The 56,645-nt window shown below is 74.6% G+C and carries 48 protein-coding genes (1 of these 48 running past the window's edge); 24 read left to right on the forward strand and 24 right to left on the reverse strand.

What is annotated here, in order from left to right:
- The coding region (locus ABT023_RS14960) for a hypothetical protein (protein ID WP_350885596.1) at positions 1 to 1,350 on the reverse strand (1,350 nt) is incomplete at its 3' end.
- A 93-nt stretch (positions 1,351 to 1,443) separates the two neighbouring features.
- Between ABT023_RS14960 and ABT023_RS14965 the strand changes: the two genes are divergently transcribed.
- Positions 1,444 to 2,754, forward strand: coding sequence for an outer membrane protein assembly factor BamB family protein (locus ABT023_RS14965; RefSeq protein WP_350885598.1), 1,311 nt, complete (start codon positions 1,444 to 1,446; stop codon positions 2,752 to 2,754).
- Between the two features lie 9 nt (positions 2,755 to 2,763).
- On the opposite strand, the gene ABT023_RS14970 is transcribed toward ABT023_RS14965, so the two are convergent.
- Positions 2,764 to 3,960 carry a C39 family peptidase gene (locus ABT023_RS14970; RefSeq protein ID WP_350885600.1) on the reverse strand — a complete coding sequence of 399 codons (1,197 nt, stop codon included), beginning with the start codon at positions 3,958 to 3,960 and terminating at the stop codon, positions 2,764 to 2,766.
- 148 nt (positions 3,961 to 4,108) lie between these two features.
- Between ABT023_RS14970 and ABT023_RS14975 the strand changes: the two genes are divergently transcribed.
- The 4 genes from ABT023_RS14975 (at position 4,109) to ABT023_RS14990 (ending at position 9,568) form a co-directional block, all read left to right on the forward strand.
- On the forward strand, positions 4,109 to 4,777 hold the full coding sequence (locus ABT023_RS14975; RefSeq protein ID WP_350885602.1) for a response regulator transcription factor: 669 nt from the start codon (positions 4,109 to 4,111) through the stop codon (positions 4,775 to 4,777).
- 56 nt (positions 4,778 to 4,833) lie between these two features.
- Positions 4,834 to 6,018 carry a sensor histidine kinase gene (locus ABT023_RS14980; protein WP_350885791.1) on the forward strand — a complete coding sequence of 395 codons (1,185 nt, stop codon included), beginning with the start codon at positions 4,834 to 4,836 and terminating at the stop codon, positions 6,016 to 6,018.
- Positions 6,019 to 6,404: 386 nt separating this feature from the next.
- Positions 6,405 to 8,939 carry a malectin domain-containing carbohydrate-binding protein gene (locus ABT023_RS14985; RefSeq protein WP_350885604.1) on the forward strand — a complete coding sequence of 845 codons (2,535 nt, stop codon included), beginning with the start codon at positions 6,405 to 6,407 and terminating at the stop codon, positions 8,937 to 8,939.
- Between the two features lie 245 nt (positions 8,940 to 9,184).
- Positions 9,185 to 9,568 carry a VOC family protein gene (locus ABT023_RS14990; RefSeq protein ID WP_350885606.1) on the forward strand — a complete coding sequence of 128 codons (384 nt, stop codon included), beginning with the start codon at positions 9,185 to 9,187 and terminating at the stop codon, positions 9,566 to 9,568.
- 116 nt (positions 9,569 to 9,684) lie between these two features.
- Here the strand turns inward: ABT023_RS14990 and ABT023_RS14995 are convergent, their stop codons facing one another.
- The 4 genes from ABT023_RS14995 to ABT023_RS15010 form a co-directional block, all read right to left on the reverse strand.
- Positions 9,685 to 10,401 carry a hypothetical protein gene (locus tag ABT023_RS14995; protein WP_350885608.1) on the reverse strand — a complete coding sequence of 239 codons (717 nt, stop codon included), beginning with the start codon at positions 10,399 to 10,401 and terminating at the stop codon, positions 9,685 to 9,687.
- A 156-nt stretch (positions 10,402 to 10,557) separates the two neighbouring features.
- Entirely contained in the window at positions 10,558 to 12,627 is a 2,070-nt protein-coding gene (locus ABT023_RS15000) for a 3-hydroxyacyl-CoA dehydrogenase NAD-binding domain-containing protein (protein WP_350885610.1), read from the reverse strand.
- On the reverse strand, positions 12,624 to 13,844 hold the full coding sequence (locus ABT023_RS15005) for a thiolase family protein (RefSeq protein ID WP_350885611.1): 1,221 nt from the start codon (positions 13,842 to 13,844) through the stop codon (positions 12,624 to 12,626). The genes ABT023_RS15000 and ABT023_RS15005 overlap by 4 nt, the downstream gene beginning before the upstream one ends.
- A 238-nt stretch (positions 13,845 to 14,082) precedes the next feature.
- A complete protein-coding gene (locus tag ABT023_RS15010) occupies positions 14,083 to 15,405 on the reverse strand; it encodes a ribonuclease D (RefSeq protein WP_350885613.1) in 1,323 nt (440 codons plus the stop codon).
- Between the two features lie 202 nt (positions 15,406 to 15,607).
- On the opposite strand from ABT023_RS15010, the gene ABT023_RS15015 reads away from it, so the two are divergent.
- Together ABT023_RS15015 and ABT023_RS15020 are read left to right on the forward strand one after the other, a co-directional pair.
- Positions 15,608 to 16,822 (forward strand): S1C family serine protease, encoded by a 1,215-nt coding sequence (locus ABT023_RS15015; RefSeq protein WP_350885615.1) that lies wholly within the window; start codon positions 15,608 to 15,610, stop codon positions 16,820 to 16,822.
- A 77-nt stretch (positions 16,823 to 16,899) separates the two neighbouring features.
- Positions 16,900 to 17,853 (forward strand): hypothetical protein, encoded by a 954-nt coding sequence (locus ABT023_RS15020; protein ID WP_350885617.1) that lies wholly within the window; start codon positions 16,900 to 16,902, stop codon positions 17,851 to 17,853.
- 114 nt (positions 17,854 to 17,967) lie between these two features.
- On the opposite strand, the gene ABT023_RS15025 is transcribed toward ABT023_RS15020, so the two are convergent.
- Positions 17,968 to 18,540, reverse strand: a complete 573-nt coding sequence (locus tag ABT023_RS15025; protein WP_350885619.1) for a DUF3000 domain-containing protein — start codon at positions 18,538 to 18,540, stop codon at positions 17,968 to 17,970.
- A 134-nt stretch (positions 18,541 to 18,674) separates the two neighbouring features.
- Between ABT023_RS15025 and hemE the strand changes: the two genes are divergently transcribed.
- Genes hemE through hemQ form a run of 3 tightly spaced genes read left to right on the forward strand, consistent with a single transcriptional unit; the run spans position 18,675 to position 21,884 of the window.
- On the forward strand, positions 18,675 to 19,766 hold the full coding sequence (hemE, locus tag ABT023_RS15030; RefSeq protein WP_350885621.1) for a uroporphyrinogen decarboxylase: 1,092 nt from the start codon (positions 18,675 to 18,677) through the stop codon (positions 19,764 to 19,766).
- Between the two features lie 10 nt (positions 19,767 to 19,776).
- On the forward strand, positions 19,777 to 21,186 hold the full coding sequence (hemG, locus tag ABT023_RS15035; protein ID WP_350885623.1) for a protoporphyrinogen oxidase: 1,410 nt from the start codon (positions 19,777 to 19,779) through the stop codon (positions 21,184 to 21,186).
- On the forward strand, positions 21,183 to 21,884 hold the full coding sequence (gene hemQ / locus ABT023_RS15040) for a hydrogen peroxide-dependent heme synthase (protein ID WP_350885625.1): 702 nt from the start codon (positions 21,183 to 21,185) through the stop codon (positions 21,882 to 21,884). The genes hemG and hemQ overlap by 4 nt, the downstream gene beginning before the upstream one ends.
- 219 nt (positions 21,885 to 22,103) lie before the next feature.
- On the opposite strand, the gene ABT023_RS15045 is transcribed toward hemQ, so the two are convergent.
- The 4 genes from ABT023_RS15045 to msrB form a co-directional block, all read right to left on the reverse strand.
- Positions 22,104 to 23,219 (reverse strand): lytic polysaccharide monooxygenase auxiliary activity family 9 protein, encoded by a 1,116-nt coding sequence (locus ABT023_RS15045; RefSeq protein ID WP_350885627.1) that lies wholly within the window; start codon positions 23,217 to 23,219, stop codon positions 22,104 to 22,106.
- 128 nt (positions 23,220 to 23,347) lie between these two features.
- The gene (locus ABT023_RS15050) at positions 23,348 to 23,803 is read right to left on the reverse strand and encodes a GNAT family N-acetyltransferase (RefSeq protein WP_350885629.1); all 456 of its coding nucleotides are present in this window, start codon (positions 23,801 to 23,803) and stop codon (positions 23,348 to 23,350) included.
- 159 nt (positions 23,804 to 23,962) lie between these two features.
- A complete protein-coding gene (locus ABT023_RS15055; RefSeq protein WP_350885631.1) occupies positions 23,963 to 24,223 on the reverse strand; it encodes a metallothionein in 261 nt (86 codons plus the stop codon).
- A 213-nt stretch (positions 24,224 to 24,436) separates the two neighbouring features.
- Complete coding sequence (gene msrB / locus ABT023_RS15060; RefSeq protein WP_350885633.1) at positions 24,437 to 24,844, reverse strand: peptide-methionine (R)-S-oxide reductase MsrB; 408 nt, start codon at positions 24,842 to 24,844, stop codon at positions 24,437 to 24,439.
- A 47-nt stretch (positions 24,845 to 24,891) separates the two neighbouring features.
- Here msrB and ligD point away from each other — a divergent pair, with 47 nt between their 5' ends.
- The gene (ligD, locus tag ABT023_RS15065; protein ID WP_350885635.1) at positions 24,892 to 25,920 is read left to right on the forward strand and encodes a non-homologous end-joining DNA ligase; all 1,029 of its coding nucleotides are present in this window, start codon (positions 24,892 to 24,894) and stop codon (positions 25,918 to 25,920) included.
- 71 nt (positions 25,921 to 25,991) lie between these two features.
- On the opposite strand, the gene ABT023_RS15070 is transcribed toward ligD, so the two are convergent.
- Positions 25,992 to 26,297: a hypothetical protein gene (locus ABT023_RS15070; protein WP_350885637.1), complete on the reverse strand. Its 306-nt coding sequence runs from the start codon at positions 26,295 to 26,297 to the stop codon at positions 25,992 to 25,994.
- Positions 26,298 to 26,456: 159 nt separating this feature from the next.
- On the opposite strand from ABT023_RS15070, the gene ABT023_RS15075 reads away from it, so the two are divergent.
- From ABT023_RS15075 to ABT023_RS15090, 4 genes are all read left to right on the forward strand, one after another.
- Positions 26,457 to 29,645 carry an FtsX-like permease family protein gene (locus ABT023_RS15075; RefSeq protein ID WP_350885639.1) on the forward strand — a complete coding sequence of 1,063 codons (3,189 nt, stop codon included), beginning with the start codon at positions 26,457 to 26,459 and terminating at the stop codon, positions 29,643 to 29,645.
- Between the two features lie 178 nt (positions 29,646 to 29,823).
- A complete protein-coding gene (locus tag ABT023_RS15080) occupies positions 29,824 to 32,514 on the forward strand; it encodes an FtsX-like permease family protein (RefSeq protein WP_350885641.1) in 2,691 nt (896 codons plus the stop codon).
- A gap of 1 nt (position 32,515) precedes the next feature.
- Positions 32,516 to 33,508, forward strand: coding sequence for an ABC transporter ATP-binding protein (locus tag ABT023_RS15085; protein ID WP_350885643.1), 993 nt, complete (start codon positions 32,516 to 32,518; stop codon positions 33,506 to 33,508).
- Positions 33,505 to 34,224: an ABC transporter ATP-binding protein gene (locus tag ABT023_RS15090; protein ID WP_350885645.1), complete on the forward strand. Its 720-nt coding sequence runs from the start codon at positions 33,505 to 33,507 to the stop codon at positions 34,222 to 34,224. The genes ABT023_RS15085 and ABT023_RS15090 overlap by 4 nt, the downstream gene beginning before the upstream one ends.
- Before the next feature lie 114 nt (positions 34,225 to 34,338).
- Here the strand turns inward: ABT023_RS15090 and ABT023_RS15095 are convergent, their stop codons facing one another.
- A complete protein-coding gene (locus ABT023_RS15095) occupies positions 34,339 to 34,791 on the reverse strand; it encodes a GNAT family N-acetyltransferase (protein WP_350885646.1) in 453 nt (150 codons plus the stop codon).
- Between the two features lie 75 nt (positions 34,792 to 34,866).
- Here ABT023_RS15095 and ABT023_RS15100 point away from each other — a divergent pair, with 75 nt between their 5' ends.
- Entirely contained in the window at positions 34,867 to 35,346 is a 480-nt protein-coding gene (locus tag ABT023_RS15100) for a potassium channel family protein (RefSeq protein ID WP_350885648.1), read from the forward strand.
- Positions 35,347 to 35,387: 41 nt separating this feature from the next.
- Here the strand turns inward: ABT023_RS15100 and ABT023_RS15105 are convergent, their stop codons facing one another.
- Together ABT023_RS15105 and ABT023_RS15110 are read right to left on the reverse strand one after the other, a co-directional pair.
- The gene (locus ABT023_RS15105; RefSeq protein ID WP_502890683.1) at positions 35,388 to 36,950 is read right to left on the reverse strand and encodes an alpha/beta hydrolase; all 1,563 of its coding nucleotides are present in this window, start codon (positions 36,948 to 36,950) and stop codon (positions 35,388 to 35,390) included.
- Between the two features lie 56 nt (positions 36,951 to 37,006).
- The gene (locus tag ABT023_RS15110; protein ID WP_350885792.1) at positions 37,007 to 38,119 is read right to left on the reverse strand and encodes an ATP-dependent DNA ligase; all 1,113 of its coding nucleotides are present in this window, start codon (positions 38,117 to 38,119) and stop codon (positions 37,007 to 37,009) included.
- A 135-nt stretch (positions 38,120 to 38,254) separates the two neighbouring features.
- On the opposite strand from ABT023_RS15110, the gene ABT023_RS15115 reads away from it, so the two are divergent.
- The gene (locus ABT023_RS15115) at positions 38,255 to 38,473 is read left to right on the forward strand and encodes a hypothetical protein (protein ID WP_350885652.1); all 219 of its coding nucleotides are present in this window, start codon (positions 38,255 to 38,257) and stop codon (positions 38,471 to 38,473) included.
- Between the two features lie 421 nt (positions 38,474 to 38,894).
- Positions 38,895 to 39,317 carry an SRPBCC family protein gene (locus ABT023_RS15120; protein WP_350885653.1) on the forward strand — a complete coding sequence of 141 codons (423 nt, stop codon included), beginning with the start codon at positions 38,895 to 38,897 and terminating at the stop codon, positions 39,315 to 39,317.
- Here ABT023_RS15120 and ABT023_RS15125 read toward each other — a convergent pair.
- Positions 39,292 to 39,786: a GNAT family N-acetyltransferase gene (locus ABT023_RS15125; RefSeq protein WP_350885655.1), complete on the reverse strand. Its 495-nt coding sequence runs from the start codon at positions 39,784 to 39,786 to the stop codon at positions 39,292 to 39,294. The two genes, ABT023_RS15120 and ABT023_RS15125, sit on opposite strands and share 26 nt — an antisense overlap.
- On the opposite strand from ABT023_RS15125, the gene ABT023_RS15130 reads away from it, so the two are divergent.
- Entirely contained in the window at positions 39,774 to 40,373 is a 600-nt protein-coding gene (locus tag ABT023_RS15130) for a DUF1990 domain-containing protein (protein WP_350885657.1), read from the forward strand. The genes ABT023_RS15125 and ABT023_RS15130 overlap by 13 nt on opposite strands.
- A 54-nt stretch (positions 40,374 to 40,427) precedes the next feature.
- Here ABT023_RS15130 and ABT023_RS15135 read toward each other — a convergent pair whose 3' ends face one another.
- The 7 genes from ABT023_RS15135 to ABT023_RS15165 all read right to left on the reverse strand — a co-directional run bounded on the left by ABT023_RS15135 (position 40,428) and on the right by ABT023_RS15165 (position 50,232).
- On the reverse strand, positions 40,428 to 41,393 hold the full coding sequence (locus ABT023_RS15135; RefSeq protein WP_502890679.1) for a DNA-3-methyladenine glycosylase family protein: 966 nt from the start codon (positions 41,391 to 41,393) through the stop codon (positions 40,428 to 40,430).
- An 86-nt stretch (positions 41,394 to 41,479) separates the two neighbouring features.
- Complete coding sequence (locus tag ABT023_RS15140; protein ID WP_350885661.1) at positions 41,480 to 42,337, reverse strand: spermidine synthase; 858 nt, start codon at positions 42,335 to 42,337, stop codon at positions 41,480 to 41,482.
- Complete coding sequence (locus ABT023_RS15145) at positions 42,337 to 43,290, reverse strand: hypothetical protein (RefSeq protein WP_350885794.1); 954 nt, start codon at positions 43,288 to 43,290, stop codon at positions 42,337 to 42,339. The genes ABT023_RS15140 and ABT023_RS15145 overlap by 1 nt, the downstream gene beginning before the upstream one ends.
- 65 nt (positions 43,291 to 43,355) lie before the next feature.
- Entirely contained in the window at positions 43,356 to 45,830 is a 2,475-nt protein-coding gene (locus tag ABT023_RS15150; RefSeq protein ID WP_350885663.1) for an AAA family ATPase, read from the reverse strand.
- Positions 45,830 to 46,978 carry an exonuclease SbcCD subunit D gene (locus ABT023_RS15155; protein ID WP_350885665.1) on the reverse strand — a complete coding sequence of 383 codons (1,149 nt, stop codon included), beginning with the start codon at positions 46,976 to 46,978 and terminating at the stop codon, positions 45,830 to 45,832. The genes ABT023_RS15150 and ABT023_RS15155 overlap by 1 nt, the downstream gene beginning before the upstream one ends.
- 76 nt (positions 46,979 to 47,054) lie before the next feature.
- On the reverse strand, positions 47,055 to 48,809 hold the full coding sequence (locus ABT023_RS15160) for an ATP-binding protein (RefSeq protein WP_350885667.1): 1,755 nt from the start codon (positions 48,807 to 48,809) through the stop codon (positions 47,055 to 47,057).
- 655 nt (positions 48,810 to 49,464) lie between these two features.
- Complete coding sequence (locus ABT023_RS15165) at positions 49,465 to 50,232, reverse strand: pyrimidine reductase family protein (protein ID WP_350885669.1); 768 nt, start codon at positions 50,230 to 50,232, stop codon at positions 49,465 to 49,467.
- Between the two features lie 412 nt (positions 50,233 to 50,644).
- On the opposite strand from ABT023_RS15165, the gene ABT023_RS15170 reads away from it, so the two are divergent.
- The 5 genes from ABT023_RS15170 to ABT023_RS15190 all read left to right on the forward strand — a co-directional run bounded on the left by ABT023_RS15170 (position 50,645) and on the right by ABT023_RS15190 (position 56,559).
- Positions 50,645 to 51,958 (forward strand): ABC transporter substrate-binding protein, encoded by a 1,314-nt coding sequence (locus ABT023_RS15170; RefSeq protein ID WP_350885671.1) that lies wholly within the window; start codon positions 50,645 to 50,647, stop codon positions 51,956 to 51,958.
- 152 nt (positions 51,959 to 52,110) lie between these two features.
- Entirely contained in the window at positions 52,111 to 53,097 is a 987-nt protein-coding gene (locus tag ABT023_RS15175) for a carbohydrate ABC transporter permease (protein ID WP_350885673.1), read from the forward strand.
- A 12-nt stretch (positions 53,098 to 53,109) separates the two neighbouring features.
- Complete coding sequence (locus tag ABT023_RS15180) at positions 53,110 to 54,009, forward strand: carbohydrate ABC transporter permease (protein ID WP_350885675.1); 900 nt, start codon at positions 53,110 to 53,112, stop codon at positions 54,007 to 54,009.
- Positions 54,006 to 55,430, forward strand: a complete 1,425-nt coding sequence (locus tag ABT023_RS15185) for a GH1 family beta-glucosidase (protein ID WP_350885677.1) — start codon at positions 54,006 to 54,008, stop codon at positions 55,428 to 55,430. The genes ABT023_RS15180 and ABT023_RS15185 overlap by 4 nt, the downstream gene beginning before the upstream one ends.
- 82 nt (positions 55,431 to 55,512) lie before the next feature.
- Complete coding sequence (locus tag ABT023_RS15190; RefSeq protein WP_350885679.1) at positions 55,513 to 56,559, forward strand: LacI family DNA-binding transcriptional regulator; 1,047 nt, start codon at positions 55,513 to 55,515, stop codon at positions 56,557 to 56,559.
- A gap of 38 nt (positions 56,560 to 56,597) precedes the next feature.
- On the opposite strand, the gene ABT023_RS15195 is transcribed toward ABT023_RS15190, so the two are convergent.
- On the reverse strand, positions 56,598 to 56,645 hold the end of the coding sequence (locus ABT023_RS15195) for an acyl-CoA dehydrogenase family protein (RefSeq protein WP_350885681.1). The gene runs 1,164 nt beyond the window's last position; 48 of the gene's 1,212 nt are visible here — the last part of the coding sequence; its start codon lies off the right edge, out of view — the gene reads right to left on this strand; its stop codon occupies positions 56,598 to 56,600.

Consider the following 56,645-nt stretch of genomic DNA (forward strand, 5'->3'; position numbering starts at 1 on the left):
GGCGGCCGTGTTTCGGGGGGCCGGCACCACCGGCTCGGCGGCCTTCGCGGTGCGGGCCAGGGCGTCCCAGGCCAGGGCGAGCAGCACGCCGAGGGCGGCGGCCACCACCAGGGCCAGCCGGGTGGGCATCATCATCTCCACCAGCGGCAGGTCGTCCGAGATGTACGACCAGGGGCCGTCGATCGTGGTCTCCGCGCCGTCGAAGCGCACCACCGGGCCGATCGAGGCGACGGTGAAGACCACCACCAGCACGGCGACGATCCGGGCCGCCAGCGACCGGCGGACCAGCAGCACCAGGGCGACCAGCGCCACCAGCACCAGCGGCCAGCCGAACCAGGTGTTCTGTTCGGTCAGGCCGATGGTCTTCTCCACCGCCTCGTCCCCGGCGGCGGTGTCCCGGGCGAACGTCACGAAGGCCACCAGGTCCTCGCCCCAGTTGTGGAACACCCCGCCCTGCAAACCCCGGTAGGACTGCGGGCCGTTGAACTGGAACCAGATCGGGTACGCCGTGAGCAGCAGCGTCAGCCCGCCGCCGAGGCCGAGCGCGGCGAGGAAGCCACCGACCCGCTGCCGCGCCGCCCGGGGACGCTGCACCGCGTACGCGGCCACCACCACCAGGCAGCCCAGCGCGGTCAGCAGCAGCATCTCCTCGTTGATGAAGATCTGGTACGCCACCAGCAGGCCGAGCACCACCCCGTCGCGTCGCCAACTCCGCCCGGGCTCGCCGAGCCGCAGCACCCGGGCCACGATCACCGGCAGCAGGTAGTTCGAGACGAAGTTCGGCTGCCCGTTGGCGTGGTGCACGATGCCGGGCGCGAAGCCGAGGAACGCGCCGCCGACGAACGCCGCCGCGCGCGAGCGCACCAGGTGCCGCGACAGCATCCAGTACGACGTGCCGGCCGTCGCCGCGAGCGCCCCGCCGAGGTAGAGGGCGTACGTCACCTGCGGCCCGAACAGCCACGTCACCGGGGCCAGCGGCAGGGTGGCCCCGAGCAGTGACGTGTTCGCCATCATGTTCACCCCGTCCGGGGCGTTCTGCCGCATCGAGAACAGCGGGTTCTCCAGGTGGCGCAGCGAGTACGCGCCGTGCGAGAAGAGCCACTCGAACCAGCTGTGGTCGGTCGGCAGGTGCGACGACACCCGGTGCTGGACGTCCCCCCAGTAGTTCAGGCACACGAGGACGCCGAGGAGCACATACGCTCCGATGGCCAGCAGATCGGCGCGACTCGGCCGCCGCCGGGGCCGGCGCGGTGTGCCTGTGCCCGCCCCGTCGGGTCCGGCCGGGGCGGCCTGCGCCGCGACGGGTGCGGAGTCGGAGTTCAGCGAGGGGTCTACCACCGGCACAGCCACGACGGGCCATCGTACAGACATCGCCGCGTGACGCCGGCCCGACCGGTGCGGCCGGGCGGGGCGGGGCGTCACCCAGCTCGGGGAGGAACACCAGTGAGCGTCATCGACCTCGGCGAGCTGCGCGGCGACGTCGAGCCGGACCCGCCGCCCCGCCCGCCAAGGGCGGTGGGCCGGCCGCTGCGGGTGGCCCTGGCCGGGGCCGTCGCCCTGCTCGCCCTGGCCTCGTCCGCGCCGCTCGTGCGGCCCGCCTCGGCGGTCGTGGACGGCGGGCTCGGCCGCGAGGTCCGCGTCGCCGGCGGCCGGCTGTACGTGGCGGACCAGGAGATGCCGGGCGCGGGCGGGACGCGGGGGGTGACCGCCTACGCGACCCCGGCCGGCGCGGGGGGCGCGCTGCGACCGCTGTGGCGCACCTCGGTGCCCGGCGGGGAGGGCCTGTTCCAGGTGCTGGAGCACGGCGGGTTCGTGCTGATCACCGGGGGCGGGGGCCGGGACGGCGGGATGGTCGAGACGGTCGCCCTGGACGCGGCGACCGGGAGGCATCGGTGGCGGCAGCCCGGCTTCCCGGTTCCCACCATTGGCGGCGGGCTGCTCCTCTTCGGGGGCGGCGACGACGAGACGGTGGACCCCCTGCGCGTGGTGGACCTGCCGTCGGGGCGGCCCCGGTGGTCGGCGCCGATGCACCGGGGCCGGACGGTCTACGACCACCGGAGCGCGGAGGTCGACCGGGTCGTGCTGATCCCCGAGTCCGGGCGGATCGAGGTGCGGGACGCCGGGTCCGGGGCGGTCGTTCTCACCAGCGATCCAGGTCGGGGCGGGTCACCGGGGTACCAGGGCGTCGGCCTCGCCGGGGAACTGCTGCTGGTGACGGCGAACAACGGGGTCGACGGCAGTCGCCGCGTCACCGCGTACGGGCTGGCCGCGCTGGACCGGCGCTGGGAACTCGACCTGTCCCCGGACGAGTACCTGGAGGAGTGCGGCGACCTGCTCTGCGTCGGAAGCCGGGAAGCCGGGCTGTCGGCGCTCGACCCGGCGACGCGCCGGCCCAGGTGGGTCAACCCGCGCTGGCAGCGGTTCGTCGCGGCCCGGGGCGGCCGACTCCTCGTGGCCGCCGACGACCGCGTGGCGGCAGTGGAACTCGCCGTGCTGGACGCCGCCACCGGGCGGACGATCGCCGAGCTGGGGCGCTGGGAGCTGATGCCCAACCAGGGCCAGGACGAGCCGCTGTTCGGCGGCCGGCGCACCCGGGAGGGCGGGCTGCTCGTCGCCGAGCTGGACCCGGCGGGGGCCGTGGCCCGGTGGTTCGACGTGCTGCCCGACGTGGTGGAGGACTGCTACTCCAGCGGCCGGGACCTGCTCTGCCGCCGAGCTAACGGGACGTACGGCTGGAGGCGGCTGCCCCGGTGACGCCCCGGGTCACCAGTTGGGCTGGGCGGGCGGCGGGGGCAGTGGCACGTCGGGCGGCCGGATGACGTAGACGATCCCGCCGCTGCCGCCCAGCCAGGCGGCCTCGAACCGGTCCCGGCCCACCGTCCGGCGCACGCCCGCGTCGTCCGGGGCGTACGGGTCGTTGAGCACCGGGTCGCCGTCGGCGGTGAATCCGACCAGCACCACCAGGTGGCCCCTGGTGTCGTAGTCCAGCCCCGGCACCTCGCCCCGGCGGAACGCGGCGGAGAGCACCAGCGGCACCCCGGCGGCCACGAACGCGCCGGCCTCGGCCAGCGACCGCAGCCGGGTGACGAACGCCTCCACCCCGTGCCCGCCGGCGTACGCAATGTTGAACGACCAGTTGCCCGCCCCGTCGAAGGCCGGGTCGTAGCAGTGCCGGGCGGCGTGCACCACCACCGGACGTGGGCCGGGCGGCGCGACCCAGGCGTACCGGTCGGGGGCCGGGCCGGCGCCCCAGTGGTCCAGCACCATCGAGACGCTGGTCGGGCTGCACCAGGAGTCCCCGCCGCCGCCCCAGCGCCCCTCCTGCCCGCCGTGCAGCCGCTGCGAGTACGGCGGCACGTCCAGCGTCCGGCCCCAGCCGGCCCGGTCGCCCTCGGTGGCCCGGTGCGTGTCGATCGGGGTGGCCGGCCGGGGGCCGGAGGCGACCGCGCCGAGCGCGCGCAGCACCGGGGTGGCGGTGCCGCCGGCCGGCCGCAGCAGCGTCACCCGGGCCTGCCAGCCGGTGACCGTCGCACCGGTGACGACCAGGGTGTCCGTGTCCACCCGGGCGTCGGCGTCCTGCTGGCCGGGCACGGAGGTGCGGCCGAAGGGCTCCTCGTCGGCCGCCCAGCGGGCCAACTGGTACCAGCCGGTGGCCGGGGCGTCGGCGTGCCAGCCGCGCAGCTCGACGAGGACGCCGCAGCCGTCGGGGGTGTCGGCGGCCCAGGAGGGGACCACCTCGGCGACGGCGAACCCGGTGGACACCGGCGGCGAGGTCCAGCTCGCCGCGTCGTACCGGCGGGTGGGGTCGTCGGGGTGGGCGAGCCGGCCGGTCGGGGCGGCGAGGACCGCGCCCGCGGCGTCCGCGCGGACCCCGTCGCCGGCCCCGGCGGCCAGGTCGGCCGGGAGCCGGAAGCGCCGGTGGACGACGTCCCACCGGATGGTCGGGGCCGGTCCGGTCATCGCCGCTCCCTCCGCCGCAGATCAGCGCCGGGAAGCATCCCGTACCGGAAGGTTTTTTGCAACGCCGCCGCGGTCGGCGGCCGGTGCGACGCCGGTTTGGTGGCCGGCACTAGGTTTGTCGGCAGGTCAGCCGGCGAGGAGGTCGGGCATGCGGGTACTGGTGGTCGAGGACGAGCGCAACCTCGCCGACGCGATCGCGCGTGGGCTGCGCAAGCGCGGCATGGCGGTCGACGTCGCCTACGACGGGAACTCGGGCCACGAGATGGCCTTCGTCACCCGGTACGACGTGGTGGTGCTGGACCGGGACCTGCCCGGCATGCACGGCGACCAGATCTGTGCCGAGCTGGCCGCCTCCGGCACCCTGACCCGGGTGCTCATGCTCACCGCCAGCGGCACGGTCGCCGACCGGGTCGAGGGGTTGCAGCTCGGCGCGGACGACTACCTGCCCAAGCCGTTCGCCTTCGACGAGCTGGTGGCCCGGGTGCAGGCGCTCGGCCGGCGGGCGACCCCGGCGGCCCCGCCGGTGCTCGCCGTGGCCGACCTGGTGCTCGACCCGGCCCGCCGGCTGGTGACCCGGGGCGGCGTGCTGCTCGACCTGACGAACAAGGAGTTCGGGGTGTTGGCCGAGCTGATCAAGGCGCGCGGGGCGGTGGTTTCCAGCGAGGAGCTGCTGGAACGGGTCTGGGACGCCAACACCGACCCGTTCACCACCATCGTCCGGGTCACCGTGATGACCCTGCGCAAGAAGCTGGGCGACCCGCCGCTGATCGAGACGGTCGTCGGGGCCGGCTACCGCACCGCCGAGGGGTCGGCGTGAGCGCCCCGACCCGTCCCGCCGCCCCCCGCCGAGCCCTGCCCTGGCCGGCCCTGCGGCTGCGGCCCACCCTGCGGCTGCGGCTCACCCTGCTCAACGGGGTGCTGCTGGTGGGCGCCGGGGCGATCCTGGTGCTGCTGGCCTGGCTGCTGGTCCGCGACGCGCTGCGCCCCACCGACGAACTGGTCCCCGGCACCACCGTGCTGCTGGCCGACGGCCGGCTGCTCGACGCCGGGCAGTGGCAGCAGCAGCTCGTCGACGCGGCGTCGAACGAGCTGCTGGCCAAGGGCCTGGTGGCGCTCCTGGCGATCAGCGTGGTCGGGGTGGCCGGCGCGTACGCGGTGGCCGGGCGGGCGCTGCGCCCGCTGCACCAGGTCACCGCGACCGCCCAGCGGCTCGGCGAGGCCACCCTCGACCAGCGGATCGGCTGGTCCGGGGCGGACGACGAGGTGGCCGAGCTGGCCAAGACGTTCGACGCCATGCTGGACCGGATCGCCGCCGCGTTCGAGGCGCAGCGGCGCTTCGTGGCCAACGCCTCGCACGAGCTGCGCACCCCGCTGGCGGTGATGCGGACCGAGATCGACGTTACGCTCAGCGACGACGAGGCGGACGCCGCCGAGTACCGCCGGATGGCCACCGTGGTCCGGGACGCCTCCGAGCGGGCCAACGGGCTGGTCGACGCGCTGCTGGTGCTCGCCCGCAGCGAGGCCCAGACCGGCCGGCGGCTGGGCCGGCGCACCGAGTGCGACCTGGCCACCGGCACCGTCAACGCGCTCTCGGCCATGCGCCGGGAGGTGGAGCGGATCGGGCTGCGGGTGCAGACGTCCCTGGAGCCGGCCCCGGTCGTCGGCGACCCAGGGCTGCTGGACCGGCTGGCCGGCAACCTGATCGAGAACGCGGTCCGCTACAACCACCTGCACGGCCTGATCCGGGTGCGCACCGGCACGGACGGCTGCTCGTCCTGGCTGGTCGTCGCCAACACCGGGTTCGAGGTCAGCCAGGCCGACGTGCCGGGGCTGTTCGAGCCGTTCCGCCGGGGCGGGCAGGAACGCACCGGGGCCCGGGGGTCCGGGCTGGGCCTGTCCATCGTCCGGGCGGTCTGCGACGCGCACGGCGGGACCGTGCGGGTCGTCGCCCAGCCCGGCGGCGGCCTTGAGGTCACGGTGACCCTGCCCGCCGCCGACGCGACGCCGGTGCTGACCGGCCCGGCCCACGGGGGCGGGCGGCTCACGACCGACCGGTGACGTCCCGCCGGCACGTCGGCGGGCGTGCCACGCGCGCCGGCCCGCACCGCGTGCCGCCCGGACGTCGGCGCGTCGCCGGGGCCCGCCCGGCTTCAGCTTTTCGTGTGCCCGGCCCGACCGACCCGGCGTGCCGGGTGCCGGGTGGGCGGGGCCGGGCAGGTCAGGTGGCCGGGCCGCGCCGGGCGCTCGGCCGGCGGGGCCACGCGGTCGGGCAGAGCCGTCGAGCGGTCGGGCACAAATGCGCCGCCTGTGCTGGACGGCCGCCGGACGATAGGCCAAGGTGTGGTGGCGCCACGTCCCACGCGGTGCGCCCAGGACCGGCCGCGCCTCAGGCCGTCCGGCGCCCGCGGCCACCCCCCCCGTCCGACGTGCTCCGGGAGTTGCCCGTGACCCACCCCTCGGCCCTGGCCCGCCGAACCCTGGCGGCGCTCGCCGCCGCCGCGCTGACCGTCGCCGGCCTCGCCGGCCCGGTGAGCGCCGCGCCCGGCCACCCCACCGTGGTCTCCACCGTCCCGTCGGCCGCGTCGCCGAACATCCAGGACGGCACGGTGTTCGCCATCCACGACGCCGGTACGAAGATCATCGCGGCGGGATCGTTCAGCAAGGTGCGCAACCGCAACTCCGACGTGGACATCACCCGTAACTACGTGCTCGCCTTCGACAAGGCCACCGGAGCGGTCGACACCGCGTTCGCGCCGACCGTCGACAACGAGGTGAACGCGGTGGCGGCCGGCCCGACCGCCGGCACCGTCTACCTGGCCGGCAAGTTCAACACGGTCAACGGCGTCACCCGGCGCAAGGTGGCCCTGGTCGACGTCGCCACCGGGGCCACGGTCACCAGCTTCGCCGGGCCGGCGTTCAACGGACTGATCGACGACGTCGCCCTGGCCGGCAACCGGCTGCTCGTCGGCGGCATCTTCACCACCGCCGGGAACGCCAACCCGCGCGGCGGGCTCGCCTCGCTCAACGCCACCACCGGCGCGCTGGACGGCTACCTCACCACCACCCTCACCGAGAACCACAACTACGACGGGGTGAGCGGGGCCAAGGCCGGCGTCGGCGCGGAGAAGCTCGCGCTCTCCCCGGACGGCACCCAGCTCGTGGTGATCGGCAACTTCAAGAAGGCCGACGGGGTGCTGCACGACCAGATCGTGAAGCTGGACCTCGGTGCCACCGCCGCCACCGTCGCCGACTGGAACACCAGCCGGTACACCCCGCGCTGCTCGTACGGGGCGTTCGACTCGTACATGCGGGACGTGGCCTTCGCCCCGGACGGCAGCTACTTCGTGGTGGTCACCACCGGCGGGACGTACGGCGGATCGCTGTGCGACACCGCCGCCCGCTGGGAGGCCGCCGCGACCGGCGACGCCCAGCAGCCCACCTGGACCAACTACTCCGGCGGCGACACCTTTCTCTCCGTCGGGATCAGCGAGCAGGCCGTCTACGTCGGCGGGCACCTGCGCTGGCTGAACAACAGCTTCGGCGGCGACTCCGCGCAGGCCGGGGCCATCGGTCGGGCCAGCATCGCCGCCCTCGACCCGGGCAACGGCCTGCCACTGTCCTGGAACCCCGGCCGGCACCCGCGCGGCTACGGCGTGGCCGAGCTGCTGGTCACCCCGCAGGGCATCTGGCTCGGCTCCGACCAGTCCTGGATCGGCAACTTCCAGTACCGCCGGGAGCGGATCGCGTTCTTCCCGCTGACCGGCGGCAACGCTCCGCACCCGACCACCACCGCCGGCCTGCCCGGCACCGTGTACCAGGCCGGGGTTCCGGTGCCCACCAACGTGTTGCACCGGGTGAACGCCGGCGGCCCCGCCGTCGCGTCCACCACCGGCGGGCCGGACTGGAGCGCCGACGACTCCGGCAACCCCAGCCCGTACCACAACGCCGGCAGCAGCAGCTCGGGCTTCGCCGCCGTGGGCAGCCTGGACGCCACCGTCCCGGCCGGCACCCCGGCCGGGCTGTTCAACACCGAGCGGTACGACTCCGGGTCCGCCCCCGAGATGCAGTGGGACCTTCCGGTGCCGGCCGGCACCGAGGTGGAGGTCCGCCTCTACCTCGCCAACCGGTACGCCGGCACCTCGGCCCCCGGCCAGCGGGTCTTCGACGTGACCCTCGACGGCACCCTCGTCCTGGACAACCTCGACCTGTCGGCCACGCCCGGGCACGACGTCGGCACCATGCGGTCGTTCACGATCGTCAGCGACGGCAGCGTCGACATCGACTTCGGGCACGTGGTGGAGAATCCGCTCGTCAACGCGATCGAGATCGTCAAGACCGGCCCGCCGCCCACCGGGACGGGCGACGAGGTGCAGGCCCGCTCGTACGACGGGGCGGCCACGGTCGGCGCGGCGACCCCGGTGGCCAACCCCGACAGCACCGCGTGGTCCACGGCCAGGGGCGCGTTCTGGGTGGGCGGCACCCTGTTCTACGCGATGAACGGCGCACTCCAGCGGCGCACCTTCGACGGGACCACCTTCGGCACGCCCGGCCTCGTCGACCCGTACCACGACGCGTACTGGGACACGGTGGAGACCGACTCCGGGCCGGCCGGCCAGACCTACGTCGGGGTGAACAGCAACTTCTACCCCGAGATCGCGAACGTCACCGGCATGTTCTACACCGCCGGTCGGCTCTACTACACCCTGGCCGGCCAGGGTGGACTGTACTGGCGCTGGTTCACCCCGGACAGCGGCGCGGTCGGCGCAGACAAGTTCACCGTCGCGGGGGTGACCGGATTCGCCGACACCGGCTCGGTCCTGCTGGCCGGCGGCACCCTGTACCGGGTCAGCCGCTCGACCGGCGCGCTCGCCTCGACCGCGTGGGCCGGCGGCGTGCCCACCGGCGCGTTCACCACCGTCAGCGGCCCCGCCGTGGACGGCGTCGACTGGCGCGCCAAGGCCGTCTTCGTCGGCCCGTAGACCCCGTCGCACCACGGGGGTGTCCCGGCCCGGTCCCGCGTCCGCGCGGGGCCGGGCCGGTCCCGTTCCCAGTACGTCGAAAAGGCGTTGCCCGGACCGGCGGAGACTGGCAAGATCGGCCGCGTCAGCCCGACGGCCGGAGGGAGGTGCGGTTGATGTCCACGACCAGTCCCGCGCCCCGCCTCACCCGCCGCTGACCCTCTGACGATCACGCGGGGCGCTTCACTCCTTCATGGAGGAACACCGTGAGCGCACGGATCAGGAACATCAGTTTCGACTGCCACGACACCTACGCGCTGGCCGGCTTCTGGGCGGAGGTGTTCGGCTCCGAGCGGCAGCCCGACGACTTCCCCGGTGACCCGGAGGCGATGGTGCTCACCCCGGACGGATCGACCGTGCTGTTCCTCCAGGTGCCGGAGGACAAGACGGTGAAGAACCGGGTCCACCTGTGCCTGGAGCCCGCCGACCGGCCCCGGGACGCCGAGGTCGAGCGGCTGGTCGACCTCGGCGCCACCCAGGTGGACGACCGGCGGCGGCCGGACGGGACCGGCTGGGTGGTGCTCGCCGACCCGGAGGGCAACGAGTTCTGCGTGCTGCGCAGCGCCGCCGAGCGGGCCGCCACGGCCTGACGCCCGGAGCGGGCGGGCCGCGACGGCGTGACCGGGCGGGTTACGAAGGTGTGACCCGCCCGACGGCACGGGCCCCCTCCGCCGCGACGGCGGAGGGGGCCCGTGTCACGCGTGGCTCAGGAGCGCTGCTCGATCTGGCCGCGCATGGTGACGAACTCGGCCTTCGCCTGGGCGCCGGTCTTGAAGTACATCACGATCATGCCGAGGCTGCCCTTGTCGGCCCAGGCGCAGATGCCCAGCTTGGTGCCCTCGCTCTCGCTGTCGCCGCAGCGCGCCTCGCCGCCCAGCGGCCCCGGGTCCACCGCAGCGACGTTGCTCATGGTCAGGTCGGTGCTGGTGAACGCGGCGTCCAACTCCTTCTTCGGGTCGGCCAGCAGGCCGGACGCCGCGGCGATCATCACCAGGTTCTTCTTGGCCATGTCGCCGTAGAACGCCCCGGCGGTGCTGGTCTCGTTCTGCACCGTGGACTTCATCTGGGCGATCATCGTGTCCACCGCCGCCTGGAGCTCGGGCTGGGTGGCCTTCGGTCGGCCGGCGAGGGTGGCCGGTGCGGTCACCCGGGTGTTGGTGGCCTCGACCGCGTCGCTCACGTCGTCCTTGACGGCGAACCAGGTGATCGCCCCGCCGCCGCAGCAGAGCACCAGCACCACGGCCAGGACGATCAGCACGATCTTGCCGGTCTTGGACTTCTTCGGTGCCGGCGGCAGCGGCGCGGCCCCCGGTGCGCCGTACGGCTGGCCGGCCGGCGGGTGGCCGCCGCCCTGCTGCGGGGCGGGCTGCTCGCCGTACGGCTGCTGCGGCTGGTTCGGGTAGGGGTCGCCCGGTTGGGACATGTTCAGTCAGCTCCAAACAGTGGATCAGGAGCGGTGATCGTAGCCAGCCGGTCCGACAGTCGCTGCCCCGTCCGCGGGCCGAAACGACGACCGCGGTGGTCGGAGCGTCCAGATGGGACGGCCCGACCACCGCGAGTCGCGGGGGAGCGGTGTGGATCAGGCGGGCAGGCTGGCCGCCCCGAGCGGCAGGAACCGCCGGCCGGTGACCCGCTCGCTGGTGCCGGTCCGGTCCAGGTACGGCGTGACGCCGCCCAGGTGGAACGGCCAGCCGGCGCCGAGGATCATGCACAGGTCGATGTCCTGCGCCTCCGCGACGACGCCCTCGTCGAGCATCAGCCGGATCTCCTGCGCCAGCGCGTCCAGCGCGTTCTGCCGCACCTGCTCGGCGGTCAGCGGCGCGTCGCCGACCACCAGCAGCTTGGCCACCTCGTCGTTGATCTGGTCGTCGACCACGATCGGCTGGCCCGCCTCGGCGATCCGCTTCAGGTTCTCGCTGACCGCGAACCGGTCCGGGAACGCCGTGTGCAGCGTGCCGCCCACGTGGTACGCCACGGCCGGGCCGACGAGCTGGAGCAGGGCGAGCGGGCGCATCGGCAGGCCCAGCGGGTCCAGCGCGGCGTTCGCCACGTCCAGCGGGGTACCCGCGTCCACGGCGGCGAAGACGGTGCCGAGGAAGCGGGTGAGCAGCCGGTTCACCACGAACGCCGGGGCGTCGGAGACCAGCACCGACGACTTCTTCAGCTGCTTGCCGACCGCGAACGCGGTGGCCAGGGTGGCGTCGTCGGTGCGCTCGCCCCGGACGATCTCCAGCAGCGGCAGCACGGCGACCGGGTTGAAGAAGTGGAATCCGACCACCCGTTCCGGGTGCTCCAGTTCCTCGGCCATCGCGGTGATCGACAGCGACGAGGTGTTGGTGGCGAGCACCGCCTCCGGGGAGACGATCTTCTCCAGCTCGGCCCAGACCTGCTTCTTGACGCCCAGGTCCTCGAACACCGCCTCGATGACGAAGTCGGCGTCGGCGAACGTGGCCTTGTCGACCGAGCCGCTCACCAGGCCGTACAGCTTGGCGGCCGTGCCCTTGTCCATCCGGCCCTTGCTGACGGCCTTCTCGATCTGGGTGTGCACGTAGCCCACGCCCTTGTCGACCCGGCCCTGGTCCAGGTCGGTCATGACGACCGGCACTTGGAGGCGGCGGGCGAACAACAACGCGAGCTGGCTGGCCATCAGGCCGGCGCCGACGATGCCGACCTTGGTGACCGGCCGGGCCAGGCCCTTGTCCGGCGCGCCGGCCGGCCGCTTGGCCCGCCGCTGTACCAGGTCGAACGCGTACAGCCCGCTGCGCAGCTCCTCGGAGAAGACCAGGTCCGCCAGCGCCTCGTCCTCGGCGGCGGTGCCGGCCGCGAAGTCCGCGTCCTTCGCCGTCTCCAGCAGGTCCAGCGCCCGGTACGCGGCCGGGACCGCGCCGTGCAGCCGCTGGTCCAGCGTCTGCCGGGCGAAGTACAGCACGCCGGCCCACATGTCCTTGTCGACCTCGGGCCGGGTCACGGTGACCTCGCCGCGCACCACGTCGGCGGCCCACTCCAGGGACCGCTCCAGGAAGTCCGCCGGCTCCAGCAGCACGTCGGCGATGCCCAGCTCGGCGGCCTGCTTCGGCCTGAGCATCTTGTTCTGCATCAGCGGGTTCTGCAGGATCACCTGGGTCGCGGCCGGGATGCCGATCAGGTTCGGCAGGAGCTGGGTGCCGCCCCAGCCGGGGACCAGCCCGAGGGAGACCTCGGGCAGCGCGAGCGCGGAGGCCCCGCCGGACAGGGTCCGGTAGTGGCAGTGCAGGGCCAGCTCCAAGCCGCCACCCATCGCCGCGCCGTTGACGAAGGCGAACGTCGGGACCTGGCTGTCCCTGAGCCGGGCGAAGACCCGGTGACCGAGCCGGCCGATCTGGCGGGCCTGCTCGCGGTCGGCGAGCTGCGGCAGGCTGGTGAGGTCCGCCCCGACGCAGAAGATGTACGGCTTCCCGGTGACCGCGACGAACGCCGGGTCGGCGGCGAGGGCGGCGGTGATCGCCTCGTCCAGGCTGGTCAGCCCGCCCGGGCCGAAGCTGTTCGGCTTGGTGTGGTCGAAGCCGTTGTCCAGGGTGATCAGGGCGGCCGGCCGGTCCAGCCCCGGCACGTTCACCTGGCGCAGCAGCGCCCTGGTGACCACCTCGTTCGGTGCGGCGAGCGCGCTCACTTGTTGCCCTCCTGTCCAGCCTCGGCGGCGGAACCGGTCCAGTTCGGGTTCTCCCAGATGACCGTGCCACCCATGCCGATGCCGATGCACATGGCGGTGAGGCCGTAGCGGACCTCGGGATGCTCGGCGAACTGCCGGGCGAGCTGGGTCATCAGCCGCACGCCCGAGGAGGCGAGCGGGTGGCCGACGGCGATCGCGCCACCCCACGGGTTGACCCGGGAGTCGTCGTCGGCGATGCCGAAGTGGTCGAGGAAGGCGAGCACCTGCACGGCGAACGCCTCGTTCAGCTCGAACAGGCCGATGTCGTCGATGCTCAGGCCGGCGATGCGCAGCGCCTTCTCGGTCGACGGGATCGGGCCGACGCCCATCACCTCGGGCTCGACGCCGACGAAGCCGTACGACACCAGCCGCATGGCGATCGGCAGGCCCAGCTCGCGGGCGGTGTCCTCGGCGGCGATGAGGCTTGCGGTGGCGCCGTCGTTCAGGCCGGCGGCGTTGCCCGCGGTGACCTTGCCGTGCGGGCGGAACGGGGTCTTGAGGGTGGCGAGCTTCTCCAGCGAGGTGTCCCGGGGCGCCTCGTCGGCGGTAGCCAGCCCCCAGCCGCCGTCGGCGTCGCGGATCGCCATCGGCACCAGGTCGCCCTGGAGCTTGTCGTTGGCGTACGCCTTCGCCGTCTTCTGCTGCGAGGCGAGCGCGAACGCGTCGGCGCGGTCCTTGGTGACCTGCGGGACCCGGTCGTGCAGGTTCTCCGCGGTGGCGCCCATGACCAGCGCGGACGGGTCGACCAACTTCTCCGCGACGATCCGCGGGTTGGGGTCGACGCCCTCGCCCATCGGGTGCCGGCCCATGTGCTCGACGCCGCCGGCGATCGCGATGTCGTACGCGCCCATGGCGATGCCGCCGGCCACGGTGGTGACGGCGGTCATCGCCCCGGCGCACATCCGGTCGATGGCGAAGCCGGGGACGGTCTTGGGCAGGCCGGCGAGCAGGGCCGCGGTGCGGCCGATGGTCAGGCCCTGGTCGCCGATCTGGGTGGTGGCGGCGATGGCGACCTCCTCGACCCGCTCCGGCGGAAGCTGCGGGTTGCGGCGCAGCAGCTCGCGGATGCAGCGGATCACCAGGTCGTCGGCGCGGGTGTTGGCGTACATGCCACCCGCCTTGCCGAACGGGGTGCGGACGCCGTCGACGAAGACGACATCCCGGACTTCACGGGGCACTTGAGCCTCCTTATCGACCAAAATCCGGCCTCCGCACCGACAGGCGGCACTGCGGACCGGATGAAGGTCGCCGGCACGGGCGTGGTCCCTCGGATGCTACTCGCCAGTAACCACCCCCGGCACCCACCCCGCTGTGTCCCACCCCACACCGACCCCCGCCGCGTTGATCAAGAGGTTTGCGTCAGCGGAGTGGCCGCCCCTGACACAAGCCTCTTGATCAACGGGGGGGGAAGGGGTGTCAGCTGGATGGGGGGATCAGGGCTGGGGTCAGGTCGTCGGTCAGGAGGGCGATCTGCCATTCGCGGGCGCCGAAGCCGCGCAGTGTCTCGGCCACCGTGTCCTCGGTGACCTCGTCCGGCGGGGTCCAGGCGAGGCGGCGGACGGAGTCCGGGGTGATCAGGTTCTCCGGCGGCAGGGTGTGCGCGGCGGCGATCCGGACCACCACCTCCCGGCACCGGGCCAGCCGGCCGGCGGCCACGGGGTCCCGCTCAGCCCACCGGTGCGGCGGGGGCGGCCCCTCCACCGCCGGGGTGACCGGCAGCGCGTCCTCCGGCAACTGCCGGGCGTCCTCAAGGGCGGCCAGCCAGGTGCGGGCCAGCCGGCGCACCGACCGGCCGCCGAACCCGGGCAGGGTGAGCAGGGTCTTCTCGTCCCCAGGGTCCAGCTCTGCGGCGGCCACGATCGCCGAGTCCGGCAGCACCCGGCCGGGCGCGGCGTCCCGGCGGGCAGCGATCTGGTCCCGGGCGTACCAGAGGGAACGGACCCGGGCCTGGGCGCGGGCGCCGCGCACCCGGTGGATGCCCGAGGTGCGCCGCCACGGCTCCGCGCGGACCCGGGGCGGGCGGGCGCCGTTGCGCACCAGGGCGGCGAACTCCTCCGCCGCCCAGGCCGACTTCCCCTGCCGGGTCAGCTCCGCGTCGAGGGCGTCGCGCAGGTCGGTGAGCATCTCCACGTCCAGGGCGGCGTAGGTGAGCCACGACTCCGGCAGCGGCCGGCTCGACCAGTCTGCTGCCGAGTGGTGCTTCTCCAGGGTGAAGCCGAGTAGCTGCTCGGTCAGCGCGGCCAGGCCGACCCGCTCGAATCCGGCCAGCCGCGCGGCCAGTTCCGTGTCGAACAGCCGCCGTGGGCGCAGCCCCAACTCGGCCAGGCAGGGCAGGTCCTGGCTGGCGGCGTGCAGCACCCACTCGACGTCGGCGATGGCCGCGTCCAGGGCGCTCAGGTCGGGCAGCGGCAGTGGGTCGATCAGCGTCGTGCCCGCACCGGCCCGCCGTAGCTGGACGAGATAGGCGCGCTGGCTGTAGCGGTACCCCGAGGCGCGCTCGGCGTCCAGGGCCACCGGGCCGGTGCCGGCCGCGAACCGGGCCACCACCTCGGCGAGCTCGTCCTCGGTGGCCACCGGCAGGGGGGTGCCGTCGCGGGGGGCGGTCAGCGGCACGGGCTCGCTGCCGGTCGGTTCGGGCCCCGCGTCCACCGGTTCCGGCGCGGCCGACGGCGGGTGGCGCGGCGCGTCTCCGGTACGGCTTTCGGCGGCCCGACGGCGCAGGGGTGGTTCGTCGGTCACCTGACAACCCTAGTGCGCCGAAGGATCCGGCGCGCGCAGCCGGGTAGGGCGTGTGTCGGTGCCGGCGACTTGACCCGACATGGCAGGGTCGGACACCGGGGGAGACAAAGCGCGACAGCGCAGGTACGGTCTTCGGGCCGCCGACCGGTGACGAACCCGCGTCGGCGGGGGCATCGGGGGCGTCTACGGGGAGGTCGTGGCGATGACGACGGCTGGGTACGGTCCGACAGGCGCGGGGCAGGGACCCGACGACGGTTCCGGAGGCGGTTGGTCGGACCCGGCCCGTACCGCCGAGGCATGGGACGGCCCGGCCCGGCCCGGCCCGCTGCCGCCACGGATCGTTCCGCCCCGGGGCACCGCCGCCCCCTACCCGCCCCCCGCAATCCCCGGTCAGGCCCCGGTCCCCGGTCAGGCCCCTGTCGTTCCCGGGCAGGCCGCTTGGGCTCCGCCGCCGAACGCCGGCCAGTGGGGTGGGCCGGCGCCGACGCCGGCTCCCGGGCAGTACCCACCGGGGCACGGGCAGCAGCCGGCCCCGCCCGCCGGACCGGTCGCGCCGCCCCCGGCCCCCGGCCCGGCGTACCCGCCGCAGGGCGCGTCGACCCCCGGCTGGCCCGCCCCGGCCCCGCCCGCCCGGCCCGCCCGGGGCCGCGCGCTCACCCTGGTCGCGCTGGGGTTGGCCGTGGTGCTGGCCCTGGTGTCGGGCGTGCAGGCGTACCAGCTCTCTCGGCTCTCCGACCGGCTCTCCGGGACCGACCAGCGGCAGGCCGCCGCGCAGCAGGGCGACGGCACCCGGCTCGACGACCTCGACCAGCGGATCCAGACCCTGGAGAGGCAGGCCGGGGCCCAGTTCAACCCCGAGGCGGTGGCCAGCGCCGTGCTGCCCAGCGTGTTCCGGGTCCGGGCCGGGCAGTTCACCGGCACCGCGTTCGCGGTCGGCAAGCCGGTCGCCGGCGGCGGGACGAACCTGTTCACCAACTTCCACGTGGTGGAGTCGGTCTGGGAGAGCGGCGGCCGGGAGGTCTTCCTGGAACGCACCGACCAGCGCTACCCGGCCACGATCGTCAAGGTCGACGAGGCCAACGACGTCGCCCAACTACGCACCACCAGCAAGTTCACCGGTCTGGTCACGGCGTCCGCGGCGGTCAAGTCCGGCCAGCAGATCGTCGTGGTCGGCGCCCCGCTCGGTCTCCAGGACAGCGTCACCACCGGCGTGGTCAGCGCCTTCCGCGAGGCCCAGCAGGGCTCGGGTCCGGTCATCCAGTTCGATGCCCCGATCAACCCCGGCAACTCGGGTGGTCCCGTGATCAACGGCCAGAAGCAGGTCGTCGGGATCGCCACCGCCAAGGCCCGCGACGCCGAGGGCATCGGCCTCGCCGTACCCATCAAGGTCGCCTGCGACGGCTTCCGGATCTGCTGAACCGGCCGTCGTTGCCTCGTACCAGCCCGGTCCGTCGCCGTCGTCCGGCCGCGGGCCAGTCACCTGGAGGATGAGATATGTCCCAGCCACCGAGCGGGCCCGGGGGCCAGCCGCCCTACCCGCCGCCGGCCGGCCCCGGCCAGCCCGTGCCCCAGCAGTACGGCCCGACCGGCCAGCCGGCCGAGTCGACCCGGCAGTTCGCCCCCGGCCAGTACGGCAGCCCGCAGCCGCCGACCGAGCCGACGCAGCAGTTCGGCCAGTACGGCGCCCCGCAGCCCTCGGCGGAGCCGCCGCAGCAGCCGGGCCAGTACGGGGCCCCGCAGCCGGGCCAGTACGGCGCCGCCCAGCCGGGCCAGTACGGCGCCCCGCAGTCCGCCCCGCCCGCGCCGGCGTACGGTCAGCAGCCGCCGCAGTCCGCCCCGCCCGCGCCGGCCTACGGTCAGCAGCCGCCGCAGTCGGCCCCGCCGTTCGGGCAGCAGGTCTCCACCCCGCCGGTCTCCGCCCCGGGGTACGCCCAGCCGATGTCGGTGCCGCCGGCCTCCGGTCCGGGCTTCGGCCACCCGATGTCCGGCCCGCCCGGTGCGCCGCCGTACGGCCCGGCGGCGCCCGCCGCGGGCAAGGGCCGGCGCAGCGTGCTGGTGCTGGCCCTGGTGGCCGGGCTGCTCTTCGTCCTCGGCGGCGTGATGACCGGCCTCTACGTGACCAAAGGCAACGAGCTGGACCGCACGGAGCAGCGGCTGACCGCCCAGGTCAGCGAGCGGGACGGGACGATCACGGCGAACAAGACCGAGATCGAGAAGCTCAAGAAGGACCTGCAGGGCGTGCGGGACAAGCTCTCGAACACCGAGCAGGACCTCACCGGCACCCGTAACGACCGCGACGAGCAGGCCCGGCAGAAGAAGGTCATCGCCACCTGCCTGGACAAGCTCACCAGCGCGCTGACCGCGGCGGCTGCGAACAACAAGGCCGCGTACGACAAGGCCACCCAGGGGATGAACAAGGTCTGCGACGAGGCCGAGGACTACCTCTGACGGGTACGCCCGCCCGGGCCGCGCCCGCCGGACCCCGGTCCGGTGGGCGCGGCCCGCGTCGTCTCCGTTCCCGTCCCCGCCGCCCGGCGGGCCCGCCGGGCCGGGACCGGTGGGTCAGGCGGCGCCGGCCGGGCGGCGCTCCGGGAGGGCGGTCACCCCGGGCGGCGGCAGGCCCGCCGTCGAGGCGAGCAGCGCGCACCAGGCCAGCAGGTGCGGGGTCAGGTCCTCGCCGAGCGGCGTCCACGAGGCCCGGATCTCGATGTCGGCGACGGTCGGCGGCCCGGCCAGGTCACCGAACCGGGTCGACATCGTCTGGGTGATCGTGCCCCCGATCGCCCGGTGCGGGGCGTCCTGGACGTCCAGCGCGTCGGTCAGCCAGGTCCAGCCCACCCCGGGCAGCAACGGGTCGCTGGCCAGGTCGGCCTCCAGCTCCGCCGTGACGTAGGTGACCAGCCGCAGGGTGCCCTGCCAGGCCTCGTGCCCGGCCGGGTCGTGCAGCAGGATCAACCGCCCGGTGGCGACCTCGTCGTCGTCGCGCAGCACCGCCGCGGAGAGCGCGAACGCGTACGGCGCGAGCCGCTGCGGTGCGCCGACCTCCTCCAGGACGATCTCCGACCGGGGCGCGGCCGACCGCAGCCCGGCGACCGCGCGGGCGAAGGTCTCCGGAAGCGCGATCGGGGGGGCCATGCGGGCAGCCTATGCCGCCTGCCGCCCGGCTGCCGGAAACGGCACGCCGACAGCCCGCCCCGCCGAACGGGGGTGGGTCACAAAAGATGGCGGGGGTGGGGGACGGGCATCGGGGGCGTGGCACGATTGCCGCGATGACCACCGACACCACGGGCACTGCCGCCCGAGACGGAGAACCCCGCCGCGGCGGACCGGCCGACTCCCCGTTCGTCCGGGCCTGCCGGCGCGAGGACGGCCCGCGCACCCCGGTCTGGTTCATGCGCCAGGCCGGCCGGTCGCTGCCGGAGTACCGCGAGATCCGCAAGAACGTGGGGATGCTGGAGTCCTGCCGCCGCCCCGACCTGGTCGCCGAGATCACCCTCCAGCCGGTGCGCCGACACCGGGTCGACGCGGCGATCCTGTTCAGCGACATCGTGGTCCCGGTCGCCGCCGCCGGGGTGGACCTGGACATCGTCCCGGGCACCGGGCCGGTGGTGGCCGAGCCGGTGCGCACCGCCGCCGACGTCGAGCGGATCCGGCCGATCACCCGCGACGACGTCTCCTACGTGGACTCCGCGGTCCGGCTGCTCGTCGCCGAGCTGGGCGACACCCCGCTGATCGGCTTCGCCGGCGCCCCGTTCACCCTGGCCAGCTACCTGGTCGAGGGCGGCCCGTCGCGCAACCACGCGAAGACCAAGGCCCTCATGTACGGCGAGCCGGAGCTGTGGCACGCGCTCTGCGCCCGGCTGGCCGACGTGACATGCGCGTTCCTGCGGGTGCAGGTCGACGCCGGGGTGTCCGCGGTGCAGCTGTTCGACTCGTGGGCCGGCGCGCTGTCCGAGGCCGACTACCGGCGGTACGTGCTGCCGCACTCGACGAAGGTGCTGTCCGGGCTGGCCGACGCCGGGGTGCCCCGGATCCACTTCGGGGTGGGCACCGCCGAGCTGCTCGGCGCGATGGGCGAGGCCGGGGCCGACGTGGTCGGGGTGGACTGGCGTACCCCGCTGGACGTGGCGACCCGCCGGATCGGGGCCGACCGGGCCGTGCAGGGCAACCTGGACCCGGCGGTGCTGCTCGCCCCGTGGCCGGTGGTGGAGGCCGAGGTGCGGCGGATCCTCGCCGAGGGCCGGGCCACCCCCGGCCACGTGTTCAACCTCGGTCACGGCGTGCTTCCGGAGACCGATCCGGACGTGTTGACCAGGGTGGTCGCGCTGGTGCACGAGGTGTCCGCGCGCCCGGCGGAGTGAGGGAGTGACCGTGCGGCAGCCGTGGCGGGTGGCGATCGTCGGGGGCGGGATCACCGGGCTGGCCGCCGCCGTCCGGCTGCGGGACCGCGCGCCCGCCGGCACCGAGATCACCGTGTACGAACAGTCCGGCGCGCTCGGTGGCAAGCTGCGCACCGGCGAGCTTGCCGGGCAGCCGGTCGAGTTCGGCGCCGAGTCGTTCCTGATGCGCGACCCGGCCGGCGGGGAGTCCGCCGCCGTCGCCCTGGCCCGCCGTCTCGGGCTGGCCGACGAGATCGTGCACCCCACCGTCGGGCAGGCGGCCCTCGCGGTCGACAACGGGCTGCGCCCGATCCCGGGCGGGACGCTGGTGGGCGTACCCGGGGATCTGGCGCAGGTGACGACGGTCGCGCAGCCGGTCGCGGACGCCGACCGCGACACCGGCCGCCCGCTGCTGGCCCCCGGCGCGGACGTCTCCGTCGGGGCGCTGGTCCGCTCCCGGCTCGGCGACCAGGTGGTGGACCGGCTGGTGGACCCGATGCTCGGTGGCGTCTACGCCGGCCGGGCCGACGACCTGTCCCTGGTCACCACTATGCCGGCGCTGGCCCACGCGGCCCGCACGGAGCACACCCTGGTCGGCGCGGTCCGGGCCGCGCAGGCCGCCGCGCCGCGCGCCCCCGGCACCCCCGTCTTCGGCACCCTGGCCGGCGGGCTGAGCCGGCTGGTCGAGGCCGCCGCCACGGCCGGCGGGGCGACGATCCGCCGGGACGCGGCGGTACGCGAGCTGATTCCGACGGCGACCGGCTGGCGGCTGACCGTCGGTCCGACCCGCGACCCGGAGTCGGTGGAGGTGGACGCCGTGGTGCTGGCCGTGCCGGCCCGCCCCGCCGCCCGGCTGCTGGCCGGGATCGCGCCGGAGGCCGCCGCGACCGTCGGCGCGCTGGACTACGCCAGCGTCGCGCTGATCACCTTGGCCCTGCCCGAGCCGGCGCTGCCGGCGCTGTCCGGGTTCCTGGTGCCGGCCACCGAGGGGCTGCTGATCAAGGCGTCGACGTTCTTCACCACCAAGTGGGGGCACCTGGCCCGGCCGGACGGGCTGGCCCTGGTGCGCGCCTCGGTCGGCCGGTACGGCGAGGAGTCGTCCCTCCAGGTCACCGACGCCGACCTGGTGGACACGGTGCACCGGGAGCTGTCGACGGTGCTGTCCGCGCCGCTGCCCGCACCGGTGGCCAGCCACGTGCAGCGGTGGGGCGGGGCGCTGCCGCAGTACACCCCGGGGCACCTCGACCGGGTGGCCGCCGCCCGGGCGGCGCTGCGTGGCACGCACCCGACGCTGGCCCTGGCCGGCGCCGGCTACGACGGCGTCGGCATCCCGGTCTGCGTCCGCTCCGGCGCGACGGCGGCCGAAGAGATCATCACAGCACTGGGAGGATCGGCAGCATGACCGAGCAGACCAACGCGACCCGGCTGCGGGAGCTGAACGACAGCATCCGTTACACGATGTGGTCGGTGTACCGGGCCACCAGCCCGCTGCCGTCACTGCGCGAGAACGTCACCGGCGAGGTCGAGGCCCTCTTCGAGGAGCTGGCCGGCAAGGACGTGACGGTCCGCGGCACGTACGACGTGGCCGGGCTGCGCGCCGACGCCGACCTGATGATCTGGTGGCACTCGTCGTCCAGCGACGCGCTCCAGGACGCGTACCTGCGGTTCCGTCGGACCACGCTGGGCCGGGCGATGACCCCGGTGTGGTCGCAGATGGCGCTGCACCGGCCGGCGGAGTTCAACAAGAGCCACATCCCGGCGTTCCTGGCCGGCGAGGAGGCCCGGGCGTACACGTGCGTCTACCCGTTCGTCCGCTCGTACGAGTGGTATCTCCTGCCGGACGCCGAGCGGCGCGAGCTGCTGGCCGAGCACGGCAAGATGGCCCGGGGCTACCCGGACGTGCGGGCCAACACGGTCGCCTCGTTCGCCCTCGGCGACTACGAGTGGATGCTCGCCTTCGAGGCCGACGAGTTGCACCGGATCGTCGACCTGATGCGCGACCTGCGGGGTTCCCGGGCCCGCCGGCACGTCCGGGAGGAGATTCCCTTCTACACCGGCCGCCGCCGCCCGATCGCCGACATCGTCTCCTGCCTCGTGTGAGCGCCTCCCACGGCCCCCGCCACGACACCTGACGCCGCCGCCCGCCCGCGTGCCCAGTCCCGCGCCGTGCCGGGCCGCCCGTCCCCGCTGAAACACGGAATTAGTGGCCACCCGGCCAGGGGTGGCCACTAATTCCGTGTTCAGGCGCGATCTTGCCCGGGTGGGGTGTGGCCTCGTCGGTCCGGGTGGGTCGTGTCGGCCGGTCGGCGGGGGAGGGGGTCAGGTGGTTGCCGTGCAGGTGGGCGTCGGCGCGGTGTTGGTGCCGGTCGAGGAGCCGATGAAGCCGAAGGCGGTCTTCGCCCCGGGGGCCAGCGCCCCGTTGTACGCGACGTTGCGGGCGGTGACCGTGGAGCCGCTGCTGGTCACGGTGGCGTTCCACGACGAGCTGACCTGCTGGCCGTTGGCATACGTCCAGGTCACGGTCCAGCTCTTGATCGCCGACGCGCCGGCGGTCACCTCGACCTCGCCCTGGAACCCGCCGGCCCAGGAGTTGGTGACCCGGTAGGTCGCGGTGCAGCGACCCGTCGCCGGGGGCGTCGTGGGCGGCGGCGTGGTGGGCGGCGGCGTGGTGGGCGGCGGCGTGGTGGGCGGCGGCGTGGTGGGCGGGGTGGTGGGCGGCGGTGTGGTCGGGCCGCCGCCGCCGAAGTCCACGTCGCTGCACAGGTAGTACGACTGGTCCAGGTGGCTGGCCTGCCAGATGGTGTAGACGATGTGCCGGCCGGTGCGGCCCGGCGCGTTCGCCGGCACCTGGATCGACACGCCCTGCGCCTCCGGCGTCCACTGCGACGCCGGGGTGTTGCCGATCTGGCCGGCCAGTTCCAGGTCTCCCCAGGCCAGCGGCTTGGTGAGCGCGTTGAAGCCCTGCTTCGTCACGTACACCCGGATGTAGTCGGCGCCGTGGCTGGCCTGGTCGTAGAACTTGATGCGGAAGTTGTTCGTCACCGGCGCGGTCTTCCACGCGCCGACGGTGTCGAGCGCGTTGTACCGGCCGCTGGAGGAGCGGCCCGCGCTGCACAGCTGGCCGTCCGGGATGGCGGCCTGGTGGTTGCCGGCGACGCCTTCGCGGAACAGGCCGTTCCAGTTCCACATGGCGTTCGGGTCGGCCTGCCAGGCCTGCCAGCACATCGGGTCCAGGGTGGCCATGTTCGGGTTCTGGAAGTCGCTGCCCCAGCGCTGCCAGCAGCCGTAGTTGCGGGACGCGGGGTCGACGACCGAGCCGTGGGCGGACGCGGAGTTCGCCAGGGCGGTGGTGAGCAGCAGCGCGACGACCGCGCCGGCGGCGAGCAGCCAGGCTGCCAGGCGCGGCGTGGAACGCCTGCGGACGGGGGTGGACATGGGAGCCTCCGGGTGAGAGGTCGGACTGCGACGACGCCCGGACGGCGGGAGTTGCCCCTCCCGTGCCGGCTGGTGCTGATCCCGCGGCGGCTCCTGCCTGCGCAGATTTCCACACCAATTCACTTATGTCAATGGATGGCGCTTTCCCGGCGCATCGGGGTGTGCGGGATGCCGTCCTCGACGTACTCGGGCCCGCTGACGGCGAAGCCGTGCCGCGCGTAGAAGCCGGTCAGGTGGGACTGCGCCTCCAGCACGCACGGCCGACCGCCCACCACGGTCAGGGCCTCGGCCATCAGCCGTCCGGCGTACCCGCCGCGCCGGGCGTACGGCGCCACCACCACGCGGCCGATCCGGGCGACCCCGTCGGGGTCGGCCAGAATTCGCAGGTACGCCAGGACGGCGCCGCCGCGGGCCAGCCAGAGATGCCGGGTGCCCGGCTCGACGTCCCGGCCGTCCAGTTCCGGGTACGGGCACGCCTGCTCCACCACGAACACGTCGATGCGGAGTCGGAGCAGGTCGTGGAAGGTGCGGGCGTCCAGCTCGGCGAAGGAGGCATGTCGGGCCTCGACGGTCTGCGGCGGCATCCGGCGATGGTAGGTGCCCGCGCCAGCCGGGACGCGGTGGCCCCTTCCCGGCGGCCGGCCGGGGTGGCCTCCGGTGTCGCGCCCGCCCAGCGTCCCCGGTCGGCGGGGGCGGACGGTCTCTGTCCCCGGTCAGTGGGGGCGGACGGTCTCTGTCCCCGGTCAGTGGGGGCGGGCGCCGACGGCGTCGCGGATCTCCGCGCCCCGGTCGCCCTCCTCCTGCCGGGCACAGTGGGCGCAACAGAAGAAGCGGCCGGAGACCTCGACCCCATGGCCGACGATCTTGACCTGGCAGTGCTCGCAGATCGGCGCCAGCCGGTGCGCCGCACATTCGAAGCAGTCGAAGGTGTGCACGTCGCCGCTGACCGTGCGTACCTCGAACGCCATCCAGTAGTCGTTGCCGCAGACCTCGCACGTCGCCATGGCCGAACCCCCCGAGAAAGGAACATGTGCCCCCACAGCGTGCGGCAGCGGCCCGATCCGGGCGGCCGGAACGGCCGAAGCCGGCCGTTCCGGCCGCGTGTCGGGCCGGCGTGTCGGGCGTTGTGCCTGGTGGAAGCCTCGAACTCCGGAGGGACGACGGATCAGGCGCTGCGCCTGACCCGGTCCCGCCCCGGACGGCCGGGCGTCCGCGACTCAGCCCTGCGGCTCCAGCCGGACGGAGATCGAGTTCACGCAGTGCCGGGTGTCCTTCGGGGTGAACCCCTCGCCCCGGAAGACGTGGCCGAGGTGACTGTCGCAGCGCGCGCAGCGGATCTCCGTACGCCGCATGCCGTGGCTGTTGTCCTCGATCTCCCGCACCGCGCCCGGGATCGCGTCGTCGAAGCTCGGCCAGCCGCAGTGCGAGTCGAACTTCGTGTCACTGGGGTACAGCTGTGCCCCGCAGGCGCGGCAGTGGTAGACGCCGGGCGTCTTCGTGTCCACGTACTCGCCGGTCCATGCGGGCTCGGTGCCGGCCTCGCGCAGCACCCGGAACTCCTCCGGGCTCAGCCGGACCCGCCACTCGTCTTCGGTCCGGGGCAGTTCGTTCTCGTCAAGACTCACCCGACAACGGTACGTCGGGTGTCGGTGCCGTGGCATATGGTCTCGGGATGGGCAGCACCACGAAGGCAACGGCCACGGAGATCGAGGTGGCCGGTCACCTGGTTCGGCTGACCAGCCCGGACCGGGTGATCTTCCCGGAGCGGGGCTTCACCAAGGCGCATGTCTTCGGCTACTACGTCGCGGTGGGCGAGAGCATCCTGCGCGCCCTGCGGGACCGCCCGACCACGCTGCAACGCTTCCCCGACGGCATCGCCGGTGAGATGTTCTTCCAGAAGCGGGTGCCCAGTCGGGGCGTGCCGCCGTGGGTGCGCACCGCCCGGATCAGCTTCCCCAGCGGCCGGACGGCCGACGAGCTCTGCCCGGCCGACCTCGCCCACGTGGCCTGGGCCGCCCAGATGGGCACCGTCGTGTTCCACCCGTGGCCGGTGCGCGCCGACCACGTCGACCACCCCGACGAGCTGCGGATCGATCTCGACCCGCAGCCGGGCACCGACTTCGTCGACGCGGCGACGGCCGCCGCGGAGGTGCGGGCCCTGCTGGACGAGCTGGGCGCGACCGGCTGGCCGAAGACCTCCGGCGGCCGGGGCGTGCACGTCTACCTGCGGATCGCGCCCCGGTGGACGTTCACCGAGGTGCGGCGGGCCACCATCGCGTTGGCCCGGGAGTTGGAGCGTCGCCGCCCCGATCTGGTCACCACCGCCTGGTGGAAGGAGCAGCGGGGCGAGCGGGTCTTCGTCGACTACAACCAGATGGCCCGGGACCGCACGATCGCCTGCGCGTACTCGCTGCGGGCCAACGCCCGGGCCACCGTGTCCACCCCGGTCACCTGGGACGAGCTGCCCGACGTGGACCCGGACGAGTTCCACCTGGGCAGCGTCCCGGCCCGACTGGCCGAGCGGGGCGACCCGCACGCCGGCATCGACGACGCCCCGTGGGACATCACCCCGCTGCTGGAGTGGGCCGACCGGGACGCCGCCGCGGGCCAGGGTGACATGCCGTACCCGCCGGACCACCCCAAGATGCCGGGCGAGCCGAAGCGGGTCCAGCCCTCGAAGGACCGCGACCGCCCGCGCTGACCAGCCGGGCCGCTCGCGTCGCCGGGCGGTCGCCCGGCGCTCGCGTCGCCCGGCCGGCTGACGCACTCGGCTCAGCGGAGCGGGCCCATCATCGCCTCCACGGCCTCCTTGGCCGTCCGCAGGTCCACGCCCGTCGCTTCCCGGTACGCCTTGATCGCCTGGAGCTTCTCGCCCCGGGCCAGGTGCTCGCGGACCCCGGGCGGCGCCGGCCGCTCGTCCACCACCCCGAGGTGGTCCATGACCAGTTGCAGGCGCCGCTCGACCTCGGCCAGCCGTCGTGGCGTGCTCCGGTCCTGCCGGGTCCCGGCGAACTGGGCGGCAAACAGCAGCACGACAGCGATGATCAGCACGGTGAGGGCGATCCCCATGACAGCCATCCAAGCAGATTGACGCCCGGGACCGGCGGACACGGGTGGGGCGGGACGGGCCACCGCGCCGGGTGGCCGCCATAACGGTCGGATAACGGGCGCGAACCTTTCCGGGCCCGCAGCGAGTCATTGTGACCGTCGGCCCGCTGGGCCCAGGAAGGCGGCGCGATGGCGATGGTGTGGAGGCGGGCCCGGGCGGCCCGAGGGCTGCTGCTCGCCGCGGTGGTGGCAGCCCTGGTGGCGATCGCCCTCGTCACCGGGTTGGCCGACTACAACCGGCGGGCCGTGGACGCGGGGCAGCGGGCGGTGTTCGCCGCGTCCCCCGCGCAGGAGCGGAGCCTGCTGGTCAGTGGCTCCGGTGGCGCGGACCGGGCCGCCTACGCCGCCCGGGACCGGGCCGTCCGGGCCCGCTTCGTCGACGGGCTCGGCGGGGCGTCCGTGGCGGTGCGTGGGGCCCGCTACGGCACCGGACGCGAGCTGACCGGCGACCTCGGGGCGGCCCGCACCGGCACCGATCCGGTCTTCGCCGAGCTGACCACCCTGGAGGACCTGACCGGCCACGCCGACCTGGTCGCCGGGCGGCAGCCCGAACGCGGGGCCGAGCCGATGCAGGCGCTGTTGCCGGAACGGGTGGCCGGCCTGCTCGGGCTGACCGTCGGCGAGCGGGTGCCGCTGCGGGACCGGGCCGGCGAACGGACCAGCCAGGTGGAGGTGGTCGGGCTCTTCCGGCCCCGGGACCCGGCCGGGTCGTACTGGCGGCTCGCGCCGGGCGCCGTCGCAGCCGGCTCCGCCACGTCGTACGGGCCGTTCCTGCTCGATCCGGCCGACTTCGACCGGACCTTCCCCGCCACCACGTCGGCGTCCTGGCTGGTCGAACCCGATCTGGCCGCCGTCGAGCCGAGCCGTCTGGGGGCCGTGAAGCGGGCCGTCGCCACCGAGGTCGCGGAGTTGCCCGAGGCGACCCGGCTCGGCTCGTCCGCCCGGAGCGTCACCACGATGGACCGGCTGATCGACCGGCTCGGCCGCGCCGACCTGGTGGGCCGTTCCTCGCTGCTCACCCCGCTGCTGCTCATCCTGGTTCTCGGCGGCTACGCGCTGGTGCTCGTGGCCGCCCTGCTCAACGAGGATCGCCGCGCGCAGACGGCGCTGCTGCGCGCCCGGGGCGCGGCCCGGCGACAGATCGCCGGCCTGGCCGCCAGGGAAGCGGCCCTGGTGGTCCTCCCGGCCGCGCTGCTCGGGCCGCCACTCGCCGCCGAGGCCCTGCGCCACGTCGGCCAGGACCAGACGTGGTCCGACCCGTCCGCCGCGGGCAGCACGCTGACCTGGGCGGTCGCCGCCGCCACTGCCGCCGGCTGCCTGGTGGCCATGGTGCTGCCGGCGATGCGCCGGGCCGGCACGTACGTCGCCGACCTGGCGGCCCGGTCCCGGCCGAGCCGGGCCGCCACGGCCCAGCGGGCCGGCGCCGACCTGGCCCTGGTCGGCCTGGCCGTGCTCGCCTGGGTCCAGCTGCGGCAGTACTCCTCACCGCTGGCCGGCGCGGGCGGCCGGCTCGGCATCGACCCGCTGCTGGTGGCGGCGCCCACGCTGGGCGTGCTGGCCGGCGCCGTGCTCGCGCTGCGCCTGCTGCCCCCGGCCACCCGGTTCGCCGAGCGGTTCGTGGACGCCCGGCCCTGGACCGCCACGATGCTGGGCATGTGGCAGGCCGGCCGGCGCCCGCACGCCGGCCCGGTGCTGCTGCTCGCGCTCGCCGTGGGCGGCAGCACCCTGGCCTGGTCGCTGGTCACCACCGGGGAACGGTCGCACGTCGACCAGGCCGACCACAGCGTCGGCGCCGACCTGCGGCTGGTCGAGCGCTCCGGGGCCGCGCCGGCCGACCGGGCGGGCCGGCTGGCCGGGGCACCCGGCGTCGACCGGACGCTGCCCGCCTGGCGTGACGACATCCGGGTGGGGCGCGAGGACCTGCCGGTCAGCGTGCTGAGCATCGACGCGGCGGCGGCGCCGGACGTGGTCCGGCTCAACGACCGGATCCTCGACGAGCCGGGCCGGGCCCTGTTCGATCGTCAGGTACGCGGCCGGGTCGAGCCCGCCGGCGTCGAGCTGCCCGCCGACACCCGACGGCTCACCGGCACCGTCCGCACCCCGGTCACCGGGGCCGTGCGCCCGCACCCGGTCGCGGTGTCCGTGCTGCTCACCACCGCCGACGGCGGTTCCTGGCGGCTACCGCTGGCCACCGGGGGCAGCGACGGTCGGCCGGTCCCGGCGGCGCTGGACCTGCCCGACATCGGCGGCCGGGCCTACCGGCTGGCCGGCTTCGAGGCCACCGGCGGCCCGGCGCTGGGCTCCAACTACGGGCTGGAGGTGACCGGGCTGCGCGCGGTGGATGCCGCCGGGACGACGAGCCCGGTGCGGCTCACCGGCGACTGGGTGACCCGGGTGGACGAACCGAAGCAGGCGGAGCCGGTCCGGCTCGACGACGACGGCGGGCTGCGCGCCGGGCGGTTGACCATCCTCGTCGAGGGCGGCCGGTTCGCGTCGCAGCCGTCCAGCCGCTTCGCCGTCGTGCCGGTCGGGGACAACCCGCCGGTGCCGGCGTTGATCACCCCGCAGGTGGCCCGGGCGCTGAGCGTCGGCCAGGGCGACACGATGCAGGTCAGCCTCTCCGGGGCCACCCTGTCGGTCCAGGTGGTGGGCGAGGTCGAGGCGGTGCCGGCCACCGGGTCGACGGCCGGCATGCTGCTGGACCTGCCCGCCGCGGTCGACTGGCTGATCCGCGCCAAGGGCACGGTCCGGCCGGTCTCGGAGTGGTGGGTGCGCACCGACCCCGGCGGGTACCCGGAGGCGGTGCGGGCGGTCGCCGACCTGCCCGGGGTCACCGTGCTGGACCGGCGGGCGACGGCGGCGGAGGCCGACCGTGACCCGTACTGGCTCGGCACCCGCACCGGCCTGCTCGCGGCGGCGCTGGGCTCCCTGCTGCTCGCCCTGGTCGGGCTGGGCGTGGACGTGTGGGCCACCGCCCGCCGACGGATCGGGGAGCTGACCGTCCTGCACACGCTGGGCGCCACGCCCCGGCTGCTGGCCCGCGCGTTGCTCGCCGAACAGGCCTTCCTGGCCGGGATCGGCGTCGGCGTCGGGCTGCTGGTCGGCGCGGGGGTGGGCGCCACCATGGCCCCGCTCGTGGTGCTCACCCGGGCGGCGGACCGACCGGTGCCGGAGGCGGCCTTCGCGCTGCCCTGGCTGCCGGTCGTCGGTACCGCCCTCGGCCTGTTGCTGGCGGCGCTCGCGTTCAGCACGGCGATTGCCACGGGCATCCGCCGGCGGCTGGCGGCGGCGCAACTGCGGTTCGGCGGTGACCAGTGAGGAGCGTCGGCGTGGTCACGGTCCGTCCCGGGCCGGTGGAGGGTGTCGGCCGGCGGGGATCAGTCAACGGCGTCGGCGCGGGCGCGGTCCGACGCGGGCCGGTGGGTCGCGGCGGCGCGGCCACGGATCGGGGGAGAGCAGTGAGTGCAGTGACCGTGCGTACCGGGGCGGGCAGCCGATGAGCGGGGCCGCCCGCCGGGTGCGGGCTTTCGGCGGGCAGTTCCTGCTGCTGGGGGTGCTGGCCCTGGTGGCTGTGCTGCTGGTCACCGGGATCCCTCGCGTCGCCGACCGGCTCGTGCAGCAGGGCCTTCGGGAGTACGTGGCCGGCCGCCCGGTCGCCGAGCGGGACCTGACTCGGAGCGCCGAGGAGGCATCGGTCGAGGGGGGCCAGGGGCCGGTCAGCGCGGCGCGGGGCCGCGAGCTCGACGCGTTCGAGGCAAGCATGCCGCCCCCGGTCCGGGCCGCGGTGGAGAGCCGCTGGTATGTCGCGGAGACCGTGCTCGGCAGGCTGACCGGGCCGGACCTGGAGGCGAAGAACCTCCTCGTCGTCTCCCGGCTGCGCGTGATGCCCGGCGTCGCGGAGGCGGCCACCCTGGTCGAGGGGCGCTGGCCGACCGAGGCGACCGGGCCGGACCGACCGGTCGAGGTCGCGCTGGCCGCCGACACGGCGCGGAAGGTGAACCTGCGGGCCGGCAGCCGTCTTCGCTGGGCCGCGGGGAAGGGGGCAGCACCGCTGTGGCTGCTCGTGGTCGGGGTCTTCGAGCCGAACCGACCGGCGGACGGGATCTGGGACACGCTGCCGCTGGTCCAGCGGGTGACCGAACCGGCCGGCGACGGACAGCCGTACGAGATGGTGGCGGTGACCGGCGACGCCGGCCTGGACGCGGTGGCCGCTGTCGGCGGCTCGGTCCGGTTCTCCTGGCGGTACCGGCTGGGCGGCGCCGGGATGGACGTGGCCGACGTGCCCGGCGTCATCGACGGCGTGCGGCGGCTGGTCCGTGAGTCCCCGCCGGGGCTGAAAGTCATCCAGGCGGTGGACGCCCCGTTGCAGCAGTTCCTCGACGCCGTCTCCGCCGCGCGGACGCTGCTCGCGGTGATCGCCGCCGGGGTGATCGCCACCCTGGCCGGGTTGATCGGGCTCGCCGCCCGGCTCGCGGCCCGCCGCCGGGAGACCGAGTTCGCCCTGCTGGTCGCCCGGGGCGGCGCACCGGCCGGCGGTGCGCTGCGCAGCCTCGCCGAGTCGCTGCTGGTCGTCCCGCCGGCCGCGGCGCTGGGGTGGTTGCTCGGCCGGCTGCTGCCCGGCTCCGGCGGCTGGGCAGACTGGCTGGCCCTGGCCACGGCGGTCCTCGCCACCCTGGCCCTGCCGCTGGCCACGCTGGCCGTCTCGACCGTCCCGGGCGGCCGGCGCGACCTGGTGACCGCCCGCCCCGGTGGCCGCCGGTTGACCGTGGAACTGCTGGTCGTGGCGCTGGCCGTGCTGGCCGTCGTGCTGCTGCGGCGTCGGGGCCTGACCCCGGGGGCGGTCGATCCGCTGCTGATCTCGGTGCCGGTGCTGCTGGCCGTCGCTGCGGCGGTGCTCGCGCAGCGGCTCTATCCCTGGCCGCTGCGGCTGCTGAGCCGCGTCGCCGCCCGGCTGCGGGGCAGCGTGACGTTCCTCGGTGCCGCCCGGGCGAGCCGGTCGGCCGCCACCGCGTCGGTGATCGTCGTGGTGGTGGCGATCGCGACGGCGGCGTTCTGCGCCGTCGTGGCCACCGGCATCGAGGCCGGTCGGGACCGGACGGCGACACTGGCCGTGCCGGCGTCCGCGCTGGTCGACGGCGAGCGGCTCGCCCCCGACACCGGTGCCGCCCTCCGGGCGCTGCCCGGCGTCCGGCGGGCCACCCCGGTCGTGCGGGACACCGCGCTGCGGATCTCCCACCCGCACGGCGCCGACGCGGGACTCGCCGCCGTCACCGTGCTGCTGGTCGACGGTCCCGGGCTCGCCGAGGCGGCCCGGGACGCCGGGCTGGCGGTGTCGGTGCCCCCGCAACTGCGGGGCGACCCCGCCCCGGGGCCGGCCACCGCGCTGGTCTCCCCGGCGCTCGCCGCCGACCTGGCCCGCAAGGGCCTCGACGGCTCTGCCCTGGTGTCCGTGCAGGGACGCGACTACCTGTTCCGGGTGGCCGGCACGGCGGACGGCTTCCCACTCGTCCCGTCCGCCACCGACCGGTTCGTGGTGCTGCCCTGGCAGGCGCTGCCCGCCTCGGACCCGATCGGCCCGGTGCCGACGGCCTTCCTGGTCTCCGGCGACGGGTTCGACGTGGAGGCGCTGCGGCAGGCGGGCGACGAGGGGCAGCACCGCTACCAGAGCGGCGGCACCATCGTCGCGGGGGAGCGACCGCGCGGCGCCGAGGTGACCACCTGGCGGGGCGCCCGGGACTCCCTCGGCGAGGGCGGCGCGAACGGCCTGCTGGTCTTCGGCTTCGCCGCCGGGGCGGGCGGCGGGGCCGCCCTCGGCCTGCTGGCGATCGCCTTCGCGGTGCTCGCCGGGGCGCGGGCCCGGGGGCAGGTGCTGTCCCGGCTACGCACCCTCGGCCTGTCCCGTCGCCAGTGGCGCGCGCTGCTGCTGGTCGAGCTGACGCCGCTGGTCGCCGTCGCGCTGCTCACCGGCGCGGTGACGGGCGCGCTGCTGCCCCTGCTGCTGACCCCGGTGCTCGGGCTGACCGCGTTCACCGGGGGCACACCGGTCCGGGTCGCGTTCTCGCCCGGGCTGGTCGGCGCCGTGCTCGTGGTCGGCGCGGTGGCGCTGGCCCTCGCGATGACCGTGGAGACGCTGAACAACCGCCGGCTGCGCCTCGGTGAGGTGCTGCGGCTCGGAGAGGAGAGCTGAGATGACAGCCACCGTGGAGGCGTCCGCCGTACCGGACCTGGCCACCCTGCAGGAGCGGGCCGCGCAACGCGCGGCCGAGCGGGCCGGGGGGCAGGACCGGTTGCGCGGACACATCGTCTGCGACGGCCTGGTGCGGATCTTCAAGTCCGACGGCATCGAGGTGGTCGCGTTGCAGGGCCTCGACCTGGTCATCGACCGGGGCGAGCTGGTTGCGATCGTCGGGGCGTCCGGGTCGGGCAAGTCGACCCTGCTGAACATCCTGTCCGGGCTGGACGCCCCGACCGCCGGCATCGCCCGGGTCGCCGAGTACGACCTGCTCACCCTCTCCGCCCGGCGCAGGCTCAGCTACCGGCGGGAGATGGCCGGCTTCGTCTGGCAGCAGACCGGGCGCAACCTGCTGCCGTACCTGACCGCCCTGGAGAACGTCGAGCTGCCGATGAAGCTGGCCGGGCGGCGCGGGCGGCGGGTCCGCCGGGACCGGGCCCGGGAGCTGCTCGAACTGGTCGGCGTGGGCCACCTCGCCGACCGGCGGCCGGGACAGCTCAGCGGCGGGGAGCAGCAGCGTTGCGCGATCGCGGTGGCGGTGGCCAACGACCCGGAGGTGCTCTTCGCCGATGAGCCGACCGGCGAGTTGGACGAGGCCACCGGCGCCGAGGTCTTCGCCGCGCTGCGGCAGATCAACGCGGAGCTGGGGGTGACGGTGGTGGTGGTGACCCACGACCCCGCCGTGGCCACCCAGGTCCGCCGGACCGTCGCGATCCGCGACGGCCGGACCTCCTCCGAGGTCCGCCGCACCGCCCGGATCGGCGCGGACGGCGCCACCGAGCTGGTCAGCGAGGAGTACGCGGTGCTCGACCGCGCCGGCCGGATGCAGCTTCCGGCGTCCTTCGTGGACACGTTGGCCCTGCGCGACCGGGTCCGACTCAACCTGGAACCCGACCACGTCGAGGTGCGGCCGGGCGACCGGGCCGACGCCGAACGGAGTGACGCATGACCGAGCAGCCGTTCTCACGTCCGGCGGCCACCGCCACCACCGAGGAGGTGGTGCGGGTTACCGGGTTGAGCCGTACCTTCGGCCGGGGTGAGCGTGCCGTGCACGCCGTCCGGGACGTCTCGTTCACCGCGGGCAAGGGTGAGCTGGTCGCCCTGCAGGGGCGGTCGGGCGCCGGCAAGACCACCCTGCTCAACCTGGTCGGCGGCCTGGACCGGCCGGACTCCGGGCAGGTCCGGGTGGCCGGGCACGACCTCGGCACGGCCGGCGAGCGGGAGCTGCTACGGCTGCGCCGGGGCACCGTCGGCTTCGTCTTCCAGACCTTCGGGCTGATCCCGATCCTCTCCGCCGCCGAGAACGTCGGGGTGCCGCTGCGGCTGGCGAAGGTGCCCGCCGCAGAGCGGGAGGAGCGGGTGTCGGTGCTGCTGGAGTTGGTCGGGCTGGGCGGGCACGCCGCGCAGCGGCCGTACGAGCTCTCCGGCGGGCAGCAGCAGCGGGTGGCGCTGGCCCGGGCCCTGGCCAACGAGCCGGACCTGCTGATCGCCGACGAGCCCACCGGCCAGCTCGACTCGGAGACCGGCCGGTCGATCATGGACCTGCTCCGGGCGGTGGTGCACGCGCGCGGGATGACCGCGCTGGTCGCCACGCACGACCCGGCCCTGATCGAGCTGGCCGACCGCACCCTGACCCTCCGCGACGGCCGCCTCCTCCCCGCCTGACCCCCGGGCCCTCCGTTCCTCGCGATCTTGCACTTGCGGCCCCCAGGGTGGGTGTTTCGCCCTGTATGCCGGGGCCGCAACTGCAAGATCGCGGGCGGGTGGGGGTGGGGCGGGTTAGAGGGGGAGCTTCATGCCCTCGTGGGTGGCGACGAAGCCGAGGCTGCGGTAGAAGCGGTGGGCGTCCGTGCGGGTCTTGTCCGTGGTGAGCTGCACCAGCGCGCAGCCGCGCCGCTCGGCCCGGTCGATCGCCCAGCGCATCATCTCCCGCCCCAGCCCCTGCCCGCGGCGGTCCGAGCGCACCCGCACCGCCTCGATGAGCGACCGCTCGGCCCCGTGCCGGCCGAGCCCGGGGATGTAGGTGATCTGCATGCAGCCCACCAGCACCCCGTCGTCGTCGGCCACCACGAGGTGGTTGCGGGGGTCGGCGGAGATGTCCGCGAACGCCCTCTCGTACGCCTCGTCGACCTCGGTGAAGTCGCGGGCCTTGCCCAGCATGTCGTCGGCCAGCAGGGCGATGAGGGCCGGCAGATCGGCCCGGACCGCCTCCCGGAAGATCACGGTGCGCATGGCGTCAGCCTGGCACAGCGACCCGGGGCGATGCCCCGGCGACCTGGTTGCCGGCAGGAGGCAGCATGATGCGGCATGGACGTCCTGCTGCTGCCGTTCCGCTGGGTCTACCGGGCGCTGGTCTGGTTCGCCAACTCGCCCCGGACGCTGATCGCGTCGTACCTGTTGATGATCATCGTGGCCGGGGTCATCTACAGCCACGTGGAGCACAAGAGCGCAGCCGACTCGGTGTGGTGGGCGGTGGTGACCGCCTCCACCGTCGGGTACGGCGACATCTCGCCGACCACCGGCGCGGGGCGCGCCCTCGCGGCTCTACTCATCTCGACCATGGTGCTGCTGGTCATCCCGCTGATCACCGCGCACTTCGCCAGCCAGTTGATCGTGGACGACGACGCCTTCGAGCACGCCGAGCAGGAGGAGCTGAAGGCCGACGTGCGGCGGATGAGGGCGCTGCTGGAGGAGTTGGCGACCCGCCAGGGCATCGTCCTGCCGCCAGAGCAGGCCCCGGTGCCCCCGCCGCCGTCCGTCAGGCGCCGCCGCAGCCGACGTGGGTGACCCGTCGCCGGTGTACGCGGGTGCGGCGGGCACCGGAACCGTCAGCGGGCCGGGCAGCGCAGCCCCTCCCGTGGCACGGCCAGCGAGATCAGGTAGGCGTCCACCGCGTTCGTCACGCAGCTCGTCTGCGGGTACGCCGTGTGCCCCTCGCCCTCCCAGGTCAGCACCCGGCCCACGCCCAGCATCGAGGCCAGCTTCGGGGTCTGCTCGTACGGGGTCGCCGGGTCGCCCGTCGTGCCCACCACCACGATGGGCGGCGCGCCGACGGCCTTGCCGGTCGGATACGGGTCCCGCCCACCCGGCCACTCGACGCAGCCGAGCATGCCCACGGCCAGCGCCGAGCCGAACAGCGGATACTTCTCCCGCCACTGCGACTGGAGTTGGCGGACCCGCTGCAGGGTCGGTTTCTCCGACTCGTCCACGCAGTTGACCGCGAGGTTGGCGTCGAACAGGTTCGAGTATCGCCCGTCGTCCTCCCGGCCCGCGTACGAGTCGGCCAGCCGGAACACCTCAGCCGGATCGCCGCCGTCGAGCCGGTCGATCGCCTGGGCCAGCTCCTGCCAGCCCGACTCCGTGTAGAGCGAGGAGATGACCGCGTAGAAGACCCAGCCCGCGGTGGCCTCCCGGCCGTCGGCCGCCTTCACCGGGGAGACCTTGGCCTTGTCGATCGCCGAGGTCACCGCGCCCCGGGCGTCCGGGGAGAGCGGGCAGCGCCCGGTGTTGGCCGCGCACCACCGGGTGAAGTTGTCGAACGCCCGCTCGAAGCCCTTCGCCTGACTCTCCGAGCCGGCCACCAGGTCCTGAGTCGGGTCCACCGCGCCGTCGAGCACCAGGGCCCGGACCCGCTTCGGGTAGAGCTGGGCGTAGGTCGCCCCGAGCAGGGTGCCGTAGGAGTAGCCGAGGTAGGTCAGCTTCTCGTCGCCGACCGCCGCGCGCACCGCGTCCATGTCCCGGGCGGCCTGCTCGGTGCCGTAGAGCGAGAGCTGGTCGCCGTACTTGTCGCCGCAGCCGCGCCCGATCCGCCGGTTCAGCGCGACGAACCCGTCGAAGGACGCCTGGGACTCCGGGTCCGGGTCGTAGCCGAAGCTGGCGTCCAGGTCGGCGTCGGGGATGCACTTCACCGGGCTGGACCGGGCCACCCCGCGCGGGTCGAACCCGACGATGTCGAACCGTTCGGTGATCGACGGGGGCAGCCCCCCGAACGCCGGGCCGAAGGAGAGGTAGACGGCCGTGTCCACCCCGGAGCCGCCGGGGCCGCCCGGGTTGACCACGAGCGAGCCGATCCGGTTCCGCTGCTTCGTGGACCGGGCCCGCAGCAGGGCGATCTCGAAGGTCTCCCCGCTGCCCGGGCCGGCCGTGGCGCCGGTGCCGGAGCCCCAGTTGCGCGGCACGGCGATCCGCGTGCACTCGTACCGCACGTCCGGCGCGCCCCGGCCCACCAACTCGTCGGCCACCTCCGGGCAGGCCCGCCAGGTCGGCGCGGTGCCCGTCGGCGCGGCCTCGCCCTCGGTCTCGGTGCGCGGGGCGAACGCGGGCATCGTGCAGCCTGCGGCGACCACCGCCGCCGAGACGAGCCCGGCGAGGGTCAGCCGGACCCGGCGGATCCGGTCGGGAAAGCGGGTCACCTGCACGCCTCTCGTGGTCGGGTCGACGGATCAGGCTACGCCCGTCCCGGGACGACCTCGGCGGTCGCCGCCGGATCGCCGCGCAGGACCTGGTCGACGTCGTACCTGATCGGGCGGTCGAGCTGGTCGTAGCCGCAGGACCGTGGGTCGCGGTCGGGCCGCCAGCGGACGAACCGGGCGGTGTGCCGGAGCCGGTCGCCCTCCATCGCGTCGTAGCCCACCTCCACCACCAGCTCCGGGCGCAGCGGCTCCCACTCCAGGTTCTTCGTGCCCGTCCACCGGCTCACCCCGCCGGGGATGCGCTGGCCGCGCTCGTGGTCGCCGTGCGCCCAGGGATGCTCGTCGCCGACGTCCCGGTACGGGGCCAGCTCGTCCAGCAGCTCCTTGCGCCGCACCGCCGTGAACGAGGAGCTGACCCCGATGTGGTGCAGGACGCCGGCCTCGTCGTAGAGGCCGAGCAGCAGCGAGCCGACCACCGGCCCGGTCTTGTGCCAGCGGAAGCCGGCCACCACCACGTCGGCCGTGCGGGCGTGCTTGACCTTGAACATCAGCCGCTTGCCCGGCTCGTAGGCCAGATCGGCCGGCTTGACGATGAGCCCGTCGAGCCCCGCGCCCTCGAACACGTCGAACCAGCGGCGGGCCGTCTCCGGGTCCGTGGTGACCTGGGTGACGTGCACCGGCGGGCGGACCCCGGCCAGGGCCTGCTCCAGCCGGGCCCGGCGCTGCGGGTACGGCTGGTCGGTCAGCAGCTCGTCGTCGAGGGCGAGCAGGTCGAAGGCGACGAAGTCGGCCGGGGTGGTCTCGGCCAGCAGCCTCACCCGGGACGCGGCGGGATGGATGCGCTGGGCGAGCAGCTCGAAGTCGAGCCGGGGCTGGCCGTCCGGGCCGTCGCGCCGGATCACGATCAGCTCGCCGTCGACGGCGCAGCGCTCGGGGAGCTGCCGCAGCGCCTGCTCGACCACCTCGGGGAAGTAGCGGGTCATCGTCTTGCCGCCCCGGCTGGCCAGCTCCACCTCGTCGCCGTCGCGGAACACGATGCAGCGGAAGCCGTCCCACTTCGGCTCGTACGTCGTTCCGGGGTCGGTGGGCAGTCGCGACACGGCCTTGGCCAGCATCGGCTCGACCGGCGGGTTGATCGGCAGGTCCACGGCGACAGTCAACCAGACACCACCGACAGTCGTGAGGCGGATCACCGGGGGTGAGGGGGTGACCTGTCCCGGTCCATCCCGTTCGTTCCTCGGGGACCGGATGGCGTTTCCGCAGCTCGGAGCTAGTTTCGCCGGATGCGGGAGTGGATCTGCGGGTGCTGCGGGCGCTGGGGGGTCAGCGTCGAGCTGATCCGCGGCCGGTACCGCTACCGCCTGGTGCGCCGCTACCCGGCCCGCTTCGGCGGCGGCAAGGACGTGCTCGGCGAGGTCGGCACGGTCGCCGAGCTGGACGACCTGCTGCGCCGCCGTACCCCGCTCACCCTCGCCGACCTGCACGAGACCGACGCGGCCTGACCCGCCCCACGCCCCGCCCCACGCCCCGCCCCACGCCCGCCCCGTTTCGCCACGCGGCCCTGCTGGCTTGCTCCGCGCCGTCCCTGTCCAACCGTCCTGCCGCGCGGCACCGGACCTTGGACAGTTTCGCTCGTGCGGAGCGAGAACTGTCCAAGGTCCGCATCGAGGCCGGCCGGCCGTCGTGTCCGGTGACCTTCGGGCGCACCGGCTCGTCGTCGTGCCCGCGGCGCACCGTCTCGCCGGGGTGTGGGACCACGCGGGGCACCGTCTCGCCGGGGCGCGGTGCCCACGGGCGCGGGACCACACCGATCCGGTGAAGCTGTGCGGCGCGTCGGTGGCCGAAGGGACGGAGGCCAGTCGTCGTGGTGCGGGCCGCTGGCGAGGACCGTCGAGCGGTAGGTTCGACGACAGGGGAGGGAGCATGCGCTTCGAGGCAGTGACGGAGATCGACGCCGACGCCGAGCGGGTCTGGAGGGTGCAGTCCGACATCGACCGGTGGCCGGAGTGGACCGCCTCGGTGTCCCGCGCCCGGCGGCTGGAACCGGGGCCGTTGACGGTCGGCTCGACGGCGCGGCTGGAGCAGCCGCGGCTGCGTCCCGCGGTGTGGCGGGTCGTCGAGGTCGAGGCGCCGTACCGCTTCGTCTGGGTGTCGAACGCCCCGGGCGTCCGCAGCCGGGGCGACCACCGGATCGTCCCGCTGCCGGACGGCCGGGTCCGGGTCGAGCTGACGCTGGAGCAGTCGGGCCCGCTCGCCGCCGTCGTGGGCCGGCTCTACGGCGGGCTGACCCGCCGGTACCTCCGGCTGGAGGCTGACGGCCTTAGGCGTCACTTCGAGCGGCCTTGACCAGCCGCTTCTCCAGCACGGCGAGGGAGATGCCGTTGGCGTCCGGCCGGTTGCCGACGATCTTGTAGCCGTGCCGCCCGTACAGCCGCAGGTTCCGTTCGCTCTCGGCCCCGGTGAACAGCACGAAGCGGGACACCCGGTCGGCGCAGGCCGTCTCCACCGCCCGCAGCAGCAGGGCCCCGACCCCCCGACCCTGCTGGTCCGGGGCCACGGCCAGCCGGCCGACGTGGGCGGTGTCGTCGGCGACCCGCGCCCGGACCGAGCCGACCAGCCGGTGCCCGGCCCGGGCGACCAGCACCGTCTCCGGGCCGGTCAGCGCGGCCAGGATCTCTTCGAGCGTCTCGGTGAGCGGCGGCAGCAACGGGTCGGCGTAGTGCTGGGCCTCGGTCACGTAGGCGGCCCGCTGCACGGTGAGGATCTCACCGGCGTCGGCGGGGGTGGCCGGGGTGATCAGTGGTGGCGTGGTCACGACGCCAGCTCACCACACCGCCGACGGCCGGCGCGCAGGGCCGTACCCTGGCGGTGTCGCGGACCCCAGGAGAGGCGGCGATGGTGCCCGAGCTGACCTATCCGCACGTCGGAGCCACCGACGCCGGCGAGCTGCCCGCGGGCTGGCGGCACGTCCGGCACCGGGTGCGGCTGCCGGACGGCTGCTTCGCCACGGCCGGCGCGGCGGTGCTCGACTGGCGGCTGCACCGGACCGCCGGGATCCGGATCGACGCCGACGCGCCCCGGGCCGAGCCCGGGGTCACCGTCGTCTCCCGGTTGGGCGTCGGCCCGCTGCGGCTGGTCGCGCCGTGCTCGGTGGTCTGGGCCGCCGACGACGCCCGCCGGGCCGGCTTCGGGTACGGCACGCTGCCCGGCCATCCGGCCCGGGGCGAGGAGGCGTTCGTGGTGAGCCGGGACGACACCGGCGCCGTCTGGTTCGAGGTGCGCGCGTTCAGCCGACCGGACCGCTGGTTCATGCGCGCGGCCGGGCCGGCGGGCCGGGCCTTCCAACGCGGGTACGCCTGGTGGCTCGGTCGGACCCTGGGCCGGCTCTGCGCCCGGCCCTGACCGGTACGCCGGCCCCGCAGCGCGCGCCGACCGGGGCGGGGGCCGTGGGAGGCGTCAGTACCGGGCGAAGGATCGGATCGGCATCCTCGGCCCGTACCTCGGGGCGTGCACGCCCTCGGCGGCGAGCAGCAGGCAGACCCGGCCGCGGTGGCCCCGGAACGGCTCCAGCAGCGCGAGCATCCGGGCGTCGTCGCCGCGTGGCTCCCCGGCCAGGGCCCAGGCCACCGTGTTCGGCACGTGGTAGTCGCCGACGCTGACCGCGTCCGGGTCCCCGAACGCGATCCGCACCACCTCGGCGGCGGTCCACGGGCCGATCCCCGGGATCGCGGTGAGCCGGCGGGTGGCCTCGACGGAGTCGGCGCAGCGTTCCAGCCGGTCGGCCTCGGCGGCGGCCCGGCGCAGCGTGTCGGCCCGCTTCTGCTCCACCCCGAACGGGTGGAAGACCCAGTACGGCGCGGCGGCCACCGCCGCCGGCTCGGGCGGCAGCAGCAGCGGCTGCAACGGCCCCGGGGCCGGCTCGCCGAAGTGGCGCACGGTCGCCGAGTACGCCCGGTACGCCTCCGTCCCGGTGACCTTCTGCTCCAGGATCGCCCGCAGCACGCGCGGGAAGAGCTGGCCGGTGGCCGGCATCCGCAGCCCGGCGTGCCGCGCGGCCAGCCGGGCCACCAGCGGGTGCGCGCCGGCCAGCTCGGCGAAGCCGGTGAGGTCGTCGCGCAGCCCGGCGACCGCCTCGGCCCGCTGGACCGCCCAGTCGGCGCCGGGGCCGTACCCCTCGGCGAGCAGGTCCCCGCCGCCGGTCGGGCGCAGCGCGAGGGTGGCCGGGCCGGCGGGGGTGCGGGTGGCCCACCAGAAGGTGCCGGCGGCGATCCGGGTGCACGGGTCGTACGTGCTGAACGTGAGCGACCGGACCGAGGCGGCCAGCCGATAGCCGGCCGGTGGGCGCAGCGTCCGGCGGGCGGCGGGTGCGGTCACCCCTGACACTCTGCCACGACCCCCCGGCCGGGACGGACGGCACCGCATGCACGCAGCCCTCCGGGCACCCGACGAGGTCAGCCCGGCCCCCAGGGGCCTGGTCGCCCGGTGGTGCGGAGCCCGGGGTCGACGGGTCACCGGCGGACGGAGAAGATTCCCGGTGGCGGCGGGGTGGAGTCGGTGGCGTCGGCATCGCGCACCACTGCGGCCCCGCCGACGAACCGGTCGAGCTCGTCGCCGGCCACCACCCGACCGGGGAACCAGTCCCCGGCCGCCCGGCGGGTCAGCTCCGGCACCGGCGGCTCGACCCGGCCCGCGACCAGCACCAGGTTGCCGTAACGCCGGCCGCGCAGCACCGCCGCGTCGCCGATCAGGCAGGCCCGGGGCAGTACCGCGCGGACCGTGGCGACCTGGGCGCGGGCGTGCCGCAGCGGCGGGCCGTCGGCGACGTTGGCCAGGTACCAGCCCCCGGGGTGGAGCACCCGGGCCACCTCCGCCGCGTACTCCACGCTGGTCAGGTGGGCCGGGGTGCGGGCACCCGAGAAGACGTCCGCGACCACCACGTCGTAGCTGCCGTCCCTGGCGGATTCCAGGGTGGCCCGGGCGTCGGCGACGCGCACCTTCAGCCGGGGGTCGGCCGGCCAGGGCAGCTCCCGGCGGACCAGGTGGACCAGGGCGGCGTCCACCTCGGCCACCCGCTGGGTCGAGCCGGGGCGGGTGGCCTGCACGTACCGGGGCAGGGTCAGCGCGCCGCCGCCCAGGTGCAGCACCCGCAGCGGCGCGCCCGCCGGGGCGACCAGGTCGAGGGCGGCGGCCAGCCGCCGGACGTACTCGAACTCCAGGTGGGTGGGGTCGGCGAGGTCCACGTGCGACTGCGGGGCGCCGTCGAGCAGCAGGGTGAACGAGCGCGGCCGGTCCGCGTCCGGGACGAGCTCGGCCTCGCCGGTGTCCACCCGCGCCACGGTGCGGTCCGTACCCCGCCTGCGCCCCATCAGCCGTGGTGCCCGCGGCCCCGGGCCGCGGCGGTCAGCGCCCGGTGCAGCAGGCGGGCGTCGCCGAGCAGCGCCCGCAGGCGACGCTCCAGGCCGGCGATCGGGATCAGGTTCTGCGGGGCCCGCGGGTCCTTGTACGGGGTGGACGCGAACCGGGGGAGGGTGACCAGCGACAGGTCGGCCAGCGCGATCGCCTCGGACTCGGCCAGCTCGGCCGAGCACTCGACCCGCACGATACCGGCCCACGGCGCACCGCCGGAGATCGGCAGCCGCAGGTACCAGGAGTATCCGCCCCAGGCGGTGACGAGCCGGAACACGGGGGAGCGCTGGCCGGCCCGCAGCCCGGTCACCACGGCGGTCAGTCGGGCGTCGAGGTACTGGCTGTGCTGGGTCTTGACGTAGCCGAGGGTACGGGGGAGCTGCCGGCGGCTGCGCAGCGGACCGTCGACCACCAACAGGTCCCCGTCGATCCGGGCCGCCCCGGAGACCTCCACCTCCAGCGCGGTCAGCGGCCCCTGCACGGCCGCCTGGAGCTTGTTCAGCTCGCCGGTGCCGCTCACCCGGTGCACCGGGTAGCGGACCGTCCCGGCCCGTACCTCCCGGGCCGACGGGCTGGCGGTGAACAGCCCTCGCCGCACCTGCGTGCCGGCGAGCCGCGCCGCGCCGCGCTCCAGGTCGCAGCGGACCACCCCGGCGGCGTACGAGGCGGCCACGCCGGGGAACGACGCCCCGTCGGACTCGGCCGTCCACACGCTGGCGTCGATCCGGCGGACCCCGTCGACCAGCAGCACCACGTCCGGTGCCTGGACCCCGGGCCGGACGTCGATGGCCCGCCAGTCCACCGCCGGCAGCTCCACCTCGGCGTCGACCTGCTGCCTGCTCGGCGCGGCCGGCCCGCCCGGCACCGCCTCGAAGGACGCGCCGTAGCCCGGGTCCCAGGCGTCGACGAACAGCTCCGGGGCCGGGCCCTGCGGGTCCGCCCCGGCCGGCCCCGTCCGCCCCACCCCGACCGGCCCGGTCACAGGCCGGTCCGTTCCACACGGGCGGAGCGGGCGTCCTTGCGGACCTCGTACCGCACCGGGATGCGTTCGGCGAGGGCCGGTACGTGGGTGACCACCCCGACCATCCGGTCGCCCCGGGCGGCCAGGCTCTCCAGGGTGGCCGCCACCGTGTCCAGCGTGGCCGCGTCCAGGGTGCCGAACCCCTCGTCCAGGACGATCGACTCCAAACTCGCCGCCGTGGTGGACATCCCGGCGAGCTGCTCCGACAGCGCCAGCGCCAGGGCCAGCGACGCCTGGAACGTCTCCCCGCCGGACAGTGTGCGTACCCCGCGCCGCAGCCCCGCGTCGTGGTGGTCGACCACGAAGAACTCGCCCTTGTCGTGCACCAGGTCGTACTGGCCGCCGGACAGCTCGCGCAGGATCCCCGACGCGCCGTCGACCAGCAGGTCCAGCGCCTCGGCCAGCAGCCAGCGCTCGAAGTTGTTGGCCCGCAGGTGCCCCGCGAGGGCGCGGGCCACCCGGGCCTGCTGCTCGTGGCCGGCCCGCTGCCCGTGCAGCTCGGCGGCCTGCTCGCGGCGCTCCACCAGCCGCCGGTGGGCGGCCTCGGCGCGCTCCACCGCGACGGTGGCCGCCCGCACCGGGTCGTCCCCGGCGGCCAGGCCGGCGGCGGCGAAGACCCCGCCGATCCGCTCCTCCACGGCCGCGGCGGCGGCCTCCGCCGCGGCGACCGCCCCGGCCAGCCCCACCCGGTCCGCCCGCCGCCGCCGCGCCTCCGCGTCGGCCCACCCGGTCAGCGTCGTCCAGGCCGCGGCCACGTCGTCGCGGTCGGCGGCCGGCGGGCCGAACCGGGCCAGCCCGTCCCGGGTCGCGTCGAAGTCCCGCCACGCGGCACGCAGCCGCTCCTCGGCGGCCTCCAGCGCGGCCCGGGCCCGCCGGGCGGCGTCCCGGCCGGCCCGCACCCCGCCCGCCGCCTCGTCCAGTTCCCGGCGCAGCCGGGTGTGCTCGGCCAGGTCGTGCCGCAGCGCCTCGGGGGCGGCGGCCCCGCCGAGCTGGTCGTCCAGCTCGGCCACCCGGCCCCGGAGCTGGTCGTGCTGGGCCCGGGCGCGCAGCAGCACCCGTTCCAGGTCCCGGGCCGCCGCGTCGCGCTCCTGCACCGCCTGCTGCGCCTGCTGGGTCGCGGCCCGGGCCGCCTTCCCTGCGGCGGTGGCCCTGACCACCGCCGATCCGGCCGGCACCGCCGGCACCCGGGGCACCACCTGCTCGCAGACCGGGCAGGCCGCCCCGTCGACCAGGTGGGCCCGCAGCGCCACCGCCTGGTCGGTGGCCTTCGCCTCCTCGTGCGCCCGGAACGCGGCGTCCAGCTCGACCTCGGCCCGCCCGACCGCCGCCCGCGCCGCGGCCAGCGCGGCCACCGCCGCGTCGTGCTCGCGCTGCGCCACAGCTACCGCCGTGGCCACCGAACCGATCTCGCCGGCCAGCCGGTCCCGGTCGGCGTGCGCCTTGAGCAGCAGCCGCAGGGCGCTCTCGTCGCCCGCGCCGGCCAGCTCCCCGCGCAGCTTCTCCTCGCGCTCCTCGGCCAGCGCCACCCCGGCCGCCGCCTCGTCGACGCCGGACCGCGCGGCGGCCACCGCCCGGGCCACCTCGGCCACCCCGTCGGGCGCCCGCACCGCGCCGAGCCCGGCCAGCTCGGCGTCGAGGGCGGCCAGCGCCGCGTGCGCGTCCCGCGCCGCCGCCCGGGCCCGCTCCCGTTCCGGTACGGCCGCCGCGACCGCCTCGGCCAGCTCGTGCGCCCGGCCGACCTGGGTCTGCGCGTCGGCCAGCGCCGCGTCGTCGACGTCGGCGAGCCCGCCGAGCATCCGGTCGACCGCCTCCAGCTTCGCCTCTGCCTGACCGGCCCGCTCGGTGGCCCGCTTCTGCACGTTCTCGTAGACGCCGAGGCCGAGCAGGTTGACCAGGATCTGTTGCCGGGTCGCCGGCCGGGCGTGCAGGAAGTCGGCGAACTGCCCCTGCGGCAGCACCACGCAGCTGGTGAACTGCTCGTACGGCAGCCCGACCGCCTCCAGCACGGCCCGCTCCATCTCGGCCGGGGTGCCGGCCACCACCTCGCCCAGGTCCTCCGGGCTGAGCCCGGTGTCCAGCTTGGTCACGTCGAACCCGGGCGGCATGAGCTGCAACCCGGCGTTGGCCGTCTTGACGTTGCCCCGGCCGTCCCGGCGGACCACCCGGGTCGCCACGTAGCGGTCACCGGCCGACTCGAAGACCAGCCGGACCCGCGCCTCGGTGGCCGACGGGGCGAGCGCGTTGGCCAGCCCTCGCGTCCCGCCCCACCGGGGCACCGTGCCGTAGAGGGCGAAGCAGATCGCGTCCAGCACCGTCGACTTGCCGGAGCCGGTCGGGCCGACCAGGGCGAAGAAGTCGGCGTCGGTGAAGTCCACGGTCGTCTCGTCGCGGAAGACGGTGAAGCCCGCCATGTCCAGCCGCATCGGGCGCATCAGCGATCCGCCTCCTCGAACAGCTCGTCGAACAGCTCCCGGACCTCGGAGTCGGCGTGCCCCCGGCTGTCCAGGTAGTCGGCGAACAGGTCACGGGGTGACCGGCCGGCCCGCTGGGCGGTGCGCGTCCCGCTGCCGGGGGCCGGCACCAGCTCCGGGTCGATCCGGATCTCCAGGGCCTGGGGGAGCAGCTCCTGCACCTCCTCGCGCAGCCCGGCCCGGGGCTGTTCCCGGACGAACACCCGCAGCCAGCCCTCCTGCGGGGCGGCCTCGGCGAGCTGGGCCAGGGTGCCGCGCACCGTGCGCAGCGGCACGGCCGCCGGGACCGGCACCTCGCGGATGCGCGCCGCGCTCGTCGCCGTCACCTCGACCATGGTGACCGACGGGATGTTCTCCTGCTCGCCGAAGTCCACGGCGAGGGGGCTGCCGCTGTAGCGGATAGGGCAGGGGCCGGACACCCGCTGCGACCGGTGCAGGTGGCCCAGCGCCACGTAGTGCGCGGTGCCCGGGAACACCGTCGCCGGTACGGCGTACCCGAGGACGGTGTGCGCGTCCCGCTCGCCGCCGCCGGTGGTCGCCCCGACCACGGTGAGGTGGGCGGTGACCAGGTGCACCCGGTCCGGCTCGGCGAAGCCCTCGGTCAGGCGGCCGAGCACCCGGCCGAGGTGGTCGGCGTACGTCTGGGTGGCCTCGGCGGCGGTCAGCTCGTACATCTCCACGGCGCGGACGGCGTACCGCTGGGACAGGAACGGCAGCGCGGCCACCCGCCACCGCTCGCCGCTCGCGGTGACCCCGTCGATCACGTGCTCGTCCGGGTTCTCCCGGACCCCGCCGCGCAGGGTGATGCCGGCCGCCTCGGCCCACGGCCGCAGCGCGTCGAGGGCCTGGCCGTTGTCGTGGTTGCCGCCGATGGCCACGACGTCCGCGCCGGTGCGGCGCAGCGCGGTCAGCGCCCGGGTGACCAGCCGGGTCGCCTCCGGGGCGGGGGCGGCCGTGTCGTACAGGTCCCCGGCGACGATCACCAGGTCCGGCTGCTCCTGCCGGGCGATGTCGATCACCCCGGCGAGGACCTGCTTGTGCTCCTCGGCCCGGGACTGCCCCTTGAGCACCTTGCCGACGTGCCAGTCCGAGGTGTGCAGGATCTTCACCGTGTGGGCCCTTCGTTCGCGACTGCGGGACTTCCTCGCTTCGCTCGGGCGTTCCTCGCGCTCACGGGTCAGCCCCCTAGAACGGGATGTCGTCGTCGCTCGTGCCGCCGCCCGAGCCGACCACCGCGAACGGGTCGACCGCCCCGGTGATCGACCGTAGCGTCTCCGAGGGCGCCCGGCCGGCCTCGGAGACGCGGGTGGCCCACGCCGGGAACGGGAACTCCAGGCAGAGCGGGACCGGAATGTCCGGCTGGTTGACGAACATCGTGCCCGGCTTGGCCAGCAGCGCCCGCTGCCGCTGGGCGGGTGGGAGGAAGCCGTACTCCGGGCGGGACGCCTCGGCCGGGTCGAGCCGGCCGACCACCCGGATCGCCGAGTTGGTGACGATCCGCCGCTCCACCTCGCTCGCCGTCTGCTGCGCCCCGATCAGGATCACCCCGAGCGAGCGGCCCCGCTCGGCGATGTCCAGCAGCACCTCCTTGATGGGGGAGGAGCCCTCCCGGGGCGCGTACTTGTTCAGCTCGTCGAGGACGACGAAGAGCAGCGGCTTGGCCGTGCCGGACTTCTCCTTGCGCTCGAACTCGCTCTTGAGCGTCACGCCGACCACGAACCGCTGCGCCCGGTCGGGCAGGTTGTGCAGGTCGACGACGGTGACCTGGGCGCTCTCGGCGGTGTTGATCGAGTGCGGGCGGCGGGTGGCCAGGTCACCCCGGATCAGCCGGCCCAGGTCCTTCTTGCTGCCGATCAGCCGCCGGGCGAAGGCGTTGACCGTGCCCAGGCCGACCGCGCTGCCCGCCCAGTCGCCCCGGGTCTCGTCGTCGTTGAGCTGCTCGACGATGTGGTCGACCAGATCGGTGTACGAGCCGAGCCGGACCCCGTCGATGCTCACCCCGCCGTCGGCGGGCTGGGCGTAGCGGGCCAGGTGGGCGGCGACCGAGTGGACGACCATCGTGTACTGCTGGCGCTCGTCGTCGGCGTCGGCGAAGACGTACGGCAGGAGGCGGTCGGCGCAGAACTCGCTCAGCGTCCAGTAGAAGCTGTCCACCCCGGTCAGCCGGCTGCTCACGTCCGGCGTGCCGGAGGAGTCGCCGGCCCGGGGCGGGGCGTAGACCCGCACGTCGGGGAAGGCACCGGCGTCCAGCCCGAGCTTCGCGTAGCCGGCCCGGGTGGCGTCGTCGAGGCGGGTGTTGGGGTGGTCGAGGAACAGCAGGTCCTCGCCCTTGACGTTGAAGATCAGCGCCTTGGCGTTGACGGCGTCCCCGCCGAGCACCCCGGAGCGGAAGACCGAGTAGAGCAGGAAGGTGGCGAAGCTGGTCTTGGTGGCCACCCCGGAGATGCCGGAGATGGAGACGTGCGCGCCCCGGCTGCCGTCGAGGAAGTCGGCGTTGAGATAGACCGGCACCCCGTCGCGGCCCATCCCCATCGGGATCCGCCGCTCCATCCGGTCGAAGTGCAGCGCCCGGTCCCGGGCCGCGCCCTCGGCCCGGTGCACGACCGCGCCCGGGGTCGGCGGGACGTAGAGCTCCGGGTCGACCCGCGTGGTGGTGATCTCGGCCGCCTCCTGCACCATCGCCGGCAGGGTGCCGTCGGCGATGGCGAAGACGTCCGAGTCGAACTGGGCGCCCTCGTGCCGGGCCCGCACCTGGGTCACCACCCCGGCGATGGTCACCGGCTCCCGGTCGGGCAGCTCCCGGCGGGTCACCACCACGTCGTCGAGTTGGAGGTAGCTGCCGGGGGCCACGGCCGTCCAGAACGTCAGCGGGGTGGCGTCGGCGGTGCCGAGCACCCGGCCGACCCCCTCGCCGGGGCCGTCGAACTCGTCGTCGGTCATCCACGCGCTCCGGTCGGCTGGTCGTCTCGGTCAGGGCCCACGGGGTGCATCCTGCCCGAGGGATGCGACAGGTTGCTACGCGACGCGTCGGACGCCACCCATCACCTCCGACATCGTGGCGCAGCGCGTCCGGTCAGGCGCGGACAGTGGTCAGCGACCTGTCCGCTGCCGAGGTTGGCCGCGATACCTGCCGCTGCCAGTTGCGCTGTCGACGCGTCCACGGGGCGACTGTAGGGAGCATGCAAGTTGGGCCAGGGCCCCGTAGCGACACCACCATCATGGGGGTGGGTGCGGTAGTTGCGGCTTGATCGATAGATCGGGGCGAAACCCTGACCATGTTGTAGGCCCTGGCCGATGTGGGTGGGCGTGTGAGGCGGGACAGCGGGCCTGCCGTCCAAGCGGCTGGGGTGCCAGGCGGGTGATGCCACCTCGCCCCCTTTGCTCTGCTGCCGCCACCGCAACACCAGCACCGCCGCCGTTGCACAGGGGGCAGCAGAGCAAAGGGGCGCTGCGGTGTTACCCGCCGAGCGGCGACGACATCAGCGTCGGCGTTCCCGCCCCGCGTGGCCGCCGAACGGTCAATCAGCGCCCGGGCTGAGGCACCACCATGCCGACACCGCCGGTTCCGCGGACACCGCCGGGGTTACGCGCCGGGCTACGCGGCCGGGGCGGGTGCGCCGTCCCGGGCGTACCGGAGCAGCAGCGTGCCGTCCGCGGCGGCCAGCACGTGCCGTAGCGGCAGCTCCCGGGCCGGGCCGGGGTCCCCGGCGGTGATCCGACCCGGACCCGCCCCGGCGAGCAGCGGTGCGACGGTGAGGCAGACCTCGTCGACCAGGTCGGCTGCGGTGAGCGCGCCGAACAGGTGTGGCCCGCCCTCGCAGAGGAGTTGGCCGAGGCCCCGCCGGCGCAGCTCGGCGAGACCGGCGGCCAGGTCCACCCGGTCGGTCCCGCAGCGCACCAGCTCGGCCACCTCGGCCAGGCCGGGGGGCGCCTCGGCGGCGGCATGGGTGAGCACGACCGGCCGCACCGGCGCGTCGGCGAAGGCGGCCTGCGCCGGGTCCAGGTCAAGTGAGCCGGAGACGACGACCAGGGTCGGGTACTCGGCCAGCCCCTGGGTGAGACGCCACGCCCGGCGGGGCCCGCTGAGCCGTACCGCGCCGTAGCCCTCGTGCCGCAGGGTGCCGGCGGCCACCAGCAGGCCGTCGCAGAGCATCCGCAGCAGGCCGAACACCCGCTTGTCCGGCTCGCCGGAGAGCCCGGCGGAGTAGCCGTCCACGGTGACCGCGCCGTCGACGCTGGCCACGAAGTTCACCCGCAGGCGGGGACCGGCGGTCCGGCCGTAGAGGGCGGTCAGGTCCGCGTCGTCGAGCGGTGAGGGCGACGGGTCCGGCCACAGCCGGGAGATCGGGCTTGCGACGCTCATTCGCCGGGCGGACCGGTGACCGGAGGGGTGGGCTCGGGGGTGCGGTGCTGACAGTCGCACCATTTCCGGCCCGGACAGTCGTCGTGCCGCTGCTCCCGGCAGGCTCGGCAGATCATGCCGGCAGCCTATGCCGGGGAAGGGGCGGGACAGCACAAGGGGCCCGACTGATGGCGGTGGACGCCCGGCGGGCTGGGGGATGCGAAACACGGCGGTAACGATATGGGAACGCTCCCATAGGCTTATTGACACTTCTCGGACCCGCCGGCAATCTCATGGGAGCGCTCCCGCCGTGTGTCGCGGATCTCTTTCCCGAGCACGCCGGGTGTCCTCCGCAGGTTCCGTCCTCGGCGGCGCGCGACTGCACAGCACCCCACCACACGACACAGCCTCACCACTGAAAGAGGGGTCTCGGATGAGCGTCCCAATCCGTCGTCGGCGGCTCGCGGCCATCGCGCTCGCGTCCGTCGCGGTGATCGCCACCGCCTCCGCCTGCGGCGACGACTCGTCGGAAACGAGCAGCGCCGACGGCCCGGTCACCCTGGTCGTCGACGTCTTCGGCGACCAGGGCTTCGGCTACGACGAGCTCTACAAGCAGTACGAAGCGGAGCACCCGAAGGTCAAGATCCAGGAGCGCGGCAAGGGCCTCGGCCTCGGTGACTACAACACCCGGCTGACCCAGCAGATCACCGCGGGCTCCGGCGCCGGCGACGTGGTCGCGCTCGAAGAGGGCACGATCGTGCAGTTCTACGCCCAGTCCGACAAGTTCGTGAACCTGGCCGACCACGGCGCGAACGACCTCAAGGGCAACTTCCTGCCGTGGAAGTGGGAGCAGGGCACCACCCCGGACGGCAAGGTCCTCGGCCTCGGCACCGACGTCGGCTCGATGGCGCTGTGCTACCGCAGTGACCTGTTCAAGGCCGCCGGCCTGCCGACCGACCGCGAGCAGGTCGCCGCCCTCTGGCCGACCTGGGACGAGTTCATCGCCACCGGCCAGAAGTTCGCCGGCGCCGACAAGAAGCACAAGTTCGTCGACTCGGCGACCAACTTCTACAACGTCGTGCTGATGCAGATCGCCGGCTCCGGCTCCGGCTACACCTACTACGACAAGAGCAACAAGCTGGTCATCGGCGAGAACGCGGACGTCAGGACCGCGTACGACCTGACCACCAAGATGATCTCCGCCGGCCTGTCGAACAACCTCCAGTCGTTCTCGAACGAGTGGAACGCCGGCTTCAAGAACGGCACGTTCGCCACCATCGCCTGCCCCGCCTGGATGACCGGTGTCATCAAGGGCCAGGCCGGTGACGCGGCGGCCGGCAAGTGGGACGTCGCCAAGGCCCCGGGCAACGGCGGCAACTGGGGCGGCTCCTTCCTGGCCGTGCCGAAGTCCAGCAAGCACGCCAAGGAGGCCGCCGAACTGGCGAAGTTCCTGAGCAGCGCCAAGGGCCAGACCGAGGCGTTCAAGAAGGTCGGCAACCTGCCCTCGTCGCCGCAGGCCCTGACCGACCCGGCCGTGGCCGACTCGACCAACGAGTACTTCAGCAAGGCCCCGGTCGGCAAGATCTTCGCCGCCGGCGCGACCGACCTGAAGCCGGTCTACCTCGGCCCGAAGAACAACGCGGTCCGCACGGCCGTGGAGAACACCCTGCGCGCCGTCGAGCAGGGCAAGTCCGCCGGCGAGCAGTGGCAGTCGGCGCTGAAGAACGGCGCGGCCGCCGGTAAGTGACCGGCCGAACCGACCGCGGGTGGCGTCGACAGTGTGACTGTCGGCGCCGCCCGCGGTGCCCGGCAAGCCCCGGCGCCGCCCGCGCGGCCGGCCGGTAAGCCCCCGGCGTCGCCCGCGCGGCGGGTCGCGTCGACCGACGAGAAGGACCGTCGATGAGCCTGGACCTCCACACCGCAGTGCCCCCCGGCGGGGGCGGTGAGCCCGCCCGCCCGGCCCGTGCCGCGCACCGTCGCCCGGCCTCCCTCACCCGGCTGGACCTGAAGTACTCCCCGTACCTGTACGTCCTGCCGTTCTTCGCGATCTTCGCCGTCTTCAGCGCGTATCCGATCGGCTACACCGTCTGGATCGCGCTCACCGACCGGTCGCCGCTGAACGCCACGATCAGCTTCGTCGGCCTGGACAACTTCGTCGAGCTGTTGACCGAGGACCCGCAGTTCTGGAACGCGGTGGTCAACACGTTCGGCATGTTCGCGCTCTCCACCGTGCCGCAGCTGCTGCTGGCACTGGTGCTGGCCAACGCGTTGAACCGGAAGCTGCGCGCGCAGACCTTCTTCCGGATGGCCATCGCGATGCCGATCATCACCTCCACCGCCGTGGTCGCGCTGATCTTCTCGATGCTCTACGCGAAGGAGTTCGGCCTGGTCAACTGGCTGCTCGACCTGGTCGGCCTCGGCCCGATCGACTGGCGGGCGAACCGCCTCGCCTCCTGGTTCGCCATCTCGACCATGGTCGACTGGCGCTGGGTCGGCTACAACGCCCTGATCTACCTGGCCGCCATGCAGTCGATCAGCAAGGACATGTACGAGGCCGCGGCGCTGGACGGCGCCTCCCGCCGCCGCCAGTTCTGGTCGATCACCATCCCGCAGCTCCGCCCGACGATCATCTTCACGCTGATCGTCTCCACCATCGGCGGGTTGCAGCTCTTCACCGAGCCGCTGCTGTTCACCAGCGGCTCCGGGGGCATCTCCGGCGGCTCCGAGGGGCAGTTCCAGACCATCACCATGTACCTGCTCGACGTGATGAACACCCGGTTCCGCTGGGGGTACGCCGGCGCCGTGGCGCTCGTGCTGTTCCTGCTCATCGCGCTGGTGTCGCTGGTGAACTACCTGCTCGCCCGTCGCATCAGTTCCGACAAGTGAGGGTTGCGCCAGATGACGACCACGACGCTCCGCCCACCCGTACGCCCGACCCCGAAGACGCAGCGCGACGCCCACAAGGCCGACCGGCTCTGGAAGGCCACCCCGCTGACCTGGGTCGGGCTGGTCCTCGGCGTGATCCTCTCCCTGTTCCCGTTCTACTGGATGATCGTCATCGCGTCCCGGACGAACGACGCGGCCAACTCCTGGCCGCCGCCGTTCCTGCCCGGCGGCAAGCTCGGCGAGAACATCGCGCGGGTGCTGGAGAACGGTGACGCCAACATCGTCAAGGGGCTGATGAACTCGTTCCTGGTCTCCGGGACGATCACCGTCGCCACGGTCTTCTTCGGCTCCCTGGCCGGCTTCGCGTTCGCCAAGCTGCGCTTCCGCGGCAAGAACGCGATGCTGCTGGTCATCCTCGCCTCGATGATGGTGCCGGTCCAGCTCGGCGTGCTGCCGCTGTACATCCTGATGGCCAAGCTCGACTGGCTGAACACCATGCCGTCGGTCACCGTGCCGTTCCTCATCGGCGGCTTCGGCATCTTCATGATGCGCCAGTACGCCGAGCAGGCCGTCCCGAACGAGCTGATCGAGGCGGCCCGGGTGGACGGCTGCTCCACCTGGCGGGTCTACTGGCACATCGTCGTCCCCGCGCTGCGGCCGGCGGCGGCCGTGCTCGGCCTGCTCACCTTCATGGAGCAGTGGAACCAGTTCTTCTGGCCGTTCGTGGTGCTCGCCGACCCGGCCAACCCGACCGTGCAGATCTCGCTGCGCAGCCTGAACACGGCGTACTTCGCCGACAACTCGCAGATCTTCGCGGGCACGTTGATCGCCACGCTCCCGCTGTTCATCGTGTTCGTCCTGTTCGGCCGCCAGATCATCGGCGGGATCATGGAAGGTGCCGTCAAGTCGTGAGCGATTCGACCCGCCCGCCCGCCGTCGGCGTCCTCGACCACGGCCCGGCACCGACCTTCCCGCCCGGCTTCCTGTGGGGGGCGGCGACCGCCGCGTACCAGATCGAGGGCGCGGCCACCGAGGGCGGACGCGCCCCGTCGATCTGGGACACCTTCAGCCACACGCAGGGGCGGACCGTCTCCGGGCACACCGGCGACGTCGCCTGCGACCACTACCACCGGATGCCCGACGACGTGCGCCTGATGGCCGACCTCGGCCTGAAGTCGTACCGGTTCTCGGTGTCCTGGCCCCGGGTGCAGCCCGGCGGCTCGGGGGCGGCCAACCCCGAGGGGCTGGACTTCTACCGGCGGCTGGTCGACGAGCTGCTGGGCCACGGCATCGAGCCCTGGCTGACCCTCTACCACTGGGACCTGCCCCAGCCTCTGGAGGACGCCGGCGGCTGGCCGGCCCGGGACACCGCGGCCCGGTTCGCCGACTACGCGCGGCTCGTCGCGGACGCGCTCGGCGACCGGGTGCGCTACTGGACCACGCTCAACGAGCCGTGGTGCTCGGCGTTCCTCGGGTACGGCTCCGGCGTGCACGCGCCCGGGCGCACCGACGGGGCGGACGCGGTCCGGTCCGGGCACCACCTGATGCTCGGGCACGGCCTGGCCGTCCAGGCGTTGCGGGCGGCCCGCCCGGACGCCCAGCTCGGCATCACGGTGAACCTCTACCCGGTCGACCCCGCCAGCGCCGCGCCCGCCGACGTGGACGCGGCCCGGCGGATCGACGGGCTGGCCAACCGGTTCTTCCTCGACCCGGTGCTGCGCGGCGCGTACCCCGAAGACCTCCGGGCGGACCTCGCGGCGGTCACCGACTTCGGGCACGTGCGCGACGGCGACCTGGAGACCGTCTCGACCCCGCTCGACATGGTCGGGATCAACTACTACAGCCGCCACGTGGTGGCCGCCCCGGTCGAGGGGGAGCGGGACTCGCGGGCGCCGAGCTGCTGGCCGGGCAGCGAGGACGTCCGGTTCGTCACCCGGGGGGTCCCGGTGACCGACATGGACTGGGAGATCGACGCCCCCGGGCTGACGGAGACCCTCAAGCGGGTGCACCGCGAGTACACCGACCTGCCGCTCTACGTGACCGAGAACGGGTCGGCGTTCGTCGACGCGGTGGTCGACGGTCAGGTGGACGACGTCGACCGGTTGGCCTACTTCGACTCCCACCTGCGGGCGGCACACGCCGCGATCGACTCCGGGGTGCCCCTACGGGGCTACTTCGCCTGGTCGCTGTTGGATAATTTCGAGTGGGCCTGGGGGTACACCAAGCGCTTCGGCATGGTGTACGTGGACTACGACAGCCAGACCCGCATCCCCAAGTCCAGCGCCAGGTGGTACGCCGAGGTGATCCGACGAAACGGTCTGGCCGCACAATAGGCGGGGCCAGCCAGTGACGGGCGGACCCGGCGCACCCCCGACGGCGGGGCGCGCCGGGCCGTCCGATGTCGGAGGAGCAGACATGACAACGCAGCGCACGCGGTCGCTCGGGCGTCCGACCCTGGACGCGGTCGCCGCCCGCGCCGGCGTCGGGCGCGGCACGGTCTCCCGGGTGGTGAACGGCTCGCCCCAGGTGAGCCCCGAGGCCCGGGCCGCGGTGCAGCAGGCCATCGCGGAACTGGGGTACGTGCCCAACCGGGCGGCCCGGGCACTGGTCACCCAGCGGACCGACTCGGTGGCGCTGGTCGTCTCCGAGTCCGGTGACCGGGTCTTCACCGAGCCCTTCTTCGCCGGAATCGTCCGGGGGGTCAGCTCCGGCCTGCTGGAGACGCCCCTGCAGCTCTGGCTGGCCATGGTGCAGTCCCCGATCGAGCGGGAGCGGGTCGAGCACCACCTGACCAACCAGCACGTCGACGGCGTGCTGCTGCTCTCCCTGCACGACGCCGACCCGCTGCCCACCCTGCTGGAGGAGCGCGACCTGCCGACCGTGCTCGGCGGTCGGCCGGCCCGGATGCTGCAACCGGGCGCGCAGCCGGCGTACTACGTCGACGTTGACAACGTCGGCGGCGCCCGGCACGCGGTGGAGTACCTCTTCGCCCGTGGGCGGCGGCGGATCGCCACCATCGCCGGCACCCAGGACATGGGCGCCGGCGTGGCCCGCCTGACCGGTTACCGGGAGGCGGTCCAGGCCACCGGGGCCGGGCTCAACCCCGACCTGATCGCGTACGGCGACTTCAGCGAGGGCAGCGGGGCGGCCTGCATGCGCCGGCTGCTGGAGGTCTGCCCCGACCTCGACGCGGTCTTCGTCGCCTCCGACCTGATGGCCTTCGGCGCGCTGCGGACGCTGCGCGAGGCCGGCCGGCGGGTGCCGGAGGATGTGGCGGTGATCGGCTTCGACGATGCTCCGGTGGCGCGGCAGGCCGACCCGCCGCTGACCACGGTCTTCCAGCCGGTCGAGGAGATGGGCCGGCAGATGGCCCGCCTGCTGGTGGCCCGCATCCGCGGCGACGATCTGCCGGCCAACCACATCCTCCTCGACACCCACATGGTCCGCCGCGCATCGGCCTGACCCCGCGCCCGCCGCCCGTCGTCCCCGGGCGACGGGGTTCAGAGCCAGCGGCGCAGTTCGCGTTTGGCCAGGGACGAGCGGTGGAC

Origin of the sequence: Micromonospora sp. NPDC002296, assembly GCF_040296145.1 — a bacterium.
Classification (GTDB): Bacteria; Actinomycetota; Actinomycetes; order Mycobacteriales; family Micromonosporaceae; genus Micromonospora.

What these genes read in the sequence shown, in the direction of transcription:
- ABT023_RS14995 (WP_350885608.1), bottom strand. Translation starts at nt 10,401, where the DNA reads ATGTCCCAACCGGGCGACCCCTACCCGAACCAGCCGCAGCAGCCGTAC.
- ABT023_RS15020 (WP_350885617.1), top strand. Translation starts at nt 16,900, where the DNA reads ATGTCCCAGCCACCGAGCGGGCCCGGGGGCCAGCCGCCCTACCCGCCG.
- ABT023_RS15045 (WP_350885627.1), bottom strand. Translation starts at nt 23,219, where the DNA reads ATGTCCACCCCCGTCCGCAGGCGTTCCACGCCGCGCCTGGCAGCCTGG.
- ABT023_RS15025 (WP_350885619.1), bottom strand. Translation starts at nt 18,540, where the DNA reads ATGGCCCCCCCGATCGCGCTTCCGGAGACCTTCGCCCGCGCGGTCGCC.
- ABT023_RS15120 (WP_350885653.1), top strand. Translation starts at nt 38,895, where the DNA reads ATGCGCTTCGAGGCAGTGACGGAGATCGACGCCGACGCCGAGCGGGTC.
- ABT023_RS15080 (WP_350885641.1), top strand. Translation starts at nt 29,824, where the DNA reads ATGAGCGGGGCCGCCCGCCGGGTGCGGGCTTTCGGCGGGCAGTTCCTG.
- ABT023_RS15015 (WP_350885615.1), top strand. Translation starts at nt 15,608, where the DNA reads ATGACGACGGCTGGGTACGGTCCGACAGGCGCGGGGCAGGGACCCGAC.
- ABT023_RS15150 (WP_350885663.1), bottom strand. Translation starts at nt 45,830, where the DNA reads ATGCGCCCGATGCGGCTGGACATGGCGGGCTTCACCGTCTTCCGCGAC.
- ABT023_RS15070 (WP_350885637.1), bottom strand. Translation starts at nt 26,297, where the DNA reads ATGGCTGTCATGGGGATCGCCCTCACCGTGCTGATCATCGCTGTCGTG.
- ABT023_RS14970 (WP_350885600.1), bottom strand. Translation starts at nt 3,960, where the DNA reads ATGACCGGACCGGCCCCGACCATCCGGTGGGACGTCGTCCACCGGCGC.
- ABT023_RS14975 (WP_350885602.1), top strand. Translation starts at nt 4,109, where the DNA reads ATGCGGGTACTGGTGGTCGAGGACGAGCGCAACCTCGCCGACGCGATC.
- ABT023_RS15160 (WP_350885667.1), bottom strand. Translation starts at nt 48,809, where the DNA reads ATGACCGACGACGAGTTCGACGGCCCCGGCGAGGGGGTCGGCCGGGTG.
- ABT023_RS15135 (WP_502890679.1), bottom strand. Translation starts at nt 41,393, where the DNA reads ATGCGGTGCCGTCCGTCCCGGCCGGGGGGTCGTGGCAGAGTGTCAGGG.
- ABT023_RS15180 (WP_350885675.1), top strand. Translation starts at nt 53,110, where the DNA reads ATGACGACCACGACGCTCCGCCCACCCGTACGCCCGACCCCGAAGACG.
- ABT023_RS15050 (WP_350885629.1), bottom strand. Translation starts at nt 23,803, where the DNA reads ATGCCGCCGCAGACCGTCGAGGCCCGACATGCCTCCTTCGCCGAGCTG.
- ABT023_RS15090 (WP_350885645.1), top strand. Translation starts at nt 33,505, where the DNA reads ATGACCGAGCAGCCGTTCTCACGTCCGGCGGCCACCGCCACCACCGAG.
- ABT023_RS15100 (WP_350885648.1), top strand. Translation starts at nt 34,867, where the DNA reads ATGGACGTCCTGCTGCTGCCGTTCCGCTGGGTCTACCGGGCGCTGGTC.
- ABT023_RS15115 (WP_350885652.1), top strand. Translation starts at nt 38,255, where the DNA reads ATGCGGGAGTGGATCTGCGGGTGCTGCGGGCGCTGGGGGGTCAGCGTC.
- ABT023_RS15055 (WP_350885631.1), bottom strand. Translation starts at nt 24,223, where the DNA reads ATGGCGACGTGCGAGGTCTGCGGCAACGACTACTGGATGGCGTTCGAG.
- ABT023_RS15175 (WP_350885673.1), top strand. Translation starts at nt 52,111, where the DNA reads ATGAGCCTGGACCTCCACACCGCAGTGCCCCCCGGCGGGGGCGGTGAG.
- ABT023_RS15085 (WP_350885643.1), top strand. Translation starts at nt 32,516, where the DNA reads ATGACAGCCACCGTGGAGGCGTCCGCCGTACCGGACCTGGCCACCCTG.
- ABT023_RS15165 (WP_350885669.1), bottom strand. Translation starts at nt 50,232, where the DNA reads ATGAGCGTCGCAAGCCCGATCTCCCGGCTGTGGCCGGACCCGTCGCCC.
- ligD (WP_350885635.1), top strand. Translation starts at nt 24,892, where the DNA reads ATGGGCAGCACCACGAAGGCAACGGCCACGGAGATCGAGGTGGCCGGT.
- ABT023_RS15075 (WP_350885639.1), top strand. Translation starts at nt 26,457, where the DNA reads ATGGCGATGGTGTGGAGGCGGGCCCGGGCGGCCCGAGGGCTGCTGCTC.
- hemE (WP_350885621.1), top strand. Translation starts at nt 18,675, where the DNA reads ATGACCACCGACACCACGGGCACTGCCGCCCGAGACGGAGAACCCCGC.
- ABT023_RS15095 (WP_350885646.1), bottom strand. Translation starts at nt 34,791, where the DNA reads ATGCGCACCGTGATCTTCCGGGAGGCGGTCCGGGCCGATCTGCCGGCC.
- ABT023_RS15190 (WP_350885679.1), top strand. Translation starts at nt 55,513, where the DNA reads ATGACAACGCAGCGCACGCGGTCGCTCGGGCGTCCGACCCTGGACGCG.
- hemQ (WP_350885625.1), top strand. Translation starts at nt 21,183, where the DNA reads ATGACCGAGCAGACCAACGCGACCCGGCTGCGGGAGCTGAACGACAGC.
- ABT023_RS15140 (WP_350885661.1), bottom strand. Translation starts at nt 42,337, where the DNA reads ATGGGGCGCAGGCGGGGTACGGACCGCACCGTGGCGCGGGTGGACACC.
- ABT023_RS15170 (WP_350885671.1), top strand. Translation starts at nt 50,645, where the DNA reads ATGAGCGTCCCAATCCGTCGTCGGCGGCTCGCGGCCATCGCGCTCGCG.